The sequence below is a fragment of the Cryobacterium sp. Hb1 genome, assembly GCF_004403585.1.
GTDB classification, from domain to species: Bacteria; Actinomycetota; Actinomycetes; order Actinomycetales; family Microbacteriaceae; genus Cryobacterium; species Cryobacterium lyxosi.
This window is the reverse complement of the sequence record NZ_SOHI01000008.1, coordinates 401,374-459,044: the sequence shown is the minus strand read 5'-3', so window position 1 is coordinate 459,044 and position 57,671 is coordinate 401,374. Positions and strand designations below refer to the sequence as shown.

The following is a 57,671-nucleotide window of genomic DNA, read 5'->3' as shown; positions in this document are numbered from 1 at the left end:
AGGAAGCCGGCGACCTGCTGCTCATCGAAATTCAGAACTACGTCGTCAGTGATGAGCCGGTTGAAATAACCGTTTAGTCGGATTGACCGAACACCCTCGTTCGCCTTGCGAGCGAGGGTGTTCGTGTGTGGTCGGGAGACAGCGTTCCGGGCCCGGGTCTGGAACGGACGAAACGACGCGGAGGAGGGGCTGGGCGTCCCGGAAACCGTCACGGACGCGGGCCGGCGTTGGCTTTGCGGATGCGACGGCCGTCAGCGACGGTCTGCATCTCCTTGAGAGCGGCTTTCTGGCTCTTCCTGGTGCCGCGTGGGGGCAGCTGAATGTTCTGCTCGGCGGCGATGCCCGCCTGCAGTTGGCGGCCACGCTCGAGTTCGGCGTCGAACTCCGCACCAAATAACAAGGCGAGGTTGGTCAGCCACAGCCAGAGCAGAAAGATGACGATTCCAGCGAGTGAACCGTAGGTCTCGGCATAGTTCGAGAACGTCGCAACGTAGAATCCGAATCCCAGGGACGCGACGACGATCGCAACGAGGGCGACCAGTGCTCCGAGGCTCAGCCAGCGAAACTTCGGCTGGCGCACGTTCGGGGTGAAGTAGTACAGCACCGCGATCAGCAACACGACGGTGGCCGCAAGCACCGGCCACTTGGCAATGGACCAGACCAGCTGCACTGTCTGGCCGAGGCCGAGGGCTGCGCCGACGGCATCCGTGATGGGACCGGAAATGGCCACAATCAACACGGCTACGAGCAGCAGGGCGATGCTGATGACGGTGACGAGCAACTGCGTGGGCTTGAGCGTGAGAAATGACCGGCCCTCATCGATCGCGTAGATGCGGTTCATGGCGCGGCTGAAGGCTCCGACATAACCGGATGCCGACCAGAGCGCGACCGCGACCCCCGCCACCAGTGCAAACCCGGCGGATGGTGCGGTGCTGAACTGTTCGATCGGCCCCGAAATGACGTCGAGGGCGTCGCGGGGAACGACCGAGGCGAGAATCGTCAGCAGGGTGTCGGCGGACTGCCGCCCCTGCCCGAACACGCCGAGCAGCGAAACCAGGGCGATGAGCATGGGAAACAGCGACAGCACGGCGTAGTAGGTGAGCGACGCCGCAATGTCGGTGCACTGGTCGGTGCTGAATTCGCTGAGCGTGCGTTTGAAGACGTATTTCCAGGAGGACTTCGTGACCTTGGCCGGCGTATCCGGCTTGCGGTCGTCATCGGGGGCAGGAGCGCCGGTGAGTTTTTGGCTTCGGCCCGTGTCTGCCATGAAAGTCTCCTGCTCGGTTCGAGTGAAGCCGGGGTCGCGGTCGGTCGGGCGATCGCGACCCCGGACAGAAAAATCTACTGCGTGCTGACTAAATCTCAGCGTAGGTCGCGTGCTGGGTTTCAGCAGATCTCGAACTATTTTTTGAAGACGTCCTTGATGTCTTCACCGACCTTCTTGGCGCTCGCCGCGGTCTGGTCGGCGCGTCCTTCGGCGACCTTGGAGTCGTCGTTGGTGGCCTTGCCCACGGCCTCAGTGGCCTTGCCCTTGAGGTCCTGCGCGGCGTTTTTGATCTTGTCGGCTGCACTCATGGTGTTCTCTCTTTCGTGAGGTGTTTCTGGGGGAGTGTTCGGCGCGGAAGCGCTGAACGTGAGTAGGGGGGGTGGATCTCGGTGAGTGGCATCCTCAAAGATTTAGGGCACGCGCGTGGTGTGACCGGTACGCACCCGAAAGCCTCCGCTGATCTGCAACAGGGCGGGGATGCGCAGGCCGAGGAGTTCATCGAGGGCAAGCAGGGCCTGTTCGACGACGTGCACGACATCGGCCGGGGAAGTACCTCGTCGACAGGTCACCGAGACCTTGAGTACGGCGTCGCGGGACACCCGATAGGTCGAGACGCGGGTCGACAAGAATTCCGGGTGCTCGCCGAGCGCGTGTTGCAGCGCTTGCTCGGCAACCGTCGAATCAACCTGTGTGGTGCCCCAGTCCGAGGTCTGTTCACTGATGAGGTGGCCGGAATGGCCGCGGCCCTGCCGCAGAATGAAGCTGAGCAATAGGCCAACGACGCCCAGCAACAGGGTGAGGACGATGATCCAAATCCAGCTATTTCGCGTGTTGGCGAGCGGCGTAGATTGGAGCCAGTCGGCGACCGTGCCGCCAACCCGGTCAGCAACCGAGGCCCACGCATCCCGCAGTGTGGCTTGCGTTGCGAGCAGGCCGAGCAGAGTGGCCACGGCCAGCAGCGCCAGCCCGGTCACCAGGATAACGCTGCGGTTGAGCGCGCGGTTGGTGTTGTTCACGTTCCGACCTTTCCGCCAACGGCCACGACGACCCGGGTCTGCAGTGTCGGCCGCAGGTGCAGGCCATCGAGCTGGTCGCGTACGGCCTGCTGCACCGAGTCACGCTGCACCGGTTGCCCCGATGTCGGCACGAGGTGCACCGTGGCAAGGCGACGAGAAATACTGACCCGGGTGTTGTCGGGGTTGATGCCGCCCACGCGCGCGGCGCGCCCGGCCAAAGCGGATGCGATTACCTCGTCATCGACGACGGTCACCGTTCGCTCCGAATCGATCAGATGCCGCGCCCTTCGGCCGGGCGTGACCGCGACGATCAACAGGACGATGGCGATGAGGGCGCAGGCGAGCGCGATAGTGGTGAGCAGTGAAGCCGGCACAGTCGAAACGGATGCGACGCCGGTTGCCAGTTCGGTCGGGGTCGCGAGCAGGGCCGGTTGGCCGATCATGAGCAGCACAATTTCGGTGCCGAGCCAAGCGCAGATCAGAATTGCGACAACGGCCACGATAATGGCGACCGTTGAACGCGGCGAATGCAATTCACGCCGGCTGATGCGCCCGTAAATTGGTGTCATCGGCGCTGAAGACCGATCGGCCGGTGCCGAGTTCATTGAACCCTGCGTTCCTGTTGCACGTCAATGCCGGTCAGCCGCACGGTGACCCGGCCGACATCGGTGCCGGTGAGTTCTCCGACGCGACGAAGAATTTCGACTTGCGATTGGGCCGACCGGGCCAGAATCGTGCCGCCAGTGCGCGCGATGACGGCGGGGTCGCGGGTGATGCGGGAGAGGGCAACGACGCGGATGGTGGTGCTGATCGTGAGCGCGAGCCGGCCGTGGTCATCGCCGAGTTCCACGCGGACTTGTCCGGAGGGAACGCCGAGCGATTCCGCAGTGACCATCGAGACGACTTGGCGTAGCGCCCGGGGCACGATGCGGGTGCGGCCGCGGGGCGGGGGAGACGTCACGGTCGTGGACCGAGTACCGTCGTCCGATGCGTCGTGTACCGCTCCGCCGAGAAACCACTCGTTTGCGGTATCGGTCGCCACGCTCACGATGATGAACGCTTTCCCTGAAACGCTCCGATCAGAGAGCCGAGGTCGAGGCGGCCATCAACCACGCGGCCGATCAGGGCACCGACCAGCATGGACAGGGCAACAAACAGAAACGCCCAAAAACCCAGAATCACCCAGGTCAGGGCGAGAATCGCACCGACCAGCATTCCAGTTCGGGTTGCGTTAGTCACCGCAGTGCGGCTTTACTCGGCTCAGCATCGGCATCGTCGCTGGGCAGGTGAATATCGATGATCGTCACGTTGACCTCGGTGACTTCGAGACCGACGAGGTCTTCAATGGCGCGAATAACGCTCGAGCGGATATCGTCGGCCACCTGCTGCAGCTGTACCGGGTACTCGGCGACGATTGTCACGTCAACGGCAACCTGCGTTTCTCCCACTTCGACCGAGATGCCCTGGCTCACGTCGGTACTGTTCATTGCGTCACGAATGGCGCCGAGAGCGCGGGCGGCGCCGCCGCCGAGCGCGTGCACACCGGAGACTTCTCGGGCGGCGATGCCGGCCACCTTGGCCACGACGCCGTCGTTGATGACGGTCTTGCCGGTTCCAGTGGCCGACTCACCGGCCGGCGGTGGGCTGATCGGGACGCGGCTGCGCGGAGACTTGCTCGACGATACGGGGCCGTTGCTGTCGATGAGGTCCATGGAAAAAGCTCCTTCATAGAGGGCCGTCTGGTCTAGCCAGAACGGATTGTTACCAGTAAGACGAAACGTGTGGCATATTCGTCACGCGGAGATGAGAAATATTCTGGAACCGTTTGCCCAAGGAGGGGATGTGTCCGGCAAAGTGCGTGAGCAGGTTGCGTCGCCGCTCGATGCGGCCGCCGACCAAATGCTCGCCGACCGCGCTGCCGATGGCGACCTGCGTGCCTTCGAGGTTCTCGTTCGCCGGTACGGCCCACTTATGCGGGTTTACGCGACCCGGGTTCTCGGCTCAAATGACGAAACCGACGACGTGGTGCAGGAATCATTCATCACGGCCTGGCAGCAACTCGGCAGTCTCGAAGACGGCAGCGCTGTCAAGAGTTGGTTGATGCGCATCGTTGGCCGTAAGAGTATCGATCGGCTCCGCGCTCGACGCCCGCACGTCAATATCGATGACACGGATGCCTCGGCGCCCGAGTGTCGCGCCCCGCACGTCCTCGCAGAGGTGGAGTCCGAGACCGAAGCACTCGCGCGGGTACTCGCGGCTCTTCCCGTTGATCAACGGCGCTGTTGGACCCTGCGCGAACTCGCCGAGTACAGCTACGGTGACATTGCCGCCGAGCTGAACCTTTCGCTCTCCACCGTGCGCGGACTGCTGGCCCGCGCTCGCAAGACCTTACTTCGACAGATGGAGGACTGGCGATGACCGAACGGACACCGGCGAACCGACGTTTTTTCGCATTCGACGTCGACAGCACCGAGCAGGAACAAGCTGGCCTGAACGGTCATACCATCGAGCAACTCAGCGACTACCTTGATCGCGAACGGATGCCCGCCGACCCGGGCATCGACGACTCGCCCGATTGTGAAATCGCCCTGCGCGGTCTCGAACGACTGCGTCGGGCGCAGCGGTCATTGCTGGAGCGAGACCTCGAACGCGAATCCCGGCGCGACGACAGCTGGGTGTCGCCCATTCTCAACAATATTTCGTTGGAGGCCCATGCCGGCCGGGAGATTCCGCTGACCCACCCGTCGCCGATCGCGCGCCTCGTCGTGACGGAAGGCGCCGTGCGTGGCATGCTGCGGGAAACCGGCGATCGTATGCAGAACGTGTTCGTCGGCCGATGTGTGCTGGTCGGCGACGTCAGCGTGCCCGGCGCGCCGATCTCCATTCGGGTCGATGTGACTGTATTCCCGGGTGAGAATATACCGCGGCTGGCCGATCAGCTGCGAGACGCGATGTATGCCACTTTGAGTAAATATACGGAGCTGGTCGTGGTGGCCATCGATATCACTGTGAGTGACCTGCATTCGCTGCCCGATGCATCCGCTCACGAACAGGAAAAATGATGACCACGGACGCTTCTTCTTTCGACCAGCTTGACGTATTGGTGCGCCGGGTGTCCGGTGTTGCCATGCTGTATCCGGCCGGGTCAGTGATAGCCACCGTACTCAGCGCCACCCTCGATGCGGTGGCCCATCGAGTGCCCGCAGCGCCCCTCGTGCACATCGAACAGCGAGCTGACGGCGTTCGGGTCACGGCCAGGATCGGCATCGGTGCGGCGGAGTCCTCGAGTGACGTGAGCGGTCGGGTGCACGACGCGATCGCCGCGCACCTCGAGGGCGGTAACCCGCCGGTCGTGCAGATCGTCGTGATCGTGGCCAGCGTGTGGCTGAACGGCTAGCCGATCACGGATAGTCGTGCTGGTCGTGCACGTGAGCTCCGACGAGTACTGGCTCGCCGAGGCGCTGCTGCTTGGCAAGGCTGGGTACCGGCGCGAGTAGCACCGCTAAACGCCGACCGCCATTCGCACGCCGAGGGCGATCATGACCACGGCGATGAAACCGTCGAGCACTCGCCAGGAGCTGCGCTTTGCGAATAAGGGCCGGAGCATCCGTGCACCGAAACCGAGCGCGAAGAACCAGACGAAGCTCGCCGTGATTGCCCCTGCGCCCCACCACCAGCGCTCATTCGTCCCCTGCTGGTTCGCCACGGATCCGAGAAAAATCAGGGTGTCGAGATAGACGTGCGGGTTGAGCCAGGTGAGCGCGATGGTCGTCGCGACGGCGGCCTTGGTGCGCACCGATGTAGTCGCGGCCGCTACAAGCACGCCGGGGCGGAAGGCGCGCACTGCGGCGAACGCACCGTAGGTGAGCAGAAAGCCGGCGCCGAGCACCCGCGCGACGACCAGAACGACCGGGGCGGCTCGAATAAGAGCGCCGATTCCCACGATGCCGGCCAGAATGAGCACGGCGTCGGAGACCGAACAGATCAGCACAGCGGCGAGCACGGTGCGGTTCCGCCCCGCAATACCGAGCCGCAGGATAAACGCGTTCTGGGCACCGATCGCGATGATGAGCGCGAGTCCGGTGCCAAAACCGAACATGGTGGGCAGAATCGTGTCGGCGAAGTTCATTTCGTGGAAAATTTAGGGGCGCTCTATTCGGGGGCGACGCCGTTGTAGAAATGCTCGAACACCATGCTCGTACGGGTTGACGCGACCGCGGGATTGGCTGAAAGGTTGTCCAGCACGAAATCGCGCACATCGTCGGTGTCCCGGGCCGACAGGTGAATGATGAAGTCCTCGGACCCACCGAGAAAATATAGCTGCACAACGCGCGGCATCACCCGGATCGAATCGCGAAAGGCCGGGATGTGCGTGCGGGCGCCTGCGCGAATGCTCACGCTGATCAGCGCCTGTAGGCCGAGTCCTATCGCTTTCGGGTCGACCATGGCCGTGAAGCGCGTGATGATTCCGCGGCTGACCAGCGAGCGCACCCGGGAGACGCACGTGGACTCGGCGATACCAGCCGCGCTGGCGAGCCGGCTGTTGGTCGTGCGGGAGTCCGCCTGCAGCGCCGCGACCAGGATGCGATCGACGTCGTCGAGGGTTTCGACCACCCGAATCCTCTTCGTTTCCGTCATCTCACATCTCCTGACAACCGCATATTTAGTGGAATATTCTTGAAGTCTGGCAGATTCTACGTATTTTACCTAGCTGAAACGAATCAATAGCAGTCTTGCCCTATCACAGCCGATACGTTCGGCGCTGGCAACCCGAAACGGAGCAGACATGTTGGTCGGCATTCCCACCGAGATCAAGAATAATGAGAACCGCGTGGCGATCACTCCTGCCGGTGTTCACGAACTCACTCGGCGCGGCCACGAGGTCGTCATCGAGAAGGGTGCCGGGCTGGGCTCCAGCATCACCGACGATGCTTTTCGGCTTGCCGGGGCGTTCATTGCTGACACCGCCGCCGAAGTCTGGGCCGGGGCCGACCTGCTCCTGAAGGTCAAGGAGCCCATTGCCAGCGAATACCCGTTGATGCGCCCGGGGCAGGTGCTGTTCACCTATCTGCACCTCGCGGCATCCGCTGAATGCACTGAGGCTCTGATCAAGTCTGGCACGACCGCGATTGCCTATGAGACCGTGCAGCTTGCCGACCGCAGCCTGCCGCTGCTCTCGCCGATGAGCGAGGTCGCTGGCCGCCTCTCGGTGCAGGTCGGTGCCTACCACCTGATGAGTGCCAACGGCGGTAGCGGAATTCTGCTCGGCGGTGTTCCCGGAACCCCCAAGGCCAAGGTCGTCGTGATCGGCGGCGGCGTGGCCGGCGAGCACGCCGCGGCTAACGCGCTTGGCATGGGCGCCGACGTGACCATCATCGACCTGTCGCTGGCTCGCCTGCGCCAACTCGAGGCCCGTTTCAACGGCGAGATCCAGACGCGCGCGTCGACCCAGTACGAGATTGCCGAGCAGGTGCGGGACGCTGACCTTGTTATCGGCTCTGTGCTCATTCCAGGTGCGCAGGCTCCCAAACTCGTCACCGACGCCATGGTTGCCTCGATGAAGCCCGGCTCCGTACTCGTGGACATCGCGATCGACCAAGGCGGATGCTTCGAGGGATCGCACGCCACCACGCACGACAATCCCACCTTCTTGGTGCATGACAGCGTCTATTACTGCGTTGCCAACATGCCCGGCGCAGTGCCGGCCACGGCGACGCGGGCACTGACCAACGCCACCCTGCCCTACGTCGTCGCGCTGGCCCAGAAGGGGTGGAAGCAGGCCATCGCCGAAGACTCCGCTCTCGCCCAGGGGCTCAACGTGCACAACGGCCGCATCACCAACGCGCACGTTGCGTCTGCCTTCCACGCCGCCCTGTTGACGGTATCCGACGCGATCGCCTGAGCCGGTCCTCAAGCGGTATCTTTCCAGTCGGCGCCGGCGGGTCAGGACGTCGCGACGATAACCCGGTGCAGTGCATCGTGCAGGCGAAGCAGGTCGTCCATCGGCAGGTTGAGCGCTTCGACGACCCGCGGTGGGATAGTTTCGGCCACCGCCCGCAGGTTCTGTCCGCGGTCGGTCAGCGTGATATCGAGCGTTCGTTCGTCGGCCTCCCGGCGCTGCCGCCGCACGTAGCCGGTGGCTTCGAGCCTCTTGAGCAGGGGGGAGAGAGTCGCTGGCTCGAGGCGGAGGGTCTGGCCGAGGCCCTTGAGTGTGCGCGGGCTCTCGTTCCACAGGGCGAGCATGACCAGATACTGCGGATGAGTAAGCCCGAGTGGCTCCAGAATGGGCCGATACAGGGCTATGACGTTGCGTGAGGCGATGGCCAGGGCGAAGCAAACCTGGTTGTCGAGGGCAAGGGGGTTGTCAAGCGTTGACGATGTCATGGGTGTCCTGTTCCGACCCGTTGTTCTTTATGCTTTTAGTTAGTACACTAACAGTCATGATGCACGGCAAGATACCCTTTTCATTCGGCACAGGACCGGGCGGCTTCACTGCCTGGCTGAACGGTCGACTGTTTCCCATTCTCGGACCGCCGCCGGTTGGTTTGAGCGGGTCCGATCTGCTCCGCGCACAGCCCGCGCCCGTGCGTGTCTGTCCGGTCTGCTCCCAGCCGATGGACCAGCACGACATCGACCGCAGTGGCGAACGTACCCAGCTCCACTGTCCGGTAGACCTGCCCTAGCCAGCCGCTTCGGGCGGCTGCCGGGCACAGACGTCCGCACAGGCACCAGTTATCTGCCCCGGGCTGGTCTGGGCGCCAATCACGGGAGATCAATGTCCACGACGGCAGACCGCGCTGACGAAAACACGTCACAGCTCGACCTCGCGATCGCCGAGTTGGCTGCAGGAAGCGTGCGGTGGAGGGTGACCCCGCTCGCGGCGCGCGGCGCTTTGCTGGCGCGCACCGCGACATCCGTTTCTGATGAAGCCGAGCGCTGGGTGGCTGCTGTGGCTCATGCCAAAGGTTTAGACCCCTCGTCTCCGCTGATCGGCGAAGAATGGCTGACCGGACCATATGCGGTGCTCACCTCGGTGTATGCACTCGGCCGCACTCTGCGGGGGCTCGCTTCCGGGCGCAGCCCGCTCGCCGGCCAGAGATTGGGGCGCGCGCCCGGAGGTCGCGTCACTGTTTCCGTATTGCCCCATAACGCGTGGGATGGGCTGCTGCTCCACGGATTCAGCGCCCGAACCTGGCTGCGGCCGGGCGTCACTGTGCAGCGGGCGCGTGTATCGGCCGGCTTGGGCCAGCTCAGTCCGACAGTGACCGGCGGGGTCGGCCTCGTGCTCGGTGCCGGCAACATCAGCTCGATCGCCCCGCTCGATGTGCTGTACGAGCTCCTGGCGCACAATCGGGTCTCAATACTCAAGCTCAACCCCACCTTCGACGGACTACTGCCGATCTATCGGGCGGCTCTCGCCCCGCTCATCGCGCAGGGCCTGCTGCGCATCGTCATCGGCGGCGCCGACGTGGGCGACTACCTAGCCCACCACGTGGGCATCAGCCACGTGCACATCACCGGCAGCGCGGCCACCCACGACGCCATCGTGTTCGGTGGGTCCAAGACTCCCCGCCTCGGTAAACCGATCAGCAGCGAACTCGGCGGAGTATCCCCGATCATCGTGCTGCCCGGCCGGTGGAGCCCCAAGGACCTGCGCTACCAGGCCGAACACGTGGCCACCATGCGGCTGCATAACGGCGGCTACAACTGCATCGCCGGGCAGGTGCTCGTGCTGAGCGCCGCCTGGCCGCAGAAGCACGCATTTCTCGCCGCGGTCGCCGCGGCCCTCGCTGCCGCGCCGACACGACCGGCCTGGTACCCCGGCAGCGACGAGCGGATGCGGGCGGCCTGCGCTGCCTACCCGGCCGCGCAGCCGATTCCCGGCGGGCGCCTGCTCATAGCCGTGCCGAATTCCACAGCATCCCCTTTCACAGCATCCCCTTCCACAGAAAATATGCTGACAACGGAATACTTTGCACCCGTGCTCGGCGTCCTCGAATTGCCGGGGGATGACCAGGCCTATCTTGACGCCGCCGTTCGGACCGTTAATCGTGATTTCCACGGCACTCTCGGTGTGAATATTATCGGGTTGCCGGGTACTATTCGGCGGCTTGGCCCGGGGTTTGAACGGGCCGTTACGCGCCTGCAGTACGGAACCATCGCGATCAACGCCTGGACCGGCGTCGGCTTTCTCTCGGCGGCGGCACCGTGGGGTGCATTCCCGGGGCACACCCTCGATAACGTGCAGAGCGGTATCGGAGTGGTCCACAACGCGCTCCTTCTTGATGAGGTGGAGCGCACCGTGGTGCGCGGTCCGTTCCGCCCGTTTCCGCGCTCGGTCGCCCACGCCGAGTGGGCGCTGCTACCCAAACCGCCGTGGTTCGTGTCGGCTAGAAGCGGCGCGCGCACCGCCCGCCTGCTGACCGAATTCGCCGCCCATCCCTCCGCGCGCAGACTGCCTCGCATTCTCGTCGCCGCATTTCACGCCTGATCGCATGTAATAGATTGGCTGCACACCCTACGATGCGAGGTTCACGATGACTGGCTGGCGACTGCGCGACTTTCACTCCGACGATCTGGACGGCATTTTGCGTCTGTGGGAAGAGATCAAGGCCTCAGACACAGAACCGGTCTACGGTCTTTCCGAGGTGCTCGCCTCCTGCCAGAAGGATCACGCCGTTGTAGCGGTGCACGGCGAGGAGGTCGTCGGCGCAGCCGTCGGCCGCGCTGCTCACGCGCAAGGCTGGATCGTCTTTTTGGCGACCGCCGAAAGCTGGCAGAGCCAGGGCATCGGCACGGCTATGCTCGCTGCCCTCGAGAGCCGAATGGCCCCGCACGGCATGACCAAACTGTCAGCGCTCATGCCCGAATCAGAGACGAACGTCGATCCCTTTCTCAACCGCGGGTTCGAAGTGAAGAAGAACCTGCGCTACTTCGAGCGGCACATTCCCGTGCAGAGGGAGGAGCTCAAACTGCTCGGTGAGCTAGGCGGACGCGTACTGCCGCGCGACCTGTGGCAGAAGGTCGGCGGTATGGAACGTGAGAAGGAATTGCTCGAGCGCCGCCTGGTCATGCCCCTGGCTGAACCCGAACTCGCTGAGCAGTACGGTGTCTCGCCGCCCAAAGCCGTCGTACTGTTCGGCCCTCCGGGGACCGGAAAGACCACCTTCGCCAAGGCGATCGCCTCCCGCCTGGAGTGGTCGTTCGTCGAGGTCTTCCCTTCCCGCCTCGCCACCGACCCGCAGGGCCTCGCCGGCGCGCTGCGGGACACCTTTTTGAAGATCGCCGAGCTCGAACATGCGGTCGTGTTCATTGACGAGGTCGAGGAGATCGCCGCCCAGCGTTCCGGCGAACCGCCCTCGGCTATGCAGGGTGTGACAAATGAACTGCTCAAGATCATCCCGGCTTTTCGCGAACAACCTGGTCGCCTGCTGGTCTGCGCGACGAACTTCATTCGCGCACTCGACTCCGCCTTTCTTCGCCACGGACGCTTCGACTATGTTGTGCCGATCGGGCTGCCGGATGTCGCCGCCCGCCAAGCTATCTGGGAACGTTACATTCCCGACGCCGTATCGGGGGAGGTCGACCTGGCGATCCTGGTCGAGCAGAGCGACGGGTTCTCCCCGGCCGACGTCGAATACGCCGCCCATCGGGCATCCCAGCACGCGCTTGAGAAAGCTCTCTACAAAGCCGGTGCTGGGCCTGCTATCAACGGCCCCAGCACCGAAGACTATGAGGTTGCAATCTCCGAAACCCGCCGAACCGTGTCCGACGAGGTCGCAGCCGAGTTCCTCGAAGACATCGAGCGCCTCGCCCGGCTGTAGGAGCGACTCTGCTTGAGCGAGAGTTTCGGCCAATCGACGGTCGTCTCAGTTGTAGAGCTAGCGCCGACTGCGGTGTAGTGCGACGGCGACGAGTGCTTGCCAGATGACGAAGCCCTCGACGGCGAGTGAGAGCAGACCGAGCGGTTCTAGCCAGTTTCCGATGTCACCAGTGGCCATCGGCATACCAACGGTGCGATTGACGATGAAGCCGATGATGACGGCTGCCGACAGCGTGGCGGCGGCGAGAAAGTCAATTCTCGACCCGACAACCAGTACCCGCTCAACGAGGACGGCCGCGACGAGGATGATCCCGATATAGGCGACCGCCAGATACGGAGTTTCGTCGAATTTACCGGGCAGATCAAGGATGTGGATCGCCCCCACGACAGCGAGCGAAAGTCCGACAGTGATGCGGCGCACAAGCAGGCTCTGGTTGATCATGCGCTCGCCCGTGTTCTCCCGGTGCAGCGCGAGGGACTGCACGTGTTTTTCAGTTGATTGCGTGGTGGTCGTGGACATGAATTCCTCTCCATGGGGTGTTTCCCTGACCAAATAGTGACAGGTGTTCAGCTTCCCGATCCGATTCATTGGCAGTGCATAGCGTCCTCCGTGGTTGCTGCCAGAAACAGACCATGTTTCTGAGATTCTCACAGGGAGCGCCAATTGGGTCACCCCGGGCTGACGTTGGCGGGGTAGCGCCGGGCCCTCGTGCGAGACATCGGTTGTCAAAGGAATCCGGCCCGGTTAACATCGCAGGGTAAGACGATTCGACATCTGCGCAATTTCTCGATCTTCAGGCAAGGAACCGATTTCGTGATTATTGAGGCACAAGGCCTGACCAAGACCTACCAGTCCAAGAGCGGGCCGGTGCACGCGCTCGCCGGGCTCGACCTACAGGTTCCCCGTGGCACGGTCAAAGCCCTGCTCGGACCGAACGGTGCCGGAAAGACAACCGTTGTGAAGATGCTCACGACCTTGATCAGACCGGATACCGGCACGGCCGTCATCGATGGAATCGACATCATCCGCCACCCGAAATCGGTGCGACGCATTATCGGGGTCTCCGGCCAGTACGCAGCGGTCGACGAGAACCTGACCGGATTCGAGAACCTGGAGATGGTCGGCCGCCTCTACCACCTCGGTGGCACGGCCGCCCGCAAACGGGCTCAGGAACTCATCGACCTGTTCGAGCTGACCGCCGCTGGCAACCGGCCCGTCAAGGGGTTCTCCGGCGGTATGCGGCGGCGCATCGACCTCGCCGGCGCCTTGGTCATCAATCCCAAGATACTCTTTCTCGACGAACCGACGACCGGACTCGACCCGCGCAGCCGCATCGCTCTGTGGGATGTCATCAAGCGTCTCGTCGCCGACGGCACGACCGTGCTACTGACGACGCAATACCTCGAAGAAGCCGACCAGCTCGCCGATGACATCGTCGTGATCGACGACGGCCGAGTCATTGCCGAGGGCACCTCAGATCAGCTCAAAGCCCAGATCGGCGGGCACCGCGTGGTGGTGGCCTTGGTCGATGCCACCGACGTCGGGACTGCCCGCGAGATCCTGGCCCGCCACGGCTCGGGCGAGCCCTCGGTGTCGACCGACGGCCGCGGAGTCGAGGTTGCCGTCACGGACGGCCCGACTGCGCTGCAGAACATGCTCTCCGACCTCCGTGCGGCGCAGGTCAACCTGCACGATGCCGGCATGCGCCGCCCCACCCTCGATGACGTATTCCTCAGGCTGACCGGGCACAAAGCCGATCTCACCGTTACCGACAACGACACGGATGCCAGCGGCCCCAAGCTGTCGAAACGAGCGCAGGCCAAGCGCGTGCAGAAACGCGCGGCGGATGCCGACGCCACCGATTTGGAGAAGGTGACATGAGCCCCCGCCACTCCGTCGTGAGGCCCGAGCTCGTCACCCCTGATCCCGTCAGGCCCGAGCCAGTCACACCCGATCCGGCCCGCGAGCGAAATGAATCTCGAGTGGGCACACTGCCTCCGCTGCCCGCCTGGAATCCGCTTTCTCTCTGGTACTCCGACGGCTGGACGGTCACTAAGCGCAACCTCATCAAGATCAAGCGTTCGCCCGACATGCTCGTCTTCGCAGTGATCCAGCCGATCATGTTCGTGCTGTTGTTCAGCCAGGTGTACGGCGGAGCGATCGCGGTCCAGGGCAGCGACTACACGCAGTTTCTCATGGCGGGCATTTTCGCGCAGACAGTCGTGTTCGGAGCGACGTTCTCCGGCGCGGCCATGGCACTCGATCTCAAGGAAGGCATCATCGACCGCTTTCGGAGCTTGCCGATGAACGCATCCGCTGTGCTCATCGGTCGAACGAATGGCGACCTCGCGCTGAACACCATCTCTATGATCATCATGATGGCAACCGGCCTCGCGGTTGGTTGGCGGGTCAACACCTCGCCGCCTGAATTCCTGGCGGGAGTCGGCTTGTTGTTGCTGTTCGGTTACGCCTTTAGCTGGGTGATGGCGCTGCTCGGTATGAGCGTGAAAAGCCCGGAGGTCATCAACAATGCGTCGTTCCTCATCCTCTTCCCGCTCACCTTCGTGTCGAACGCGTTCGTACCGAGCGAGACCCTGCCGACGCCGCTGCGTGTCTTTGCCGAGTGGAACCCGGTGTCGTCGCTCGTGCAGGCCGTGCGGCAGTTGTTCGGCAACCTGGGTACCGCGCCGGTGCCTGATATCTGGACCATGCAAAACCCTGTCCTGACCGTACTCATCGGCATCACCGTGATGTTGCTGGTATTCGTGCCGCTGTGTATTCGCAAGTTCGCCTCGATCAGCTCCCGCTGATCGATTGATGTTCCGACTGAAGGAGTCACTCATGCCCCAGACCGAGCACAACGTCGGAATCGTTGCCGGCTTCAGCGGATTCGCGGTTTCCGACCTCGATGCTGCGCGCACCTTCTACGCCGAAACCCTCGGCCTTGAGGTCACGGTCGAGGAGATGGGCATGCTGAACATCGCCCTTCCCGGCGGCGCACCGGTCATCGCCTACCCGAAACCGGATTTCGTGCCGGCCACGTATACGATTCTCAATTTCGCGGTCGTCAACCTCAATGCGACCGTCGACGAACTCACCGAGCGCGGTGTGGAGTTTTTGCGCTACGACGGTTTCGAGCAGAATGACAAAGGCATCGCGGCCGGCGCCGGGGCAGGCCCCGATATTGCTTGGTTCACCGACCCCGCCGGCAATATTTTGTCGGTGCTCCAGAACCCGTAGGTTCTTAGTGCCCGCGGCCTTTGCCCTTGTTGGGGTTCTTGGTCGGCCGGGTGCGGCCGGGGGCGCTCTCGGTTCTCTTGCGCACAGCAGGTTTCGCTTTTGCGGCGGCAACTCGAATGGCCTTCGCAGCGGCCTTGGCTTTGTCGGTCTTCTTCGGTTTGCGCGGTGGCTTTTGCGGGCGGCCATCGCTTGAAACTTCGGGCTGTTCTCCATCTGCGGTCGCGGCGTCGGCCGCAGCGGGCGGGCCGGCATCCGTTCGCGAACTCGCCTTGGAGCGCCCGCGCACGATGCCGATGAACTCTTCGATGTCGTCGGTGGTCTCCCGGGTGATCCAGGCGAGGGCGATCTGGGTGTCAGCCACGTCGGTGACCGGGCGGGAGATGACGTCTTTGCGGCCGTACAGCCGGGCGATCGAGTGCGGCACGATGATGATGCCGACGCCGGCGGCGACCTGCTCCATGGTCTCGTCGAGGTCGCGCATCAACGGCAGGAGCCGACGGCTGCCGTCGCGCACCTCTGCGGCAATGTCGCGCCACTCGGGCACGTCATCGGGGTTCTGCAGCAGGTGTTCGTCGGCCAGATCGGCCAGCAGTACGGTCTCGGCCTGCTCGATGACGTGATCCTTCGACGCGACCACGACGGGAATCTCTTTATACAGGTTGATGACGCTCAGATTGGTGTCATCGATCGGGAGTCGCACGAGGCTGACTTCGGCCCGACCGTCGTGCAGCACTGAAACCTGCTCAGCGGCCTCGGTGCGAAATACGGTGAGCGGCACGTCAGGGCGGCGGTCGCCCCAGATACGGGTCCATTTGGTGGGGGTGACACCGGCGACGAAGGCGATGGAAAAGCTCACCGGCATCCTTTCTCAAAACTTGCGGCCGCGCATTTACCAGCAGCGTGCGATTTGCCCAAACGAGCGCCCTCTCAGGCTATACGCTTGAACAATGAGTTCCGAAAAGAAGCCCCAGACCATGAAGCCCGCCACGGCGGCCCAGAAACTCGGGATTCTGCTCGACGCGGCACCGGCTGGGTTCCAGACCGATTTTGTCAGCCGCACCGAGTTGGCCGAGCTCATGGTGAACCCGCCCGAATGGTTGGTCGAGTTGCGCGCCAACGGTCCGCACCCGCGCCAGGTTGTCGCCGCCAAGCTTGGCGTCTCCATCTCCGGCCTGGCCCGCAGCGAGATCACCGACCCGCTGAGCACTGCCGAGATCGCCGCCCTGCTCCAGCAGCCGCCGGCCTGGCTCGTGCTGGAACGTTCTACCCAGGCCGGCGTGCGCGCCGACCAGATCGCAGTGAAAGACCGCGACGCCCAGCGCGTGGCCAAGAAGGCGCACGTTGAGCGCCAGGCCGCCCAGGAGCAGGCCAAGCGCGACCGCTAGTAATATCGTCCCGTGGTTCGATCGCGCTGACCCGAACCGTGTCCTGAGCGCTCCTAGGCCATCGGTTCAGTCGCACTTTGACCGTACTGGGCGCGCAGAAAGTTGACTACGTCGTCGAGTTCGGCCTGAGAGATCGAGTGGGGAAGTCCCTCATAGATGCGCTCGGTGAGCGTGCTGTGCCCGGGCAACCAGGCCTGGGTGCGCTCTACCGCGCTGGCCGGAATGACACCGTCGGCGGTTCCGCGCCCCCAGAACACCGGAACCGGCTGATCCGCCAGTACGGTGTCACCGGGTTGCGAGGCGGTCGCGACGAAGCCGGAGAGATTCACCGCGAAGCTGAACCGATTCGGCGAGGCGCGCAGCAGCTCGAGAGCCATGGCGCCGCCCTGCGAGAATCCGAGCAGACCGATAGACGGATGCTGCTGCGGCAAGGCATCGAGCCAGTCGAGCACCGCGGCGACGGCCGCGTCCACCGTCGCGGTGTCGGGATTGCCCGGGTCAGTGATGGGAAACCACGCCCATCCCGCGCCGACCGGCAGGGGCGCGCGCAGCGCCGCGATCACCGGTTCGAGCGGCAAATGTGGAGCGAGCGAGAACAGGTCGCCCTCGTTCGAACCGTAGCCGTGCATGATGATCAGCAACGGTCGATCGGTCTGATCGGCGCCGTTCGTCGACCAGAGTACGGCAGCAGTGTCGATAGGGGTGTTAGTGGTCATGGGGTCCTCCCCGGTACGCGCAACGCGTGGGCGCCGCGCACCCCATACTTTCATTGCCTGGCGCGCTTCTCGCACCGAGCAGCGCCGCGCGTGCGCGCACGGCGGCCACGTAAGACAGAATGGCACTATGAGCGTGCGAACCCCTGACCCAGACCCGGACTGGACGCAAAAGCCCCCCGCGGGAGCCCCGAACACGAATCCGGGCTGGCTGAAAGACGTCGAGCTCGCCGAGATTCGCCGGCGGCTGCCGATTCTCTACATCGAGGCCGTGCCCGTTCGGGTAGATGGCCTCGGCCAGGTCGTAGAGGTCGGCGTGCTACTGCGCGCCCGACCGACCGGCGAAATGACCCGGACCCTGGTCTCCGGCCGCGTGCTGTACGGCGAAACCCTCAGGGACGCACTGTTTCGTCACCTCGAAAAAGACCTCGGTCCAATGGCTTTTCCGCAGCTGCCGACCAGCCCCGTGCCGTTCACCGTCGCCGAATACTTTCCCATGCCCGGCATCACCGCCTACACGGATGACCGCCAGCACGCCGTCTCGCTGGCCTATGTCGTTCCCGTCAGCGGTACCTGCGATCCCCGGCAGGACGCGCTGGAGATCACGTGGATGACGCCGGCCGAGGCCGCATCCCCGGGCGTATCAGCCGAAATGGAAGGTGGCCGCGGCACCCTGCTGCGCGCAGCCCTCGCCTCGGTCGGCCAGCTGTACTGACGCGCTCAGCGTGTCACGACCCGGCCGCTACCTGGACAGCGGCAGCGCCGAACCGAGGCCGAGCGTGTCGAGGAACAGCTGTACGTAGCGGTCGACGTCGACGTCGAGAGCAACTTCAGCGGCTTCCCATTCGCCGACCAGGCCGTGCACGATGTCCTCGCCCGGATGCGTGCGCTTGTCGACGATCGTCTGGCCGCGGCCGTAACCGGACAGCTGCACCCGGAGGGGCAGCATCGCCGTCTCCAACGCGCCCGGGTCGACCAGGGCGCAGAGGGCGCCGGCATCGCCGATCAGGCCGGAATAGTCGGCGTTGCGGCCCGAACCGAGCGCGATCCGGTTGCCGAGGAGCTGACCGACAACGTGGGCGAGGTCGGAGTCGCTGTGCATGAGTGCAGTGGTGACGTGCTCCGGAATCGCAACCTGGTTGAACACGTCGAGTCCGTACATAAAGATGGGCACGCCGGAATCAAGCACGATGGCCGCGGCTTCCGGGTCGTGCCAGACGTTGAATTCAGCGACGGCGGTGGCGTTGCCGACCGTGGTAGATCCGCCCATGAAGACGATGCGCTCGATGTTGCTGACCACATCGGGGTACTGGCGCAGCAACAGCGCCAGGTTGGTTTGCGGGGCCAGTCCAACCAGGGTGACCGGGTGCGGGCTGGCCACAATCAGTTTGCGCATGAGTTCGACCGAACTGATCGGCTCTGCGCGTCGGTCGGTCGGCGGAAGCTGCAGGGTACCGAGGCCACCTTCGCCGTGCACGTGCGCGGCCGATCGGGCTGGCTCGAGCAGAGGACGCCGAGCGCCGGCAGCGACAGGAATATACGGGGCATCTGCGACATCGAGAATACGCAGGGTATTCTCGACCACGCGCTCGAGCGAGGCATTGCCGGCCACGCAACTAATGCCCAGCACGTTGATGCCCGGGTGAGCGAGCGCGAACAGAATGGCCAGGGCGTCGTCGACCCCGGTGTCGACGTCGAGGATGACGGGGATCGCCCTGGGGGCCGCGGAATTAGTCATCCGCTCACCCTATTACTTTGAATATGCCCCCAAATCACATCAGGGGTTTTTGGGCCGCAATCGAGCGCTGGCGGACGAAGTTCGCACGGGTGCGCGGGCCGCTATCGAACCAGGCGCACCTCGTGCAGTCTTTCACCAAGCACCTCTTCGTTGCGCTCGAGACCATCCGCGAGGTAGCCATTTCGGGCGTAGAAAGCGTGGGCCCGGGGGTTGTCGGCGGCTACCCACAACGACGACGGACCCGGGTCGACGACGGAATCGAAGAGCTGCTGGCCAACGCCTAAACCGTGATTGGCCTCGAGCAAATACATGAAGAACAACTCGTTCGGGGTGGGATGGTCACCGTCGCGCGTCGGTCCGCTGCCGGCGAAGCCCACAATCTCGCCATCGACGAGCACGACATGCTGGCGGTACTGCGCGCCCTGGGCCGTGAAGCGGCCCCAGAGGGCGGCCAGACGCTGCGGCCGCAGCTGCGACAGGGCGGCCTGGCTGAGCAGGTGATCGTAGGTTTCATGCCAGCAGGCGGCGTGAACGCGGCCCAGGCTTTCGGCATCTGTTTCACTGACGGGTCGAACGACAACTGTGGTGTTCATGGTTCGACACTAACCGTGTTTGGGAGTGTGTCGTGACGTTCGGATACCGCAAACGGGCCGATCTCGAAAAGAGACCGACCCGTTTTTACTGTTGTTTCAAGCGGATGCTGCGGGATGAGCCCGTGAAGACTAGCCCTGCGAGCGACGCGGAGCCGAACGACCGGCCCCACCCGAGCCAGGTCCGCGAACGAGTCCGCCGACCTGGAGGCTGCCGACGCGCGCTCCGCCGGAACGGCCAGCGGCCGAACCGGAACGAGGTGCGCTGGCGGCGCCAGCCGGACGGCCGGATCGCTCGCGACGAGCGCCGCCGGCCGAGGCCGCGTCGCCGGCACGGCCACGACCGCCGTCGGTACGCTCGGTGCGGGCACCGTCGCGATTTGCGCCGGAGCGGCTGGCACCGGCATCGCGGCCGCCACGGCTGGAATCACCGTCACGGCTGGGGCGAGCACTGCGCTCGCCCTGGGCACGGCCACCTTGCGAACGACCGCCCTGCGAGCGCCCACCCTGGGACTGACGCTGCTGCTGCGGCGCCTCGACGCGGGGAAGCGGCTTGACGTAGGCAGCGACGTCGCCGACGAGGGCGTCGACGGCGGGAGAGGAGGAGTCCACGCGCTGCGGGGTCACCTTGATGGCGGCCTTGCGCAGCAGGGCGTCGGTGTCGCGCTTCTGCTCGGGCAGCACGACGGTGACGACATCACCGGCGCTGCCGGCACGGGCGGTACGGCCCGAACGGTGCAGGTAGGCCTTGTGCTCGGCCGGCGGGTCAACGTGGATGACCAGCTCGATGTCGTCGACGTGCACGCCACGAGCGGCGACGTCCGTTGCGACGAGAACCTTGACCGTGCCGGTGCTGAACGCGGCGAGGTTGCGGTCACGGGCCACCTGCGAGAGGTTTCCGTGCAGGTCGACGGAGGGGATGCCCGCGTCGGTGAGGCTCTTGGCGAGCTTCTTGGCCTGGTGCTTGGTGCGCATGAAGAGGATGCGACGGCCGGAGCCGCTCGCCAGCTTCTGCACGAGGTCTTTCTTGGCGTCGACGCCGGAGACCTCGAACACGTGGTGGGTCATGGCCGAGACGTGGCTGTTGGCCTCGTCGACCGAGTGCATCACCGGGTCGTGCAGAAAGCGCTTGACGATCTTGTCAACGCCGTTGTCGAGCGTGGCGGAGAACAGCATGCGCTGGCCGGTGCCGGGCGTCTTGTCGAGGATGCGGGTGACGACGGGCAGGAAGCCCAGGTCGGCCATGTGGTCGGCCTCGTCGAGCACGGTGATCTCAATGGTGTCGAGGTTCACGAAGCCCTGCTTCATGAGGTCTTCGAGCCGGCCGGGGCAGGCCACGACGATGTCGACGCCGGCCTTGAGCGCGGCGACCTGGCGGCCCTGCGAGACACCGCCGAAGATGGTCGTGGTGTTGAGGCCGTAGGCCTCGGCGAGCGGGGTGATGGCATTGGTGATCTGCGTGGCCAGCTCGCGGGTCGGCGCGAGGATCAGGCCGAGCGGGCGGCCCGGGCGGCGCTTGCCGCCGGCGAGGTTGCCGCCGAGGCGGGACACCATCGGAATGGAGAAGGCCAGGGTCTTGCCCGAACCGGTCTTGCCGCGGCCGAGCACGTCGCGGCCGTTCAGTGTGTCAGGAAGAGTATCGACCTGAATCGGGAAGGCGGTGTCGATTCCCTGGGAAGAGAGAACCTTAACCAGGGGAGCAGGCACGCCGAGCGTGCCGAAGGTTGTAGACAAAATGGTGCCTTTCAGGGCATCAGTCTCCTCGCCCGTTCGCTTTACCGCGCAGCGATAAGCAAACCAGGAGGATTCACATGGCGAAGGTGCCGAGGGGCACATCCGTTCGCCGTAAGAATGTTTCATTCGAAAAATCAGGTCAGCCCTGGTGGGCCGCCGGATAGAGAAGAGGGCGTTCTACGACGCAGCAAGCGCAGCTACGCACTCGCAAGTACCCCTACTCTAGCGGATGCTGTCAAATCGGCGGCAGAGCCCTAGAAATGGTCGCCGTGGTAGAGCTCGCCGACCGGCACCTCGACGTCGATAATGTTGCCGCCCTGCGGCAGTGGGCAGGCCCATATCGGGTCGTACGCGCAGGAGGGGTTGTAAGCGAAGTTGAAGTCGAGGATGAGGCTGTCGTCCTCCGTACCCGGGCCGAGGTCGGCGCCCTTGATGGTGTCGAGAAGGTAGCGTCCACCGCCATAGGTCCCGTCGCTCTTGCCAGCGAGGGCGTCTTTGAGCGGCAGGAACAAGCCGCCGCCGTAACTCGCCAGTCGCCATACGTCGAGGGAACCGAGGTAGGGCAGTCGCACGGTGCCGACCAGGTCGAATGGCACAGTGCCGTCAGTTCCCGTTTCTACGTTCATGCGATGCGGCTGTTCGGCCCGGTGCACCTCTACCTCGAAGCGCCAGTCGGGGTCATAGGCGGCAATTGGCAGTCCGGTGAATGCCGCGCGGTCGTCGCGCAGCAACGGTGACGACGGATGCCCGGCGAACAGTTCGTCTCGCCCGGAACGCCACAGTTCGTGCCCGCTCGCCGGGCTGGTCGCGCTCAGCTGACGCACCCCCGCGTACAGTCCGGTCACAAGGCGACGCCAGTCGGCGATCTGTAAGGCAGCGAGGGAAGAGCTCATAGTGGCTACGCTACCGCCGAGGGAATGATTCACACGAAGCGATCTACTACGACTCGGTGTTCTCGCCCTTCTCGCCCTTCTCGCCTTTCTCGCCTTTCTCGCCCTTCTCGGCCTTCTCGGCCTTCTCGGTGTTCTCGGTGTTCTCGGTGGGGGTCACCCGTTGCGCCGAAGGCACGAAGTCCGGGTCGTCGATGCCGATGTCGTACTGCCAGTTAGGCGCGAGATGCTTCAGGCGCAGCATCCGCCACTGCCAGAACGCCCAGAAGGTCGGCCAGAGCGCGATCGTCGCCGGGCGTCCGCGAAAAATGAGCTGGTCGCGGTACAGCGTTTTGCCGGTTCCGGCCGGGTCAGGGGCGATCGCCATGCGGTGGTCCCAGAGCGTGACCGCACTCAGTGCGCCCGACACACCACGACCGGTATCGCGCAGAATTCGCACCCCATCGGCACGGTGCGTCGAATTGGCCAGCCGAATTACCTGGGTGCCCATCGGCACCAGACCGAGCATGGAGAATTCGGCGGGGTGTTCGCCCGGCTCCCAGCGGGTGGGAAAACCGTCGGCTTCGAGCGACTCCACCGCCATGAACGGGCTACTCACCTCACGGAAGACGGCCGGGCTGTGGATGGCGTGCCAGGCGGCATCCGGGGGGCAGTCGAGGATCTCTTTGAGCAGAACGCGCATTGACCCAGTTTGGTCTGAGCATGGCGTGCGGCACAACTAAATGCAGTACAAATGACAGGTGGCAATTCGGTTCTGGCTCGGCGTTGTACACCGCGAGCACGTGCTGCGCGGGGTCGATTTGGGCATCGCCCGCGCCAACCGCGGTGCCGGAGACCTCCTCAAGCAGATGGGGGAAGCCGATGGCATCGTCTACTACTCGCCGAAGACCGCGATCGAGGGCGATCCGCTCAAAGAGTTCACCGCGATCGGCCGCATAGCGGATGCCCACGCCTATCAGGTGGGCGACCCCGGTAACTCGTGGCGACCCTGGCGACGCCGGGCCGACTACGACCTGGATGCCTGGCCCGCGAGCATCCGCCCGCTGTTGTCGGTGCTGCAACTGACCCAGGGCAATCCCAACTGGGGGTTCCAACTGCGGCGCGGCGTGCTTGAAATCTCGCGGCACGACTTCGAGATGATCCGGCAGCAGATGCGGCGGCCCTCTGCCGACGACCGGTAGGGCGTTTGGTCAGTATTTTTTTATTAGACTCAAGCGCATGAATGGCGATCTCTGGTGGGTACCCTCGGTCATCGTTGTCGGCCTCGTGGTAGCCGGAGTCTGGGCGCTGGTGGCAGCCTCGCGCCGGCGCACGCGAACCAGACTCGGGCAGGTGAGCGCGGCCGCCACCGAGCTGGAGCGTAGCGCTTCGAGCAGCCTGGTACGCGCCGACGACCTCGTGCAGGACGCCAGTGACGAACTCAGTTTCGCCATCGCCCAGTTCGGTGAATCCGCGACGCAGGAGTTTGCGGCGGCGCTCACGACGTCCAAGCATCAGCTCAGCGACGCCTTCGCGCTGCAGCAGAAGCTCGATGACGCTGTGCCGGATACCGCTCTAGAACGCACCCGCTGGAACCAGCAGATTGTTCAATTCGCCGATGAGGCGACCGCCCGACTGAGTAACCAGGCCCGCAATTTCACCGCCAAACGCGGCGTTGAACGTAATGCCCCGCAGCAGATTGATGAACTGCGCCGACGCCTCGACCGAATGTCCGATCGGGTTGCCGGCGGCGCAAACACCCTGGCCCGGCTGGGCTTGAGCTATTCCGCGGCGGCGCTGGCACCGATCGGCGGCAACGTCGGTCGGGCCGGCACCGCCCTCGAAGGGGCGCGGGCGAGTGCCGATGCCGCGGTTACCCGCCTCGAAGCAGCGTCGTCTGAACCGGTGGGGGAGCAGTTGCAGGCTGCAGAGCACGCCCTATTTCAGGCAACACAACTGCTCGACGCGATCGAAACCGGCGAAGACCAGCTTCATCGCGGCTTCGCCAACCTGCAACAGGCACTGGATGCTGCCAGCTTGGAACTCGCCGAAGCCCGCGCACTGCGCGACAATCACGAGGAATCCGACACGAGCGCGTCACTCAATCACGTCATCACCGACGCCGCAGCGGTCCAGGCATCGCTCCGCGAGCCCGTTCGGCTAAGCGACCCGGCCGCAGATCTCTTGACCCTTGAGACGGCGATGAACGGGCTGGACAGCATCCGCTCGGAGGCGCGCAACCGCCAGCTGCGCCTCGACAACGCCCGAACGGCCCTGGCTGGCGCGCTGCTCACCGCGCGCAGCCAGATCACGCTCACTCGAGACTTCGTGGCTGCCAATCGGGGTCGGGTGCAAGCCGCCGCGCGCACCCGCCTCGCCGAAGCCGAGCGGCAGCTCGCGCTCGCCGTGGCCGAGAGCGACCCAGTGACGGCGCTCGATACCGCGCGTCGAGCGATGACGCACGCAACGGACGCCGACGCCCTGGCCCGCTACGACGTGCACTGACCCGAGGTCGCCGAACGTCGGTCAGCACGAACGTCGGCCAGCACGAACGTCGGTCAGCGCGGCGGCGGCAGCCGTGGCCCCGCGGAGGCCGCAGCCCGACGCCGGATGGCCGGCGTGATTTCGCGCCGCAGCCAGCTGATGGCGTGGGCCTGGTCGAAGCGGCGCGCGCACAGGCCACAAGCCAGGGGCCGGGTGGGCTGCCGATACCGAAAGTGAGTGTGTCCGGCCGGGCAGGTGCCCACCCAAGGAGCGAGCTCATTGGCGATCTCGCCGTCGTGGGTGCGCTTGCCGTCGTAGCCGAGGTCGAGTGCCATTTTCTTCCAGCGGGGTCCGTGCCCGGCGCGCGGCCCGGCCAGGGCATGCGCGAGCTCGTGCAACAGGATCTGGTGCACGTCATCGTCGGCATACCGGGAGGCGAGGTAGCGCGAGACAGTGATGTGCTTCGAACTGAAATTGCAGAGGCCTGCCCGCTTCTTGGCATTGTCGAAGCCAAAGGTCCAACCGGGGTCGAGGTGTGCCGCGATGAGCGCGTCGGCCCACCGGCGCACCTGCGAGAGATCGGCCATCAGGGCGCCTGCGTTCTCGCGCCGTAAGGAGGCGTCCGGGCGAGATGTGTCGTGTGGATCATCAGGGACCGACCACTACCTGAAAGAGCCGGTCGTCGCCGGCCGCCGGGGAGCCCCGGCCATCCGTGTTATTACTCACAAACCACAGTGTGCCAGCAGGGCCCGACACCACGTCGCGCAACCGGCCATAGTCGTGCACAAACCACTCGGTGGGTTCGGTTGTGGAGGACGGGCCGGTGATGGGGATACTCCATAGGCGTTGACCGCGCAGGCTCGCCATGAAGATGGTGTCGTTCACGATGGTGATACCGCTCGGGCTGGCCTGGTCGGTCGACCACTGCTGTTGAGGATCGATATACGCCGCGTCACCGGCTTGGCCTTCGACCAGCGGCCAGCCGTAGTTGCCGCCGGGAACGATGCGGTTGAGCTCGTCCCAGGTATTCTGGCCGAACTCGCTCGCCCAAAGCTGGCCGCGTGAGTCCCAGGCGAGCCCCTGCGGATTCCGGTGCCCGAACGAGTACACCACGGTGCTGAAGGGGTTGTCCTCCGGTACGCCGCCGGTCGGTGTCAGGCGCAGAATCTTGCCGCCGAGCGAATCCAAGTCCTGGGCGTTGGCCGTGTCTCCGGCGTCTCCGGCGGTCGCGTAGAGCAGGCCGTCCGGCCCGAACGCGATCCGACCACCATTGTGATTTCCCGCCCGCGGGATTGAATCGAGCACGAGGGTGGATGCCCCGAGGGTGTGGCTGCCGGGCGAGCCGGCTAGCGGCATCCGCTCGATGCGGTTGTCGGTTGCGGTCGAAAAATAGGCGTAGACCCAGCCGGCACCGCCGGGAGCCGCTTCGTCGGCCAGAAAAGCCAGGCCGAGCAGCCCGCCCTCACCATTGGGCTGTGCGGCTTCGATCGTGCCAGCTACGCGCAGGCTGCCGCCGGGAAGTAATTCGCGCACCCGGGTCGTGTCGCGTTCGCTGATGAGGGTGGCGCCGTCGGGCAGCCGCAGAATCGACCACGGAGCCTGAAGTCCCGAGGCGATCACGACCGGTTCTGCGACCGGATGCACCGGCGTCAGGTCCGCGGTCCCGGTCGCGCTGGACGAGGAGGGGGCTGGTGTCGACGTCTCCGGTGTGGCGCGCGGCGCCTCCGCGCTGCACGCGGCCAGTGCCAGAACCAGCAGGGCGGCCGACGCTGTGGCAGCCGCTCGCCGAAACGCATGAACAGTCACCGTTTACCTCGCCTTCGTGGTGAACACAGCATGCCGTAGAACGCGCCCGACGGCCAGTACCCCGCCACGACGCACCGTAACTCCTGCAATTTGCGGCGCCGCTCCCCGGGTGCCGCGAGATTGTGCGGGTGGTTGAGTTGCAGGCATCGAATTGCAGGAGTTATGCGGGAAGGGAATTGGACCCGCGGGCCGCGATGTGCGACTCCACGACTGCAACGGCGAGCAGTGAGCTATCGAGTTCGTCGGCGTCGGCGCCGTCTTTCTCGCGCAGAAAAACGGCCGCGGTGAAGTCCGCAAGCGCGCCGTCGAGGTTGCCCTGGTCGAAGTACACCTTGCCGCGGTGCTGCCGGGCGTAGGCGGCCAGCCGGGTCCACTCGTGCACCTCAGAGTCGAGGATGCAGTGGGTCAGTTCGCTCGCGGCCTCGTCGAGCTTGCCCTGAAACTGCAAAACCTGGGCGCGACGGATGCGACTGGCCACCGCCTGCTCCCGGTTGCCGGTGAAGCGGGACTGGCGCAGCGCCTCGTTCGCAATCTCCCAGGCTTCGTCGAGCCGACCGACCAGACGTAGCAGGGCGACCTTCTCGTTGAGGGCGGCCAGGCTCCGCAGGTTGCCGAGCTCGACGAGCCGCTCGCCGGCGGCCAGCAGGTCAACTTTTTCGCGCAGAGTGATGGGGTCGTAACCGATGATGAAACTCAGGGTGTATTCCTGTAATGACGAGGGCAGCCGGGGCCGCGCGGGATAAACGGGTGCCCCCAGAATACCGCCGCCGATGTGAATCCGGTCGCAGGTCAGTGCCCAATCTGAAACACCGTGCGGCCCGGCAACGGCGACTGCGTCGACGTCTCGTCGGTCGCCACGAGCGACCCGGCCATGAACTGCTTCAGCTCAGTGCCCTCGATCACCTTGGCCGGGTGCGGTCCGTTCGCAAGCAGCCGGGGAATCCAGTTGAGGTCGATCGGGGTGTGCGCGGCGATGAATACGATGTTGCCGAAGCGGCGGCCCTTGAGCACCTGCGTCTCGGCGAATCCGATCACGTGTGGAAAGACCGCCGAGAGGGTTGCGGCCTGCCCACGAGCGAACGCGAGGCCGGGGCCATCCGCTACGTTGACGGCGAGCACGCCGCGCGGCGACAGCAGTGGAGCGGCGAGAGCGAAGAATTCGCGGCTCGTGACGTGCTTCGGGGTGCGCGCGCCCGAGAAGATATCCACCACGACAAGGTCGACGGCTCCCTTGAGTCCGGCCGGCAGCTTGCCGAGCACCTCGCGGGCATCGCCGTGGCGCACGCGCAGCTGGGCGCGCTTGTCCCACGGCAAAACCTCCCGCACGAGGTCGATCAGGTCGCTCTCGATCTCGACGACCTGCTGGCGGGAGCCCGGCCGGGTCGCCTCCACATAGCGTGGCAGGGTCAGCGCGCCCGCTCCGAGGTGCACGGCGGTGATTGGCTCGTGTGGTTCCCCGAGCAGGTCGATGACGTGCCCGATGCGCTGGATGTACTCGAAGAACAGCTCATCAGGGTGGTCGATGTTCACGTGCGACTGCGGCGTGCCGTCGACTACGAGCTGAAAGCTGCCGGGGGTGAACCGGTCCGGTTCGATCACCGCTGTGTGCCCGCTCAACTTCAGGACGACAGCCGGATGCTCGTCGAATGCTTCACCCTTACGCCCAGTACTCATGGTTCCAGTCTGCGCCCTGGCTGCTCGTGATCTGCGCGCACCATCCGTTCCGGGAGCATAAGACGTGCCGTTTTGCGGTGGCCAAGAGGGCAGTTCGTGCGCTTCCGCGGTGGGTAGTGCGGCGGGTTATACCTGAGAATTTACACATATGCAAGATTCGGGTGGACATGCCGCTAATTGGGGCATATGCTTACTCCTTACGCTCCCAGAAAAACCTTGCCTTCATATTGCGGTCGGCTTTGCGTGTTCAAGCCACCTTGAGGCACATTTCCTACGAGATTCTTTCCTAGGGTCTGCGGAGTCATCACCAATAACAATAACTAGACCTGACGGGGTCCACGGAGGTTATTTCCTTGGCTGCTGCGCGCAACGCAACCACCAACTCACCCAAGAACGGCCGCTCAGCTGAGCGCCTGTCGTTCGCAAAGATCAGCGACCACTTGAACGTTCCGGATCTGCTCGCTTTGCAGACCGAGAGCTTCGACTGGCTTGTCGGCAACGACATCTGGAAGGCTCGCATCGCCGAGGCCCAGAAAGCCGGCCGCCAGGACCTGCCGAATCGCACCGGGCTCGATGAGATCTTCGAGGAGATCTCTCCCATCGAAGACCTCGGCGAAACGATGCAGCTGTCCTTCACCAACCCGGAGCTCGAACCGGAGAAGTACACCATTGATGAGTGCAAGGAAAAGGGTAAGACCTACTCCGCACCCCTCTACGTGAACGCTGAGTTCATGAACCACCTCACCGGTGAGATCAAGACCCAGACCGTGTTCATGGGTGACTTCCCGTTGATGACCCCCAAGGGCACCTTCGTGATCAATGGCACCGAGCGTGTCGTCGTGTCGCAGCTGGTGCGCTCCCCGGGCGTGTATTTCAACCGCGAGCAGGAGAAGACGTCTGACAAGGACATCTACTCAGCCCGTGTCATTCCGAGCCGTGGTGCCTGGCTCGAATTCGAGATCGACAAGCGCGACCAGGTCGGTGTGCGCATCGACCGCAAGCGCAAGCAGTCCGTCACCGTGTTCCTGAAGGCCCTCGGTCTCACCAGCGAGGAAATCCTCGAGGAGTTCAAGGGCTACGCGTCCATCGAGCTCACCCTCGAGAAGGACAACATCCTCACCAAGGAAGAAGCCCTCAAGGACATCTACCGCAAGCTCCGTCCCGGCGAGCAGGTTGCCGCCGAGGCTGCGCGTGCGCTCCTCGACAACTTCTTCTTCAACTCCAAGCGCTACGACCTGGCCAAGGTTGGTCGTTACAAGATCAACCGCAAGCTTGGCCTCGAAGCGCCGTTGAGTGACTCCGTACTGACGCTGGCGGACATCCTGGCCACCATCAAGTACCTGGTCGCCCTGCACGACAACCAGACCACCCTTCCGGGCCTGCGCGACGGCAAGATGACCGACATCAACATCGACATCGACGACATCGACCACTTCGGTAACCGTCGTATCCGTGCTGTTGGCGAGCTCATCCAGAACCAGGTGCGTACCGGCCTGTCCCGCATGGAACGCGTCGTTCGTGAGCGCATGACCACGCAGGATATCGAAGCGATCACCCCGCAGACCCTGATCAACGTGCGCCCCGTCGTGGCTGCGATCAAGGAGTTCTTCGGTACGTCCCAGCTCTCGCAGTTCATGGACCAGAACAACCCGCTCGCCGGATTGACGCACAAGCGTCGCCTCAGCGCGCTGGGCCCGGGTGGTCTGTCCCGTGACCGCGCCGGCGTTGAGGTGCGAGACGTTCACCCCTCGCACTACGGCCGCATGTGCCCCATTGAGACCCCGGAAGGCCCGAACATCGGCCTGATCGGTTCGCTCGCCTCGTTCGCGCAGATCAATGCGTTCGGTTTCATCGAGACGCCGTACCGTCGTGTGCTCAACAACAAGGTCACCGAGACGATCGATTACCTCACCGCGAGCGAAGAGGACGACTTCATCGTCGCCCAGGCCAACGCGCCGCTCACCAAGGACTCGCACTTTGCCGAGGCCCGCGTGCTCGCTCGTAAGAAGGGTGGCGAGGTCGACCTCGTTCCCGCTGAAGACATTGGCTACATGGATGTCTCGCCGCGTCAGATGGTGTCGGTCGCGACCAGCCTCATTCCGTTCCTCGAGCACGACGATGCAAACCGCGCACTCATGGGTGCCAACATGCAGCGTCAGGCGGTGCCGCTGCTGCTGTCCGACAGCCCGCTCGTCGGAACCGGCATGGAGGTCTACACGGCCATCGACGCCGGTGACGTGCTCACTGCCGCCAAGCCCGGTGTGGTCTCCGAGGTGTCGGCTGACGTCGTCACCATCCAGCTCGATGAGGGCGGCACGCAGGACTACTACCTGCGCAAGTTCTCGCGCTCCAACCAGGGCACGAGCTTCAACCACCGCGTGATCGTCAACGCCGGTGAGCGCATCGAAGCCGGCGAGGTTATCGCCGACGGACCCGCCACCGACCAGGGCGAGCTCGCCCTCGGAAAGAACCTGCTCGTGGCATTCATGCCGTGGGAAGGCTACAACTTCGAGGACGCGATCATCCTGAGCCAGAACCTGGTCAAGGACGACACCCTCTCCTCGATTCACATCGAAGAGTACGAAGTGGATGCCCGCGACACCAAGCTGGGTAAGGAAGAGATCACTCGCGACCTTCCCAACGTGTCCCCGGACTTCCTCGCTGACCTCGACGAGCGTGGCATCATCCGTATCGGAGCCGAGGTTCGCCCCGGCGACATCCTCGTGGGCAAGGTCACGCCGAAGGGCGAGACCGAGCTGTCCGCGGAGGAGCGCCTGCTGCGCGCCATCTTCAACGAGAAGAGCCGCGAAGTTCGCGACACGAGCTTGAAGGTTCCCCACGGTGAGCGCGGCACCATCATCGGTGTCAAGGTGTTCGACTCGCAGGACGGCGACGACGAGCTCGGCTCGGGCGTCAACCAGCGCGTGGTCGTGTTCATCGCCCAGAAGCGCAAGATCACCGAGGGTGACAAGCTCGCCGGCCGTCACGGCAACAAGGGTGTCATCTCCCGCATTCTGCCGATCGAGGACATGCCGTTCCTCGCCGACGGAACCCCGGTCGACATCATCCTCAACCCGCTCGGTATCCCCGGTCGCATGAACTTCGGCCAGGTGCTCGAAACGCACCTCGGCTGGATTGCGAAGCAGGGCTGGAACGTCGAGGGCAAGCCGAAATGGGCTGCTCGTCTTCCGGAGCACGCTTTCAGCGCCGCCCCCGGCACGAAGGTCGCCACCCCGGTATTCGACGGTGCGCTCGAGATCGAGATCGAGGGTCTCCTGGACTCCACGACCCTGACCCGCGACGGCGAACGCCTCATCGGTTCCACCGGAAAGACCCAGCTCTTCGACGGCCGCTCCGGCGAGCCGTTCCCGATGCCGGTGTCCGTTGGATACATGTACATCCTGAAGCTCCACCACCTGGTCGACGACAAGATTCACGCTCGTTCGACCGGTCCGTACTCCATGATCACGCAGCAGCCGCTGGGTGGTAAGGCGCAGTTCGGTGGACAGCGTTTCGGTGAGATGGAGGTGTGGGCGCTCGAAGCATACGGAGCCGCTTACGCCCTACAGGAACTCCTGACCATCAAATCTGACGATATCCTCGGCCGTGTCAAGGTGTACGAAGCGATCGTCAAGGGTGAGAACATCCAGGAACCCGGCATTCCCGAGAGCTTCAAGGTTCTGATCAAGGAAATGCAGTCGCTGTGCTTGAACGTTGAGGTGCTCTCGGCCGATGGCACCGCAGTCAGCCTGCGCGACACGGATGACGAGGTGTTCCGTGCTGCGGAAGAGCTCGGCATCAATATTTCCACCCGGTTTGAGTCGTCGTCCATCGACGACATCTAAGCCCGGCCCGAAGAAACTTCGAAAACTTTCCAAGGAGAGAAATTGCTCGACGTAACAACATTTGACGAGCTTCGTATTGGCCTGGCTACCGCTGACGACATCCGTCGTTGGTCGCACGGTGAGGTCAAGAAGCCCGAAACCATCAACTACCGCACGCTCAAGCCGGAAAAAGACGGCCTGTTCGGCGAGCAGATCTTCGGCCCCTCGCGGGACTGGGAATGCTCGTGCGGCAAGTACAAGCGTGTTCGCTTCAAAGGAATCGTCTGCGAGCGTTGCGGTGTAGAGGTCACGAAGTCGTCGGTGCGCCGTGAGCGCATGGGCCACATCGAACTCGCTGCCCCGGTCACGCACATCTGGTACTTCAAGGGTGTGCCCTCGCGTCTCGGCTACCTGTTGGACATGGCTCCGAAGGACCTCGAAAAGGTCATCTACTTCGCCGCATACATGGTCATCACGGTTGACGAAGACGGTCGCCACCAGGACATGCCCGGCCTCGAGAACGAGCTGCGTCTCGAACTCAAGACCATCGAGTCCAGCCGCGACTCGCGTATCGCCGATCGCCTGCAGCGCCTCGAAACCGACCTCGCAGCACTGGAGGCCGAAGGTGCCAAGAGCGACCAGAAGAAGCGCACGAAAGACGCCGCCGAGAAGGAAATGGGCCAGGTTCGTAAGTCCCTGGACGAGCAGATCGCGCACCTCGAGCGCGTGTGGGAAGACTTCCGCACCCTCAAGGTCGGCGACCTGAAGCCGGAAGATTCCGTTTTCCACGAGCTCCAGGACCGTTTCGGTATGTACTTCGAGGCCTTCATGGGTGCCGAAGCCATCAAGAAGCGTCTCGAGGCCTTCGACCTGGTCACCGAAAGCGAAAACCTGCACCTGCAGATCGCCGAGGGCAAGGGCCAGAAGAAGATTCGCGCCATCAAGCGCCTGCGCGTGGTGAACGCGTTCATCATGACCGGCAACTCGCCGGCCGGAATGGTGCTCGACGTCGTTCCCGTGCTCCCGCCGGAACTGCGCCCGATGGTTCAGCTCGACGGTGGACGTTTCGCCACGAGCGACCTGAACGACCTCTACCGTCGTGTGATCAACCGCAACAACCGCCTGCGTCGTCTGCTCGACCTCGGTGCTCCTGAGATCATCGTGAACAACGAAAAGCGCATGCTGCAGGAGGCCGTCGACGCACTGTTCGACAACGGTCGTCGTGGTCGCCCCGTTACCGGTACCGGTAACCGTGCCCTGAAGTCCCTGAGCGACATGCTCAAGGGAAAGCAGGGTCGGTTCCGTCAGAACCTGCTCGGCAAGCGCGTGGACTACTCGGGCCGTTCGGTCATCGTGGTCGGCCCGCAACTCAAGCTGCACCAGTGTGGTCTGCCCAAGCAGATGGCACTCGAGCTGTTCAAGCCGTTCGTGATCAAGCGCCTGATCGATTTGAGCCACGCTCAGAACATCAAGGCCGCCAAGCGCATGGTCGAGCGCTCACGTCCGCAGGTCTGGGACGTGCTCGAGGAGATTATCCGCGAGCGCCCCGTCATGCTCAACCGTGCACCCACCCTGCACCGCCTGGGCATCCAGGCCTTCGAGCCTCAGCTCGTTGAAGGTAAGGCAATCCAGCTGCACCCGCTCGTCTGCGCGGCGTTCAACGCCGACTTCGACGGTGACCAGATGGCTGTCCACCTTCCGCTTTCCGTTGAGGCCCAGGCCGAGGCACGCATCCTGATGCTCGCCTCGAACAACATCCTCAAGCCGTCTGACGGCCGCCCGGTCACCTTGCCCACCCAGGACATGATCATCGGTCTGCACCACCTCACCACGATGAAGGAAGGTGTGGTCGGAGAAGGCCGTGCTTTCTCCAGCGTGTCAGAGGCCATTCTCGCGTTCGACCAGAAGTCGCTCGACCTGAATGCCAAGGTGCGCATCCGCTTGACCGACAAGTACTTCACCGAGGGCACCCAGCCCGACGGTGTCGAGCTGGTCAACGGTCAGGCTGTCGGAACCGTTCTGGTCACCACGAGCCTCGGCCGCGCCATCTTCAACGAGGCGCTCCCGGCCGACTACCCGTACTTCGAAGACGTTGCCAACAAGGTCACCATGTCGACCATTGTCAACGACCTCGCGGAGCGGTACGTCAAGGTGGAGGTTGCTGCAACCCTCGACCGGATCAAGGATGCCGGTTTCTACTGGGCAACCCGTTCCGGTGTGACCGTCGCGCTCAGCGACATCCTGACGCCTCCGAACAAGAAGGAGATCGTCGCCGGCTACGAGAAGCAGGCTGCCAAGGTTCAGGCACAGTTCGAGAAGGGTCTCACGACCGACCTCGAGCGTCGCCAGGAGCTCATCCAGATCTGGACCCGAGCCACGGAAGACGTCGCCGCAGCGATGCAGGCGAACTTCCCGGCCGACAACACCATCAACCGCATGGTCACCTCTGGTGCTCGTGGTAACTGGCTGCAGGTGCGCAACATCGCCGGCATGCGAGGCCTCGTGAACAACCCGAAGGGTGAGATCATCCCTCGCCCGATCATCTCGAGCTACCGCGAAGGCCTGTCCGTCGCCGAGTACTTCATTGCTACTCACGGTGCTCGCAAGGGACTGGCCGACACGGCTCTGCGTACCGCTGACTCGGGTTACCTCACCCGTCGTCTCGTGGACGTCTCGCAGGATGTCATCATCCGTGAAGACGACTGCGGCACGCGGAAGGGTCTCGAACTGCCCATCGCCGGAACCGATGCCACGACCGGTGCGCTCCTGCGTGACGAAGAGGGTGGACTGCTGGTCGACTTCAACGTCGAGAACGCGGTCTACGCTCGCAGCCTGGCCGCAGCCGCGGTCAACGCTGCCGGTGAGGTCATCGCCGACGCCGGAGACGACGTCGGAGACGTGCTCATCGCCAAGCTCATCGCCGGTGGTGTCGAAACCATCAAGGTGCGCTCGGTACTCACCTGTGAGTCGGCTGTCGGTGTGTGTGCGGTCTGCTACGGCCGGTCGCTCGCAACGGGCCAGCTCGTCGATATCGGTGAGGCCGTCGGTATCATCGCCGCACAGTCCATCGGTGAGCCCGGCACCCAGCTGACCATGCGTACCTTCCACACGGGTGGGTCGGCATCCGCTGACGACATTACCCAGGGTCTGCCGCGTGTTCAGGAGCTGTTCGAGGCGCGCACCCCCAAGGGTGCGTCACCCATCGTCGACTCCGCCGGACGCATCACGATCGAGGACTCGGACAAGGGCCGCAAGGTCATCCTGACTCCCGACAATGGCGACGAAGCAATTGCCTACCCGGTGTTGAAGCGTTCAACCCTTCTCGTCGAGGATGGTCAGCACGTCGATCTCGGGCAGCAGATCATCATCGGCGCCGTCGACCCGAAGGAAGTTCTTCGCGTCAAGGGTGTTCGCGCGGTGCAGAAGCACCTCGTCTCCGGTGTGCAGGAGGTCTACCGTTCGCAGGGTGTACCGATTCACGACAAGCACATCGAGGTCATCGTTCGTCAGATGCTTCGTAAGGTGACCGTCGTCGAACACGGTGACACCGGACTGCTCCCGGGCGAGCTCGTTGACCGGTTGAAGTACAACGACCTCAACCGCACCGCGCTCACCGAGGGCAAGAAGACGGCATCCGCTCGCCAGGAAGTCATGGGTATCACCAAGGCTTCCCTCGCGACCGAGTCCTGGCTGTCGGCCGCTTCCTTCCAGGAGACCACCCGGGTTCTGACCCAGGCGGCTATGGAAGGCAAGAGCGACCCGCTGATGGGCCTCAAGGAGAACGTCATCATCGGTAAGTTGATCCCGGCCGGCACCGGTCTTCCCCGCTACCGCGACGTTAACGTCGAGGCGACGGAAGAGGCCAAGGCTGAGCGTTACCCGAACCGCATCTTCACCGAAGATGCCACGTTCGCCGAGGGTGACTTGAGCTTCGTCGATTTCGACAGTTTCTCGTCGGACGACCTGACTCCGGGAACGTACAACTAGTCCCCGACAGCTCTAAACGATGGCCCCTGCTTCGGCAGGGGCCATTCGTCGTTTAAATAGACCTTCGACGGGCCGGCGAGCGGATGACGTGGGGCGGTTTCGCGCACTGCCCCCGTCGCCGGGCCCACCTTGTGAACGCGGGCCCAGTTTATAGACTGGGCCCGCGGACGGGGCCCGGGCCCCGTGCGCACAGGGGTCGGTCGGGGAAAGGGAGTGGGGAGACTTATACTCTAGAAGTAGAGTACCTGTGACCAGTTCGGGGGAGGACCGCGTGGCAACCCTGACCGAGATTCTTATTCTGCACGGTCTGCTTCCGATCGAAGCTCTCGACACCCTGTTAGCGGGAGATCCTGCCGACGAGGGCGCCGTTCGGGGGCTTGTTGACAGTGGAGTGATCACCGAGTTGCAGTTCGCGAAGGCGCGAGCAGCCCAGGCCAACCTGCCCTTCGTCGAACTGCTCGAGTATGCGGTCGAGGCGAGTGCCCTCGCCCTCGTGTCGGCGCTGCTCTGTCGACGACACGAAGTGCTGCCAATCGGAATTGAAGGCGGGCGGCTCGTGCTCGCTATGGTCGACCCCGGCAATGTGTTCGCGCTCGACGATGTCGGTGAAGCCTCTCGACTGCGAGTGTCCCCGGTGGTGGCCGAACGCAGCGACCTGATCGCTGCGATCGCGCGCTTCCATCGCGCCGATGACGAACTCAGCAACCTCACCACCGCACTCGAGGAGGAGAACGATTCGAGTCTGTCGGCGCCTGAGGCGTCCGATGAGGCGAGCGACGATGCCGCACCCATTGTGCGCTTCGTCAATTTGCTGGTGAGCCAGGCCATTCAGGACAAGGCCAGCGATATACACATCGAACCGGGTGAGGTCAGCCTGCGAGTGCGCTACCGCATCGACGGTGTTCTGCACGAGATGCCGAGCGCACCGAAGAGCATTCAAAACGGTGTCATCAGCCGCCTGAAAATCATGGCCGACATCGACATCGCCGAGCGCCGCAAACCGCAGGACGGCCGTATGTCGGTCAGCCACGGTGGCCGCAAGATCGACCTGCGCGTGGCCACCCTGCCAACGGTCTGGGGTGAAAAGGTCGTCATGCGTATCCTCGACAACTCGACCACGAGCATGGACTTGCGCGATCTGTCCCTGCTCGACCATAACTATGACGCCTTCAAAACGGCCTACTCGAAGCCGTACGGAATGATCCTGGTGACCGGGCCCACCGGTTCGGGCAAGTCGACGACCCTCTACACGACCCTGTATTCGGTGGCTCGCCCGGAGATCAATGTGATTACCGTCGAAGATCCGGTGGAGTATCGCATGGTCGGTATCAACCAGGTGCAGGTGAATCCAAAGGCGGGACTCACCTTCGCGAGTGCCCTGCGCAGCATTCTGCGGTGCGATCCTGATGTGGTTCTGCTCGGCGAGATTCGCGACCACGAGACCGCCCAGATCGCTATCGAGGCAGCGCTTACCGGGCACCTCGTGCTCTCCACCCTGCACACCAATAATGCACCGAGCGCGATCACGCGCCTCACCGAAATGGGCATCGAACCCTTTCTCGTGGGCAGCGCACTCGACTGCGTCGTTGCCCAGCGCCTGGCCCGCCGCTTGTGCGAACGCTGCAAAATTCCTGACCTTCGGAGCCGGGAGCAGCTCGCACACCTACGATTTCCGCTCGAGCCGGAGCTGGCACTGCCCGTCATCTACCAAGCGAACGGATGCGCCAGCTGCTCCAATACCGGCTACCGTGGGCGGCTTGCCGTGCACGAGGTGATGACGGTGACCGAGGATATCGAACGGCTGTGCGTGGCGCGTGCGTCGAGCGCGGAGATCGCGCACACCGCCCAGGAGCAGGGAATGGTCAGCCTCCGGGACGATGGCTGGGCCAAGGTCGGGCTCGGGTTCACCTCGGTGGACGAAATTCTGCGAGTGGTCGCTTAGGTCGAAAGGACAGTCACGATGAGTCAGGAAATTTACGAGATTCCGGTCACGCCGCCGGGCGTCGCTGCGGAAAGTTGGCGGCTCGACGACCCCGATCTTGACGTCGGGCCGGACCCCGCGCTGGTCGCGGCGCTGCGCGAGGTTGTTGTCCAGAGCGCCTCCGACCTGCACGTGACGGTGGGGGCGCCGCCGTGCATCCGCCTCGACGGCGGGCTGCGGCCGATTGCCGGGGCCGCGGTGTGGAAGCGCGACAAGGTCGCAACGGCGTTGTTCAGCCTGCTGACCCGCGAGCAGCGGCGCCAGTTCGAAGAGGAACTCGAGCTCGACTTCGCCTACACGACCTCGGGAGCCCGGTTCCGGGTGAATTACTTTCAGCAGCGTGGAAGCGTAGGTGGTGCTTTTCGCCTGATTCCCGGGGAGATCAAGCAGCTCGGCGAGCTCGGTGTGCCCGATGCGGTGGCCCAGTTCGCCCAGCTGCCCCGAGGCTTGGTGCTCGTGACCGGTCCCACCGGATCAGGTAAGTCGACGACCCTGGCCGCGCTCATCGACCTGGTCAACCGCACCCGGGCCGACCATATCGTCACCGTGGAAGACCCGATCGAGTTTCTGCACCAGCACCAGAAATCCCTGATCAACCAGCGTGAGGTCGGCCACGACACCCATAGTTTCGCATCCGCTCTCAAGCACGTGCTGCGGCAGGACCCCGATGTGATTCTTATCGGCGAATTGCGCGACCTCGAGACGGTCTCGGTGGCCCTGACCGCGGCCGAGACAGGCCACCTCGTGTTCGCGACCCTGCACACCCAGGACGCCGCTCAGACCATCGACCGGGTCATCGACGTGTTCCCGCCGTACCAGCAGGGGCAGGTACGGGCCCAGCTCGCAGCGACCCTGCAAGGCGTCGTCTGCCAGGCATTGGTGAAGAAGGTCGGCGGCGGCCGGGTCGTCGCGACCGAAATTCTCATCGTCACGCCAGCCGTCGCCAACCTCATTCGCGAGGGCAAGACCTACCAGATCGCCTCCGCCATGCAGGCCGGACGAGCCCTGGGTATGCACACTATGGACCAGCACCTCGCCGAACTCGTCAACGCCGGGTCGATCACCCGCAAGGCCGCCGAAGACAAGGCGCAGGACCAGGAAAGCCTCGCCCAACTGATTCGCAAATCGGACAGCAGTGACCTCGCCGCCGGGCCGTCGGGGTTTGACGGCATCGACTTCGGCGACTCGTACTCCAACCGGGAACAGCGATGACCGCTAGTGGTGTTTTCGCGTACAAGGGCCGCACCGCGGTCGGCAAAATCGTCACCGGTCGACTAGATGCCGCCTCCGAGAACGCCGCAATGCAGCGCCTGCGCGGCATGGGGCTCGCGCCGATCTCGGTGGCCGAGGTCAATGTGGGTACCGGGCTGAAACGAGAAGTGCGCATACCCGGTTTCAGCAAGGGCATCGGGCTGAAGGACCTCGCCGTCATGAGTCGACAGATGGCGACCATGACGAGTGCCGGGCTGTCCCTGCTGCGTACCCTGAACATCCTTTCGGAGCAGACCGAGAACCCTCAACTTGCCCGCATTCTGGCGACCATTCGCACCGAGGTAGAGACCGGGTCGTCGCTCTCCGAGGCGATGATGAAACACGCCGCAGTGTTCCCCCCGATCATGATCAACCTCGTTCGGGCCGGGGAGACCGGCGGTTTTCTTGAAAGCTCACTCACCTCGGTGGCCGCCAACTTCGAGTCGGAGGTGAAGCTGCGCGACACGATCAAGTCCGCGCTCGCTTATCCGGTCGTAGTGCTCATCATGGCCGTGCTCGCCGTAATCGGCATGCTGATCTTCATCGTGCCGGTGTTCGAGAAGATGTTCGCGGGCCTCGGTGGGGAGTTGCCGCTGCCGACCCAGTTCCTGGTGGTGCTGTCGAAAATGATGGTCTGGCTCGGGCCGCTGCTGCTCGTGCTCGGCGCCGCCTTCGCCGTCTGGTGGCGCACCAACAAGAACACCGAAGCGGTTCGTCGCCGGGTCGACCCGTTCAAGCTCAAGTTGCCGGTGTTCGGGCCCTTGCTCATGAAGCTCGCCATTGCGCGGTTCAGCCGAAACTTCTCGACCATGATCGCCGCCGGCGTACCCATCTTGCAGTCGCTGGCCATTGTCGGCGAGACGAGCGGAAACTGGGTGATTGAATCCGCGCTGCGCAAGGTGGCCGAGTCGGTGCGCCAAGGCGGGTCGATCGCCGGACCGCTGGCGCAGGCGCCGATCTTCCCCCCTATGGTCGTGCAGATGATCGCCGTCGGCGAAGACGCCGGCGCCCTCGAGCAGATGCTCGCCAAGGTTGCTGACTTCTACGACCAGGAGGTGCAGGCCACTACGGAACAACTCACGGCACTCATCGAGCCGCTCATGATCGCGTTCATCGGAGTGGTGATCGGCGGCATGATCGTCGCCCTTTATCTGCCCATGTTCAGCATCTTTGAATACGTGAAATAGCCGGTCTGAAATTGCTGGCATAAGTTTTCGTGATACCCCCCAATTAAGGGTAGAAAACCGTAAGATCAGAACAAGTGAGAATGTCACATTTCCCATATTCCCACTTTTCCCAGCCCGCAGCAGTTCCACAGCATAAGGAAACCACGCTCATGATCCGATCCACGATCCACCGCACCCTGCACGCACTCTCCCGCACCCGCACGGCGATTCGAGAACGGCAACAGGGCTTCACCCTGATCGAGCTGCTCGTGGTCGTGCTCATCATCGGCGTGCTCGCCGCCGTGGCGATTCCGATCTTTCTCAACCAGCAGGAGGGTGCCAAGGACAGCGCCGTCAAAGCCCAGATCACCCAGGCGAAGACCGCCGTTGTCGCCGAGATCGTCACAAAGGGTTTCCCCGCAAGTCTCGCTGCTGCGAGCGCGTACACCCCGAGTGATGAGGTCACCGTCTTGCTGACCGGCTCAGCGACAGCGTTCTGCATCTCGGGCCAGTTCGACGGCTCTGCCCGTATCTTCGCGATCGATGACAACGGTGCTGCCCTGCAAGGGACCTGCGTCTCAGGCGCCGCGACCCCGTAGTCGGTGCCGGGTGGGGTGTCAGAAGTGGCTCCCCACCTGCATTCGTCTTGTGAGCCCGCCGAATCCATCCATTCTCAGTGCAACGCTACGATCCGCCGAAGGGGGCGAGCATGCCCGATTCGCCGCGTCGCTCGAGTTCGTGCAACGAAAGCGGATTCGGAGTGGTCGAAATTGTCGTGGCCATGTTCCTCATCGGGCTCTTAGCCGTTGCCTTTCTGCCGATTCTCGTGCAGAGTGTGCGCGTCTCCGACACGAACGTGACCATCGCCGAGGCTACTCAGGTCGTGGCCCAGCAACTGGAGCGGGTCGGGGCTGCCGGGTCGAGTTGCTCGGCGGTCAAGGCCGTCACCGCGAGTGTCCCGGCAGCCGTGGAAACGAAACGTGGTTTCCTGCAACCGCACTTGAGGCTCAACCTGCCGTCTACCGACGTCTGCGCCGAGCCGTACCTACGCGTCGTGCAGATGAGGGTGTGGGCATCGGCAGTCGGGTCGAACGACGAGCTGGCCGCCGCGGAAACCCTCATTCTGTTGGATGCGCCATGACTTGCCGCGCGACGTCAGTTTCGCGCCCTCTGGACTCGGGATACACCTTGATCGAACTTCTTGTCTACATGAGTTTTGCCGTGCTGGTACTCACGATCATCGGCGGCATGCTGATCAGTTCGGTGGGAACAGAGCGGGACGTGCGCAGCACGACCGAGGCGACCAACCTCGGACAGCTGATCAGTCGGTCAGTGCAATCAGGGGTGCGAAACGCCTCGCAGGTCTCGCTGCAGAGCATCGACGACACCCAGTTTCTTGTGGCGCGAACCGCGGGCAGCGCCGCCTCCGTGGTCTGGTCGTGCCAGGCCTGGTTCTACGCTCCGGCTAACGGCGGCTCGCTGTACACGAAGCGCACTTCACCGGCGAGTCTCATCACCGCACCCGTCTCTGGCGATCTGGGTAGCTGGATCAAGTTGGGCGACGGCGTCAGCACGACCGGTGCGGCGGTCTTCGGCGGGGTTAACGACCGCATCACGGTAGCCCTCACCCTCGATGCCGGCGCGCAAAAACCCGTGGTCGTCAACACGACGGTGACGCCGCGCACACTCGCAACGATTGGTGAACCATGCTTGTGAAACGCGACGGTGCACGCGCTGAGGACGGCAGCGCACTCATGGCGGTGATCGGTGTCATGGGCGTGATGATCGTGATCACCCTCACTCTGACCGCGGCCACCCTAAACGCGCTTGATTTCACGGAAAGCACCCGCGCCTCGGTGCAATCGGTGGCGGCCGCCGAAAGCGGAGTTAGCGCCGCCCAGCTCAGTCTGACCCAGGGCATCTGCCGGGCCAGCTACTCACGATCCTCACCGCAATTCACAGCCGAGGTGGCATATTCCCTGAGCTCGACCGACAACGCATGGGTGGCGGGCTGCCCGGCCGCCGGCGTCGCGGCTGTGCGCTTGCGCGTTAAGTCAACCGGAAGCTCGCTGACCGGGTCGGCGCCGGACAGGACTCGAGTCGAGGCGATCTTCGAGTACGAGTCAGCCGTCCCCCCGGGCGTGCAGCCGAGCGGCGCGGCTATGTACCTCTATGGCGGTGTCGTGTTCATGAACAATGCCGACCTGCTCGTGGCCGAGTCGGGTCGGGCGGCCATCCAGGTAAAGAACGGAAACGTATCGTGCTCCAACAACACGGTGATCGAGGGGGATGTAGTCGTTTCGGCCGGCAGCCTCAATATCGGCGGATGCTCCATCGAGGGTAACGCGTGGGCCACCGGTGCCGCGACGCTCGGTGCCGTAACGGGCAACCTCACCGCGGCGAGCGTGAACCTGACCGCGGCCCAACGGGCCAGCAGGATCGGCGGCGTCTACACGCGCTATACCGTCGGAACATCGATTCCCACGGTGCCGCCCTGGGTCGATCTCAACTACACACCGAGCGACTGGATCGACGCAAGCGGAGTGCCTTACAAGGTCGCGTCAATCGGGGCTGGCTGCACCATCGACGCGACGACCCTCTCTGCGGCCGCGAACGGTGGCAGACCCGTCATCATCAACGCCCTGGCTGCGTGCCCTTCTGGTGTCACCGCCGCCGGTACGGTAAAGCTCAGCTCCGATGTCGTGATTTTTGCCGACAAATTCACCTTCGTCAACAACGTGCATTTTCAGTCTTCGTCGACATCTCGACACAAAGTCTGGTTCATCACGCCCGACCGAGTGGCCGACCACCTGCCCACCTGTGGCGCGTCGCAAGGCGACTTTTTGATGAAGAACAGTTTCACGGTAGCGCCCACACTCGACGCCATGACCTACACACCCTGCCGGTTCAACGCCATGAATAATTTCGAGTGGCGCGGCCAGCTCTATGCGAACGGGGCCAACGACTTCAAGAACAACACCCGGTTCGAATCGGCGCCGCTCGGCCTGCCGGGAATCGACCTCGACACGGGCACGGTGACCGGAGGCGGCTCGGCTGGCGCTGTTTCCCGGCTGGGAAACATGACGTCAATGAGGGACCTGAGTGATGGATAGAACACCATGACGCGCCACGTCGTCGGCATCGACATTGGCCGGGCTTCGCTGCGTGCGGTCGAACTGGCCGATGCTGACCGGGAGGAGCCGACCATTGTGCGATTCCATGAGGAGGCGTTGCCCGACGGCGCCGTGGGACGCGGCGAGGTGCTAGAACCCAACACGGTCGCCTCGCAGCTGAAACGGTTGTGGGCGGGCGGCAAATTCACCAGCAGGAATGTCGTCATCGGCATGGGGAACCATCGGGTGGTTGCTCGAGACCTGACCGTTCCGGCGCAGTCGATTCGGAGCATCCGTGAGGCGTTACCGTTTCAAGTGCAGGATCTGCTTTCCGTTCCGGTGTCTGAGGCACTGCTTGACTTCTACCCGATCAAGGCCGTTCCCGGCGATGGCCAGTCGGGGCCGCAGCTCAACGGACTGCTGATCGCCGCGGTCAAGGAAGTGGTTTTGCGAAACGTTCGGGCGGTGCAGTTGGCCGGGCTCAACCCGGTCGCGGTCGATTTGATTCCGTTCGCCCTCAGCCGTGCCATTCGTCGTGGCCGCCCCACCGACGATGTGGTTGCGCAGATCGACGTCGGAGCCGGGACAACGAGCATCGTGATCACCGCGTGCGGAGTGCCCCAGTTCGTGCGGCTCATTCCGGCCGGTGGTGACGACCTCACCCAGGCGCTCACGGCGCGGCTCGACCTGCCCGTCGATCAAGCCGAGGCCCTTAAACGCGCCTCCAGCATCGGCTCAAGTGGGCCGCTCCCGGGCAGGTCAGCGGATGCCGCTGAGCCGGCCGATATCGCGGCGACCACCGCGCTCGTCATTCACGAGGGCGTGAGTGAACTGCTCGCCAGCCTGCGTAACACCGTGAACTACTTCATCCACACCCGGAGTGACCTGCCCGTGACCCGTATCGTCCTCACCGGGGGTGGAGCACGGCTGGGCGGGTTCGCCGCGCAACTCGCCGAACTCACCCGACTGCCGGTCGCACCGCCGAACCCGACCGGCGGCCTCGCCGTTGGTCGGGGAGTCGACGCCGAGCGGCTAATGAATTCGGGCGGCGACTATCTCGTCGCCCTCGGCCTCGCACTGGGACGCACACCATGAGTGCGCCGAAGACAGTTCACGACCCGGTCATCGGCGGTGACCCCCGGGTCGACCTGCTGCCGCCCGAAATCACGGCGGAACAAAAGGGGCGCAAGCTGCGGCGCGGCCTCGCCGTCGCGGTCGTCGCGGTCGTGCTCGTCACAGGCTCCGGCATCGCGGCCGCCACCTGGGAAGCCGAGCGCAGCCAGGCCAACCTCGCCGTCGTGCAGGCGCGCACGACCGAACTTCTGGCGGCGCAGGGCGAATACATCGAGGTGCGCCGGGCGCAGGAGGAGGTCGACGCGACCGTCGCGGCCCGCCGGCTGGCGACATCCGTTGATATCGACTGGACCGATTATCTGCAGCAGATTCGCGCTCGGCTGCCCGGCGACGTCGTGATCGGCGCCGTGGTACTGGACGCGGGTTCGCCGTGGGTGCCGTACGTGCAGGCGACTGCGCCCTTGCAGCCGAGTCGCGTGGCGACCATCAGCCTCACTCTGACCAGCCCGACCCTGCCGAGTGTTCCCGACTGGCTCGACGCGATGGCGACCCTGCCCGGGTACGCCGACAGCGCACCGACCCGGGTGGCGTTGCTCGACTCCGGTGCGTACGAGGTGAGTCTCACGCTGCACGTCAACGCCGAGGCGTTCTCCAACCGATTTGCAGAAGTCGAGGTGAGCCAGTGACGACGACGAAGTGGTGGCTGGTGGGGGCGATGCTCGTCATCGCGCTTGTCGTGCTGGCCGGGTTCACCCTGGGGATCTCGCCCAAGCTGGAGGAGGTGGGCGTGACCCGTGCGACTCGAACCGCAGCCCTCGCCCAGAACGAGGTCTACGAGCTGCAGCTCGCGGCCCTGCAGCGTGAATTCGACGGCCTTGAAACGGTGCAGGACGAACTTGCGGTGTTGCGGGCGGCGATCCCGGAGGGTGCGGGTCTGCCCGCCCTTATCGGCCAGCTCGATGCCATTGCCAGTCGAACGTCGGTCACTGTGACTGAGTTCACGTCGGCCGACGCGATGCCCTATGTGCCGGTCGTGCCCGTGCCCGACGCGACGGCGCCCGCCACCGACGACGCTGCCCCGATCGCGCCTGCGACCGACAGTGACGGGGCGGGGACAGCGGATGCTGCAGCGGTGAGCCCGCTGGTGACCGCGGAGAATTTTGTTGCCGTGCCGGTCACGATCTCGGTCACTGGAAGTTTCGATGCCGTGCTGGAATTTCTTGAGGGCCTGCAGAACGGCCAGCGTCTGCTGACGGTGACCTCGTTCAGTTCCGGCACGCCCAGTGCCGACGTTCCCGACCGGGTGACGGGCCAGATCGCGGGGATTGTCTATGTGCTGCTCGACGCCAGCTGAGGTCTGCGCTGAATGAGGTGCGTGCGTGCGTGCGAGCGACCGGACGGACGAACGGTTTCGTATTGGTCGGTCGGATAGTCGGCTGGAACGTACGCCCACATGCGAGGGTTGGCCTGCAGGATGATTCTCCGGCCGGCAACCAAGAGGAGGTGCTGACGATGGCGTCAGCCAATGCACTCTTTTCCCCAGACAAGCGGACACGACCGGAGCCCACTACCCCCATTGTGGGGGTGTGCCATTTCCCCGAGTGGGTGACAGGGCCGAGTGTCGTGGTTAGGCTTAAACGTGATACCGGCTGAGTCTTTGCGAGCCAACACAAAGACGCACCATAGAAACAAAGCAGGTCGGGGGAGCGATGGGTAGGCGGCTTCCTTCTGCTCCGCCCGTTTTGTCGGGCTACACCTACGTGCGCCCCCTCGGCACCGGCGGATTTGCCGACGTTTTTCTCTTCGAACAGAACATGCCTCGCCGTTCCGTTGCGGTCAAAGTGCTGCTGCAGGACATCGTCGACGGCGACGTGCTGCGCTCGTTCAACGCCGAAGCGGACGTCATGGCGCGGCTCAGCTCGCATCCGTCTATTCTCACCGTATACAACGCCAGCATCTCTGCCGATGGCCGCCCGTACCTGGTCATGGAATTCTGCCCCGGCTCCTATTCGTCGCGAGAACGCGCAGAAGCGCTGCCGGTAGCGACCGTGCTGAGCGTTGCCGTGCGCATCGCCTGCGCCCTCGAGACGGCGCATCGTTCCAAGATGCTGCACCGCGACATCAAGCCATCCAACATTCTCACGACCACATTCGGCGGCCCGGTGCTCGGTGACTTCGGAATCGCCGCCTCCCTGGCCGGCGGCGCTCGCGACGAGCTGTTCGCTATGTCGCTGCCCTGGAGCGCACCGGAGGTCGTCGACGAACGCACCAGCGGCACGGTAGCAACCGAGGTCTGGTCATTCGGCGCCACCATCTACTCGCTGTTGGCCGACAGGGCGCCGTTCGAACTGCCCGCGGGCTCAGGCGGGTCGCGCGCGCAGCTGAAACAGCGCATTGGCCGAGCGAAATTCACCAGCATCGGGCGAGCGGATGTTCCCGCCTCCCTCGAGAGCGTCCTCGCCCGCATGATGAGTCGCGACCCCGCAGCGCGCCAAGCGAGCATGCTCGAATGTGCCTACGATCTGCAGCGCGTGGAGCGGGACCTCGGACTGCCCCTCACCGCGCTGGAGGTAGCCGACGAAGCCTGGGCATCCGCTGGTGCACCGGTGGACTTTGACAACCACGAATCGCGCGGCGCTGTCATCTCCGATGTCATTATTCCCACCCTGCGCCCTGGCCCCCGGCGCAGCACGCGCCTTCCGGCGTCTCAGACCCGCGAGGGCACCCTGCTCGGCGATCACGACACCGGACGCACGCGGTTTACGCCGCTCACGCTGAGTCTGCTCCTGACTGGCGCTGTCGTCGTCGGCATCGGCGGCACCATCGGTGCCCTCGTGATCGCCGGCGTGATCTGATGGCCGGGGTGTTCTGATGGCCGGGGTGTTCTGATGGCCGGCAAACGGGCCCGTCGTCGCCTGCCCGGGTTCAGGAAGGCTCGCCTCGGTGTGATTCGCATTGCCGCGGTCGCCGCGATCGGTGCGTTGCTGGCCACGGTGGCGATCGTCGCTGATGGTTTCGATGTGAAGCAGACGCCGGTGAATGCGAGTTCGATCTGGGCATTGCAAAGCGGCGACGGCAACCGGTACGCCCGCGTCAACACCGACCTGGGCGAACTGGACACCGTGAAAACAGTGCCAGCACCCAGCGAACTGGTGCAAACCGATTCCACCGTGCTGCTCTTCGCCCAGAACAACGAAAAAGTGGTCGACGTGAGCCTCGCGGCACCGATCAACCTCGGCGACGACGCGGGCGATTACGACAACACGCCGGCCGGAACCCGCACCATCGCATCGTCGAGTTCCTGGGTCGGCTACCTCACGACCGCGGGAGCGGTCTTGGCCGGGGCAGTCGGCGCTGGGGAAGAGCCCCGCGCAGTGAACCCCTACGCCGACGACGAGGTCACCCCGGGCGAGCTGCCACGCGCTTACCGATCCGATGCCATCGCGATCACGCCTGACGGGGTGCTCTACAGCTACTCCAGCGAGGCTGAAAGCATGCTGCGCTATTCCATCGTCGACGACAAAATTCTCGGCGAGGACGCTGTCACCGACGGTCCGGCCGAACCCGGAAGTCAGCTGAGCGTCGTCGGTGATAGCTGGGCGTTGCTCAGCGTGGCCGGTGACGAACTGTGGCTGGCCGGCCAGAACGCACCGGTCGCGACTGACCTGAGCGAACTGGCCGTGCTGCAACGCCCCAGCACCGCCGCCGACGACGTGCTTATCGCTGACCAGACCGGCCTGGTCGCCTTTGCTCTGATCGACGGTACCCGTACCGAACTGGTCGGCGATTCCGAGGCGGTACTCGGGGCTCCCGCCGCGCCGACCCCTTTTAAAGGAGAGCGCTACGCCGCCTGGCTGCCCGCTTCCGGTGCCGGCGGCACCCTGTTTCGCGAGAACGGCGGCGAATCCGTTCTCAGCTACGGCGCGGTCACTCCGAACGGCGACGCCGCGCCCGCGTTTCGCGCCAACGAATCACTCCTGATTCTCAACGACACCCAGAGCGGATGGGTATGGACCGTTCCTGACGGCGCATTGGTCGCGAGCTCCCAGGACTGGACCCTGGCCGCCGCCGAAGAGCCCCAGCGCCAGGACAACGTGGAAGAAGCCTCCGAAGTCGTTGAACCGAAAGCCCCCGTGGCCGTGCCGGATTCTTTCGGCGTGCGCGTCGACCAGCTCGTTCCGCTGCCGGCGTTGCTCAACGACCATGACGCCAACGACGACGTGCTCAGCGTCGTGCCGGCCTCGGTCACCGGCCTCGATCCCGATTTCGGTACCGTCACCGTCACGGATCAGAACCAGGCACTCGCCGTGCAGGTAGCCCCCGGCGCCAGGGGCTCGGCAACTTTCAACTACGCCATCACCGACGGCTCGCGTACCGGTGGCCTCGATTCGCCGTCGACCACGGTCACGCTCACCGTGCACGGCGACGACGTGAACATGGCGCCGGTCTGGTGCGGTACCGACGGTTGCCTGCAGGACTGGCCGAGCCCGGAGGTGCAACCGGGCGGAACAGTGACCGTGCCGGTGCTGCCCGGCTGGGTCGATCCCGACGGTGATCCCATCTTCGTCGCATCCGCTGTCAACACCACGGACATCGGCTCGGTCAGTGTGACGCCGGCCGGCGTGCTCGTCTACAAGCACCCGAATGCGGCCGAACAGTCCGCGCAGTCGGCCACGATTCTGGTGCGCGTCTCCGACATTCACGGCGCTTCGACCGAGAAGGTACTCACCATCGCGGTCACACCCACGCCGCGACTCATGGTCGAACCCTTCGCGCTGCTCGCGTCGGTGAATGAGCGGCTCACGGTGAACCCGGCCGAGCACATTTCGGGAGCCGCCGGCCTGTACCGCATCACGTCGGCGACGACCCCGTCGAGCGCCGAGGGGTCGACCGTGAGCATTACCGCGAACGGCACCGCCATCGACTTCGTTGCGACCGCGATCGGCAACTACACGGTCAGCCTCACTGTCGCTGACGACGTAGGCGAGGTCGTATCGCTCGTGCGCATTTCGGTGGTGTCAGCGGATGCTCAGGCCCTCACCACGTCACCGGTGACGGTTTTCGTGCGGCCCAAGGCCGACACCAGCGTCGACGTCTTCACCGCCGTCTCCAACCCGGCCGGACGAGTGCTGTTGCTCGGCGAAGCCATTCCCGAGACCGCACTCGGTGCCTCGCTCAGCGTCGACGTCGTCGGGCAGAACATTTTGCGGGTGCGCGGTTCCACTGCCGACGAACGGCCGGGCAAGCTCGGAACCGTGCGCTACACGGTGTCGGACGGCACCAAAAATCCGCTCTATACCGTGCGCGGCGAGGCCACCGTCTACCTGCTCGCGGCATCCGTTCCGCAGGCTCCGATCGCCAGAAACGACAGCGTCTCAGTGCGGGTCGGTGCCCAGATCGACATTCCGGTGATCAACAACGACGTGGCGCCCGATGGCAACATCGTGATGCTCAACGCCGAGTCCGTGCAGAACCGCAGCGACCAGGGCCTCGCCTTCGCAGCTGGCGCCGAACTGCGCTACCTCGCCCCCGACGAACCGGGCAGCTACGAGCTCGCTTACAGCGTCTACACCGCTGGCGCTCCCGAACTCATCGACTCGGCCGTAGTCTGGGTGGAGGTGCTCGCCAACGGAGAGAACACGGCGCCCCAGCCGCACACCCTCTACGGTCGGGTGTTGTCGGGCGAGACGATTGAGATTCCCTTCAACAGCTTCGGCACCGACCCCGACGGCGATACCGTCGTGCTCGATCGAGTGCTGACCCAGCCGGCGCGCGGCACGGCCTCGCTCAATGCCACCGGGGATGCCATCGTCTTCTCCAGCCCGCTCGACTATCACGGCGCCATCGAATTTCAGTATCGCGTGCGCGACACCGCCGGGTCCGCCGGCGTCGCTCTCGTGCGCATCGGCGTGCTCGACCAGCGTTCCAATCCAAGCCCGATCACCTTCAGCGACTACGTCGAGGTGCAGGCAGGGCCGGGCAACCAGGTCGTCGTTTTTCCCGCCGCCAACGACATCGAACCCGGCGGCGGCAGCCTGACCCTGAGTGCCGTCACCCCCGACGCTGCGGCCGGCACCGATGAGTATGACGCCCTGGCGCAGCGCATCGATTCCGTCACCGATGAGCGAGTGGTGTTCACGGCCGGCGACGAGCCTGGCCTGCTCACCTTCGTCTACTCGGTGACCAACGCCAACGATGATGTCGGCCAGGGACTCATCGTGGTCAAGGTTGTGCGCACCTCGGTGCCCGACCATCCGGTCGTGATCGATACGACCCTGACCCTTGACGAACGAGACGGGTTCCCGAAGGGCATCGACGTGGTCACCGACAAGGTGTCCTGGAACTCTGGAGATGTTTCCGACCTCACCCTGACCCTGTGGGGTGACCACCCGGGCCTCGACGTGTCCGGCTGGAAGATCAGCGGCGACGTTCCCGACGAGGGACTGCTCGCACCGTTCGCCGTGACCGGACCGAATTTTCAGGGTGTCGTAGTGACCACCTATGGGTTCCTGCGCATTCCGGCGAAGGATGCGATCATCATCGCGCTCAAAAAAGGAAGCGTCGACCAAAACGTGCGGGAAGACGCATCCGTCAGCTTTGATCTAGAGAGCCTCGTATCGATTCCCGCTGATTCCACGCTGGAACTGCAGCGCACCGGTATCCGTTCGTCGGGGGAGCGGGGCAACGCGACGTGTACGTTCGACTCCGGCACGACGGTCACCTACACGGCTGGTTCCGACGCACCGTGGACCGACTCCTGCACGGTGCCAGCACGCATCGACGGGCAGGAGGACTACACGCAGCTGGTTGTGCCGATCGTGGTCGAACCGCTCGATCCCCAACCGGAACTGCGGCCGGCGGCGCTCACTGCAAGCCCCGGCTCGGAAGCCATTCGTTACGACCTCAGCCACATGGTCGAGTGGCAGGGCAAGGGTGACGTGCCAGCACTGACCTTTACGATCGGCTACTCGTCTGACCAGTTCACCGTGACGCAGGACGGCTCCATTCTCACGATCGGTGTTGCTGACAACGCCGTAGCCGGCCGCGAGGCAGCGGTCACGGTGAGCCTGTCGAGCCACCGCGAGGCGATTGCGGCGGCGCTCGTACTCAAGGTGGGCCCGGCGCCGAGCGAACTGCCCAAGGGCGGCACCGTGGCGACGACCTGCACCCAATCGTCGGGATCGAGCTGCTCGATCGCTGTCGTCGGCACCGCCGGCGAGGTCAACCTCTACCGCGGCACCCCACTTGAACTGGTCTCCGTCACCGCCCCGAGTACCTGCGTGGGAGTGTCGTTCGCGGCCGAGAATTCGCGAAACGTACGGGCCACCTGGTCTGGTGACACCGCCGGCGGGGTCTGCGAGGCGAGCTTTGTGGTGCGCGACGCCCAGGGCAAGCTCAGCGCCGGAAGCCGCAACGGGGTGGTAACGGTTGACCTGCGGGGATACCCGAAGGCGCCGAACGCGGTGGCGCAGATCGCCTACGACGACCGAACAATCACCCTCTCGATCAGTCCCGGCGCTGCCAACGTCGCCTACCCGGCCTTGGCGGGTTTCAACCTGTACCGCAACGGTGCGTCGGTCGGCCGCTGCGACACGTCGGGAGACTGCGGGCTGATTCGAACGACCGCGAATGGCCAGAAAGACCGCTACGAGGCGAAAGCCGTGAACGCCGTCGGTGAATCGCGCAGCGCCGTCAGCGTGACGGCCTGGTCGTATGACACGCCCGGCATGGGCGAACTCACGGCCGAACCGGTCTTCCAGCAAGGCACCACGAGCGCGTCGACCGGTGCCGTCTCCGTGACGATCGAGAACAACGACCCATCAACCAACCGTTACAGCGTCAACGGCAGGGAACAACGGGTACAGACGCCAGGTACGGGAACGACCGAACTCACCCTCGCGCTTGGTGTCGGCAACCAGACCGTGACCGTGACCCCCCTCAGCCGGGATGACCAGCCCGCTGGCAGCGGCCCGACCGAGGAGACGACGTCTCAGGCCGTGCGCGTTGCTGGATCGCCCGCGATTACCAGTGCCGGTTCGCTGAGCTCGCAAAACCGGTCGATCAGCGTTCGAGACGCCCGGTTTGACGCGAATTCCAGCGCACTGCCAGCAGACGTGCTGTACGTGGCCTCACTCACCGAGGGCGCAAGCTGCAGACTCACTCCGGCCGGCTTCACCTCGGCTGGAGCGACCACCTCGGACGATCCCACAATCGGTAATCTCGCCCAGCACAAGAAATACTTCGTGACGCTCTGCTATTCCAACGGCTACGGAGTCACGACGGCCAACGCCGGTTCAATCACCACGTGGCAGGCCCCGGCAGCCCCGGGCGACGGCGAGTACACCTACCGGGTGGCGCCGCCGGCCAATGGCCAGTACCTGATCGAGGCTCCTACGGCGACGGCGCCGGTACCGACCGGCTTCGAGACCGACTTCGAGCGCTTCGACGAGACCACCGGCTCGACCGTTTTCGGCGCCGACCCTGGTATCCGCGTGCGGTACTGCCTGAGCGCCGATTCAACCCTGTGCAGCGAGTGGTCAACGGTCACGGCAGTCGACCCCAACCGCGCCTGGCAAGTGGAGTACGCGGTGCCGAGCCTGAATAGCAACGGATGCGCCGCCGGCGGCACCCTTAAAGTTGCCATGGACGCGACCTCCGCCGGGCTGGCCGAGGCCCGGGTCACCTCCGCCTTCTATAACGTGCCGGATGAAAATGGGCCGCGGTGGAGCGAGTACCCGGGCGATGTGGTTCCCGTCGATGCCACGCAGGTCAAGGACGTGGCCTGGACCATCACCTGGCAGGCGCCCGAAACCTCCGGCCTAAACGAGGTAGCCGGTACGACCACACCTACCCCCGTCGACTGTACGTCCAGCCTGCCGACACCGTCTCCGAGAGCGACACCGTCTTCGTCTTCGACACCGACACCGACACCGACACCGTCTCCGTCTCTGACACCGTCTTCGACACCGTTTCCGTGACAATGAAAGAGCTCCACACATGACAATCACCCCGGAACAGGCAGACTGGTTCACCGCGACCTTCACGATGATGGTCGACAACGTTGAGCAGGTCGTGCTCGGCAAGCGCCACGTGATCGAACTCGCCTTCACCGCGATGGTCAGCGAGGGGCACCTGCTGCTCGAGGACTACCCGGGCACCGGCAAAACCTCGCTCGCCCGAGCCATGTCGCAGACCGTGCAGGGTGTCTCGACCCGTATTCAGTTCACCCCCGACCTGTTGCCCGGTGACGTGACGGGCATCACCGTCTACGACCAGAAGACCGGCGAGTTCGAGTTTCACAGCGGACCGATCTTCGCCAACGTCGTGCTCGCCGACGAGATCAACCGGGCCAGCCCCAAGACCCAGTCGGCGCTGCTCGAAGCGATGGAAGAGGGCAACGTCACCATCGACGGCGTCACCCGCTCCACCGGGGTGCCATTTCTCGTCATCGCCACCCAGAACCCGATCGAGCAGGCCGGTACCTACCGGCTGCCAGAAGCCCAGCTCGACCGGTTCATGATGAAGGCCTCGCTCGGCTATCCCGACCTGGCCTCGACCATTCGCATTCTCGAGGGCACCGCTGACATGCGCCACGAACTTGCCCCCGTCATCACCCCGCAGGCGCTCGTGAGCATGAGCGACATTGCGCGCTCAGTGTTCGTGAACCCGCTCGTCTATGACTACATCGGCCGCCTGGTTGAGGCCACCCGCGACGCCCGCCAGGTGCGCATGGGCGTCAGCGTGCGTGGCGCGCGCGCCCTCACCAAGGCCGCCAAAACCTGGGCGGTCGCCCACGGGCGCACCTTTGTCACCCCCGACGATGTCAAGGCCCTCGCCGACCAGGTGTTGGCGCACCGCTGCGTGCTCGACCCCGAGGCCGAGTTCGACGGTGTCACCGCGAACGCCGTCATCGGTCAGATTCTGCTCGACGTCGTTCCGCCCAGTCGGAGCGACCTGGCGTGAGCTTTCACACCGAATCGCGTCGCGCACGTACATCGACGCTGACGCGCACTTCCACCCAGAGCAGGTATGCCACGCATACCCGGTATAGCACCACGCGCACGAACAAGTCGACGACGTTGACCCTCGTGGACGCTGTCGTGTTCTGGATGCGCGTGTCGCGAACGGTGCGAAACGGTGTGAAGGCATCCGTCGAATGGGTCGGTGAAACGGTTACAGCGGCCGGCTGGGTGGTGGTCGCCACCGCCATCGTGCTGTTGCCGCTCGGCCTGATCTTCGGCTGGACCGAGCTGATCGTCACGGGCTGTGTGGCGGTGGCCCTCATTCTCATCTCGCTGCCTTTTCTGGCCGGCGGCCGCGCCTACAGCGTGGATTTCGTCCTGCCGGTCGATCGGGTCGTGGCCGGTTCCGAGGTACTCGGCACCCTCACCGTCACCAACGTCTCCAAACGGCTCGAGCTGCCGGGGCGCGTCGACGTTCCCATCGGCAAGGGGCTGGCGGATGTCTACGTGCCGCTGCTGCGCGCCGGCCAGGTTCACGAAGAGTATGTTCGCGTGCCGGCCTATCGCCGCGGGGTCATCGACGTGGGCCCGGTCACGACCGTGCGCAGTGACCCGCTCGGTGTGCTCGGCCGCTCACGGCCCTGGGCCGACGTCAACCGATTGTTCGTGCACCCGGTGACCGTGTCGATTCCGAGTACGAGCGCCGGTTTCGTGCGCGACCTCGAGGGCAACCCCACGAGCGATATCGTCGACTCCGATATCTCTTTTCACGCCGTTCGAGAGTATGCGCCTGGTGACGGGCAGCGGCACATCCATTGGAAGTCCACCGCGAAGACCGGCAAACTCATGGTTCGACAGTTCGAAGAGAGCCGACGCTCACGTCTGGCCATCGTGCTGAGCCTCAACGCCGCCGAATACGCCTCCGAGGATGAGTTCGAGATGGCGGTCAGTGCCGCTGGCTCGCTCGGCGTGCGTGCGATTCGCGATGGACGGGACCTGGCCGTCGTGGCGAGCGAGGAGATCCCCGATATCGTGCGCAGCAGCATCCGTTCTGTGCGCAGCCTGAGCGTCGTATCGACGCGCACCCTGCTCGATGACCTCACCGCGATCGAAACCAGTCCACACGCGATGCACGTCGAAGACGTCTGTGTGCTCGCCGCGCAGGTGGTGCCCGATATTTCCATCGCGTTCGTGGTCTGCGGTTCCGCCATGACCGCGCGGCGATTACAGGCCCTCACCCTCAAATTCGCCGGCCACGTGCAGGTCGTTGCTGTGCTGTGCAACCCCAACGAACAGCCGAGTTTTCGTGACCTGACCGGCACGAGCGTGCTGACCATCGGCGTGCTCGACGACTTTCGCGCCCTGCTGAGCCGAAGAGCGGCATGAGTATGCCCGTACGACACCGTGCCCACGTGATCAACGGCGTGTTCATCGTGGCGATGATGCTCGTTGCCGTCTGGGCGGCCTGGCCGATCTACCAGGCCACCAGCTACCTGATCATGGCGGCCGGAGCGGTTCTGACCGGGGTGGCCCTCGCCTGGCTCGGGGAGCGCCGTGGCTGGTCGTGGTTCACCGTGCTGCTCACCGTGCTCGGCGCCTACCTCGTTCTCGGAGTCCCGCTCGCGGTGCCGACCGCCCTCACGGGTATTGACGGCGTGCTCGGTGGGCTGCTCGACCTGGTGACTGCCACGGTGTTCAGCTGGAAAGAGCTCGTCACCATTCAACTGCCGGTCGGCTCGTATCAATCATTGCTCGCCCCGGCCTTTCTCCTGTTTCTCGGCGGCACGACGGCCGCGCTCTCTCTGGCCTGGCGCGGCGGCCGGCTCGTGGCCCTCGCCGTGCTGCTGATCTTTGGTGTGCAACTATTCGGCCTGGTCTTCGGCTCGAGCGCCGTGAGCGTTCCGCTGACCGTGGTCGGGGTGAGCGTGCCGGCTCCGCGCGAAAGCCTGATCGGCCTGGCCGCTCTGCTGCTCGCCTTCGGCTTTCTGGCCTGGCGCACCCATCTGTCCCGAAGCGCGGCGCTCGACCTCGCTGCCCGTACGACCGGGGTACGGCGCACTCCTGGCGCTCTCGGTGGTCGCATCCGGCGGGCCATTCTCGCCCTCGGGGTACTCGTGCTCGCCATCGGGATCACCCTCGGCGCACTCTCGGCGGTCGCGGCCGCGCCGACCCGCGAGGTGCTGCGCAGCAGCATCGACCCGGCCGTCGAACTGCGCGAGTATGTCAGCCCGCTCAGCCAATACCGCAGCTACTTCAGCGCCGAGCAGTACGACGCCGAGCTGTTCACGGTAACCGGCACCGCGGTCGACGATGGCACCGCCTCGCGCGTACGCCTGGCCGTGCTCAGCTATTACGACGGTGAAGTCTTTCGGGTCGTGAACCCGGCCGACGGCGAGGGCGACCAGGCCACCGCCTTTGCTCGGGTGCCGCACTTGCGCGGCGTAAGCGCCGACAGTGACACGACCCGCTTCGACATTGCCGGGTACTCCGGCGTCTGGATGCCGGGGGCCGGCGCGCTGTCAAGCATCCGCTTTGCCGGTGATCGCGCTGCTGACCTGAGCGACGGATTCTTCTACAACGCAAATACGGCATCCGGAATTCAACTCAAAGCCCTCAGCAACGGTGACCGCTACACGATCGTCTCCGAGCGGCAAGTGGATGCGACGGACCTGGGCGGTCTCGCCGGCACTGCCAGCAGTTCGATCGATGACACGCTGATTCCGCAGAGCCTGGTCGACTGGGTCGACGCCCAGGCAATCACGCGTGATGGCGCCGGTTTGGCCGAACTGGTCACCCGCCTGCGCGAGCGCGGTTACCTCAGCCACGCTCTGACCGTGCCTGCGGCGGCCTCCTGGACCGCCGACCTCGGCGACTACCAATTCTCGCCGAGCCTGTCGGGGCATTCGGTCGCCCGCATTGACGCGCTCTTCACCGCGCTGCTCGAAAAGCAGAACAGCACGACCGCCACCGAGA

At 64.5% G+C, this 57,671-nt stretch carries 54 protein-coding genes (2 of these 54 only partly in view); 32 read left to right on the top strand and 22 right to left on the bottom strand.

The features are described 5' to 3' along the window. On the top strand, window positions 1-77 hold the 3' portion of the coding sequence (locus E3T38_RS04070) for a CarD family transcriptional regulator (RefSeq protein WP_104126853.1). 442 nt of this gene lie to the left of the window's left edge; the window shows 77 of its 519 coding nt (coding positions 443-519); the start codon falls outside the window, past its left edge; the stop codon is at window positions 75-77. Window positions 78-208: 131 nt separating this feature from the next. Here E3T38_RS04070 and E3T38_RS04065 read toward each other — a convergent pair whose 3' ends face one another. The 7 genes from E3T38_RS04065 to E3T38_RS04035 form a co-directional block, all read right to left on the bottom strand. Further along, window positions 209-1,267 (bottom strand): YihY/virulence factor BrkB family protein, encoded by a 1,059-nt coding sequence (locus E3T38_RS04065; RefSeq protein WP_134546358.1) that lies wholly within the window; start codon window positions 1,265-1,267, stop codon window positions 209-211. 134 nt (window positions 1,268-1,401) lie between these two features. Then, window positions 1,402-1,575: a CsbD family protein gene (locus E3T38_RS04060; protein WP_134546356.1), complete on the bottom strand. Its 174-nt coding sequence runs from the start codon at window positions 1,573-1,575 to the stop codon at window positions 1,402-1,404. A 102-nt stretch (window positions 1,576-1,677) separates the two neighbouring features. After that, complete coding sequence (locus E3T38_RS04055) at window positions 1,678-2,283, bottom strand: hypothetical protein (protein WP_134546354.1); 606 nt, start codon at window positions 2,281-2,283, stop codon at window positions 1,678-1,680. After that, the gene (locus E3T38_RS04050; protein WP_166805406.1) at window positions 2,280-2,852 is read right to left on the bottom strand and encodes a DUF6286 domain-containing protein; all 573 of its coding nucleotides are present in this window, start codon (window positions 2,850-2,852) and stop codon (window positions 2,280-2,282) included. Before E3T38_RS04050 ends, E3T38_RS04055 begins: the two co-directional genes overlap by 4 nt. A 32-nt stretch (window positions 2,853-2,884) precedes the next feature. Beyond that, on the bottom strand, window positions 2,885-3,325 hold the full coding sequence (locus E3T38_RS04045; protein ID WP_241984274.1) for a hypothetical protein: 441 nt from the start codon (window positions 3,323-3,325) through the stop codon (window positions 2,885-2,887). 2 nt (window positions 3,326-3,327) lie between these two features. Then, the gene (locus E3T38_RS04040) at window positions 3,328-3,522 is read right to left on the bottom strand and encodes a DUF2273 domain-containing protein (protein ID WP_233197681.1); all 195 of its coding nucleotides are present in this window, start codon (window positions 3,520-3,522) and stop codon (window positions 3,328-3,330) included. Continuing rightward, window positions 3,519-3,995 (bottom strand): Asp23/Gls24 family envelope stress response protein, encoded by a 477-nt coding sequence (locus E3T38_RS04035; protein WP_134546350.1) that lies wholly within the window; start codon window positions 3,993-3,995, stop codon window positions 3,519-3,521. Before E3T38_RS04035 ends, E3T38_RS04040 begins: the two co-directional genes overlap by 4 nt. A 187-nt stretch (window positions 3,996-4,182) precedes the next feature. Here E3T38_RS04035 and E3T38_RS04030 point away from each other — a divergent pair, with 187 nt between their 5' ends. Genes E3T38_RS04030 through E3T38_RS04020 form a run of 3 tightly spaced genes read left to right on the top strand, consistent with a single transcriptional unit; the run spans window position 4,183 to window position 5,680 of the window. After that, window positions 4,183-4,701, top strand: a complete 519-nt coding sequence (locus E3T38_RS04030; RefSeq protein WP_241984286.1) for an RNA polymerase sigma factor — start codon at window positions 4,183-4,185, stop codon at window positions 4,699-4,701. Further along, the gene (locus E3T38_RS04025) at window positions 4,698-5,345 is read left to right on the top strand and encodes an Asp23/Gls24 family envelope stress response protein (protein ID WP_134546346.1); all 648 of its coding nucleotides are present in this window, start codon (window positions 4,698-4,700) and stop codon (window positions 5,343-5,345) included. Before E3T38_RS04030 ends, E3T38_RS04025 begins: the two co-directional genes overlap by 4 nt. Continuing rightward, a complete protein-coding gene (locus tag E3T38_RS04020) occupies window positions 5,342-5,680 on the top strand; it encodes a hypothetical protein (RefSeq protein ID WP_134546344.1) in 339 nt (112 codons plus the stop codon). The genes E3T38_RS04025 and E3T38_RS04020 overlap by 4 nt, the downstream gene beginning before the upstream one ends. A 105-nt stretch (window positions 5,681-5,785) precedes the next feature. Here E3T38_RS04020 and E3T38_RS04015 read toward each other — a convergent pair whose 3' ends face one another. After that, the gene (locus E3T38_RS04015; RefSeq protein ID WP_134546342.1) at window positions 5,786-6,412 is read right to left on the bottom strand and encodes a LysE/ArgO family amino acid transporter; all 627 of its coding nucleotides are present in this window, start codon (window positions 6,410-6,412) and stop codon (window positions 5,786-5,788) included. Between the two features lie 23 nt (window positions 6,413-6,435). Continuing rightward, window positions 6,436-6,921: an Lrp/AsnC family transcriptional regulator gene (locus E3T38_RS04010; protein ID WP_134546340.1), complete on the bottom strand. Its 486-nt coding sequence runs from the start codon at window positions 6,919-6,921 to the stop codon at window positions 6,436-6,438. 148 nt (window positions 6,922-7,069) lie between these two features. On the opposite strand from E3T38_RS04010, the gene ald reads away from it, so the two are divergent. Beyond that, on the top strand, window positions 7,070-8,185 hold the full coding sequence (ald, locus tag E3T38_RS04005) for an alanine dehydrogenase (RefSeq protein ID WP_134546338.1): 1,116 nt from the start codon (window positions 7,070-7,072) through the stop codon (window positions 8,183-8,185). Between the two features lie 41 nt (window positions 8,186-8,226). Here ald and E3T38_RS04000 read toward each other — a convergent pair whose 3' ends face one another. Next, window positions 8,227-8,667 carry a MarR family winged helix-turn-helix transcriptional regulator gene (locus E3T38_RS04000; RefSeq protein ID WP_134546336.1) on the bottom strand — a complete coding sequence of 147 codons (441 nt, stop codon included), beginning with the start codon at window positions 8,665-8,667 and terminating at the stop codon, window positions 8,227-8,229. A 56-nt stretch (window positions 8,668-8,723) separates the two neighbouring features. Between E3T38_RS04000 and E3T38_RS03995 the strand changes: the two genes are divergently transcribed. The 3 genes from E3T38_RS03995 to E3T38_RS03985 all read left to right on the top strand — a co-directional run bounded on the left by E3T38_RS03995 (window position 8,724) and on the right by E3T38_RS03985 (window position 12,107). Next, window positions 8,724-8,966 (top strand): hypothetical protein, encoded by a 243-nt coding sequence (locus E3T38_RS03995; protein WP_134546334.1) that lies wholly within the window; start codon window positions 8,724-8,726, stop codon window positions 8,964-8,966. Window positions 8,967-9,058: 92 nt separating this feature from the next. Further along, window positions 9,059-10,774: an aldehyde dehydrogenase family protein gene (locus tag E3T38_RS03990; protein WP_134546332.1), complete on the top strand. Its 1,716-nt coding sequence runs from the start codon at window positions 9,059-9,061 to the stop codon at window positions 10,772-10,774. Window positions 10,775-10,820: 46 nt separating this feature from the next. Then, window positions 10,821-12,107, top strand: coding sequence for an ATP-binding protein (locus E3T38_RS03985; RefSeq protein ID WP_134546330.1), 1,287 nt, complete (start codon window positions 10,821-10,823; stop codon window positions 12,105-12,107). A 57-nt stretch (window positions 12,108-12,164) separates the two neighbouring features. On the opposite strand, the gene E3T38_RS03980 is transcribed toward E3T38_RS03985, so the two are convergent. Next, on the bottom strand, window positions 12,165-12,626 hold the full coding sequence (locus E3T38_RS03980; RefSeq protein ID WP_134546328.1) for a hypothetical protein: 462 nt from the start codon (window positions 12,624-12,626) through the stop codon (window positions 12,165-12,167). A gap of 294 nt (window positions 12,627-12,920) precedes the next feature. Here E3T38_RS03980 and E3T38_RS03975 point away from each other — a divergent pair, with 294 nt between their 5' ends. The 3 genes from E3T38_RS03975 to E3T38_RS03965 all read left to right on the top strand — a co-directional run bounded on the left by E3T38_RS03975 (window position 12,921) and on the right by E3T38_RS03965 (window position 15,347). Further along, a complete protein-coding gene (locus tag E3T38_RS03975) occupies window positions 12,921-13,988 on the top strand; it encodes an ATP-binding cassette domain-containing protein (RefSeq protein ID WP_198417290.1) in 1,068 nt (355 codons plus the stop codon). A 101-nt stretch (window positions 13,989-14,089) separates the two neighbouring features. Next, complete coding sequence (locus E3T38_RS03970; RefSeq protein ID WP_370448982.1) at window positions 14,090-14,917, top strand: ABC transporter permease; 828 nt, start codon at window positions 14,090-14,092, stop codon at window positions 14,915-14,917. 31 nt (window positions 14,918-14,948) lie between these two features. Continuing rightward, on the top strand, window positions 14,949-15,347 hold the full coding sequence (locus E3T38_RS03965) for a VOC family protein (RefSeq protein WP_134546325.1): 399 nt from the start codon (window positions 14,949-14,951) through the stop codon (window positions 15,345-15,347). Window positions 15,348-15,351: 4 nt separating this feature from the next. On the opposite strand, the gene E3T38_RS03960 is transcribed toward E3T38_RS03965, so the two are convergent. Continuing rightward, on the bottom strand, window positions 15,352-16,209 hold the full coding sequence (locus E3T38_RS03960) for a LysR substrate-binding domain-containing protein (protein WP_134546323.1): 858 nt from the start codon (window positions 16,207-16,209) through the stop codon (window positions 15,352-15,354). Between the two features lie 85 nt (window positions 16,210-16,294). On the opposite strand from E3T38_RS03960, the gene E3T38_RS03955 reads away from it, so the two are divergent. Further along, complete coding sequence (locus E3T38_RS03955; protein WP_134546321.1) at window positions 16,295-16,732, top strand: DUF5997 family protein; 438 nt, start codon at window positions 16,295-16,297, stop codon at window positions 16,730-16,732. A gap of 53 nt (window positions 16,733-16,785) precedes the next feature. Here E3T38_RS03955 and E3T38_RS03950 read toward each other — a convergent pair whose 3' ends face one another. After that, entirely contained in the window at window positions 16,786-17,448 is a 663-nt protein-coding gene (locus E3T38_RS03950) for an alpha/beta hydrolase (protein WP_134546319.1), read from the bottom strand. A gap of 127 nt (window positions 17,449-17,575) precedes the next feature. Here E3T38_RS03950 and E3T38_RS03945 point away from each other — a divergent pair, with 127 nt between their 5' ends. Beyond that, the gene (locus E3T38_RS03945; protein WP_104126831.1) at window positions 17,576-18,160 is read left to right on the top strand and encodes an NUDIX hydrolase family protein; all 585 of its coding nucleotides are present in this window, start codon (window positions 17,576-17,578) and stop codon (window positions 18,158-18,160) included. 27 nt (window positions 18,161-18,187) lie between these two features. On the opposite strand, the gene E3T38_RS03940 is transcribed toward E3T38_RS03945, so the two are convergent. From E3T38_RS03940 to E3T38_RS03915, 5 genes are all read right to left on the bottom strand, one after another. Continuing rightward, window positions 18,188-19,183, bottom strand: coding sequence for a nucleoside hydrolase (locus E3T38_RS03940; RefSeq protein ID WP_134546317.1), 996 nt, complete (start codon window positions 19,181-19,183; stop codon window positions 18,188-18,190). Between the two features lie 101 nt (window positions 19,184-19,284). Further along, window positions 19,285-19,776, bottom strand: a complete 492-nt coding sequence (locus E3T38_RS03935) for a GNAT family N-acetyltransferase (RefSeq protein ID WP_104195859.1) — start codon at window positions 19,774-19,776, stop codon at window positions 19,285-19,287. A 129-nt stretch (window positions 19,777-19,905) separates the two neighbouring features. Beyond that, window positions 19,906-21,510 (bottom strand): DEAD/DEAH box helicase, encoded by a 1,605-nt coding sequence (locus tag E3T38_RS03930; protein ID WP_134546459.1) that lies wholly within the window; start codon window positions 21,508-21,510, stop codon window positions 19,906-19,908. A gap of 251 nt (window positions 21,511-21,761) precedes the next feature. Beyond that, a complete protein-coding gene (locus E3T38_RS03925; protein ID WP_134546315.1) occupies window positions 21,762-22,400 on the bottom strand; it encodes a DUF1684 domain-containing protein in 639 nt (212 codons plus the stop codon). Window positions 22,401-22,446: 46 nt separating this feature from the next. Next, window positions 22,447-23,079, bottom strand: coding sequence for a hypothetical protein (locus tag E3T38_RS03915; protein WP_174775207.1), 633 nt, complete (start codon window positions 23,077-23,079; stop codon window positions 22,447-22,449). Window positions 23,080-23,137: 58 nt separating this feature from the next. On the opposite strand from E3T38_RS03915, the gene E3T38_RS03910 reads away from it, so the two are divergent. Together E3T38_RS03910 and E3T38_RS03905 are read left to right on the top strand one after the other, a co-directional pair. Next, window positions 23,138-23,578, top strand: a complete 441-nt coding sequence (locus E3T38_RS03910; protein WP_241984273.1) for an EVE domain-containing protein — start codon at window positions 23,138-23,140, stop codon at window positions 23,576-23,578. Window positions 23,579-23,615: 37 nt separating this feature from the next. Continuing rightward, window positions 23,616-24,881, top strand: a complete 1,266-nt coding sequence (locus tag E3T38_RS03905; RefSeq protein ID WP_134546313.1) for a hypothetical protein — start codon at window positions 23,616-23,618, stop codon at window positions 24,879-24,881. Window positions 24,882-24,934: 53 nt separating this feature from the next. Here the strand turns inward: E3T38_RS03905 and E3T38_RS03900 are convergent, their stop codons facing one another. From E3T38_RS03900 to E3T38_RS03885, 4 genes are all read right to left on the bottom strand, one after another. Further along, window positions 24,935-25,447 carry a SprT-like domain-containing protein gene (locus E3T38_RS03900; protein WP_134546311.1) on the bottom strand — a complete coding sequence of 171 codons (513 nt, stop codon included), beginning with the start codon at window positions 25,445-25,447 and terminating at the stop codon, window positions 24,935-24,937. 61 nt (window positions 25,448-25,508) lie between these two features. Beyond that, window positions 25,509-26,666 carry a sorbosone dehydrogenase family protein gene (locus E3T38_RS03895; RefSeq protein WP_134546309.1) on the bottom strand — a complete coding sequence of 386 codons (1,158 nt, stop codon included), beginning with the start codon at window positions 26,664-26,666 and terminating at the stop codon, window positions 25,509-25,511. A gap of 160 nt (window positions 26,667-26,826) precedes the next feature. Continuing rightward, window positions 26,827-27,144, bottom strand: coding sequence for a hypothetical protein (locus E3T38_RS03890; protein ID WP_241984272.1), 318 nt, complete (start codon window positions 27,142-27,144; stop codon window positions 26,827-26,829). 311 nt (window positions 27,145-27,455) lie between these two features. After that, entirely contained in the window at window positions 27,456-28,340 is an 885-nt protein-coding gene (locus tag E3T38_RS03885) for a spermidine synthase (protein ID WP_134546307.1), read from the bottom strand. Window positions 28,341-28,693: 353 nt separating this feature from the next. Between E3T38_RS03885 and rpoB the strand changes: the two genes are divergently transcribed. The 17 genes from rpoB to E3T38_RS03800 all read left to right on the top strand — a co-directional run. Then, window positions 28,694-32,185 (top strand): DNA-directed RNA polymerase subunit beta, encoded by a 3,492-nt coding sequence (gene rpoB, locus E3T38_RS03880; protein ID WP_134546305.1) that lies wholly within the window; start codon window positions 28,694-28,696, stop codon window positions 32,183-32,185. 42 nt (window positions 32,186-32,227) lie between these two features. Continuing rightward, window positions 32,228-36,151 carry a DNA-directed RNA polymerase subunit beta' gene (locus E3T38_RS03875; RefSeq protein WP_134546304.1) on the top strand — a complete coding sequence of 1,308 codons (3,924 nt, stop codon included), beginning with the start codon at window positions 32,228-32,230 and terminating at the stop codon, window positions 36,149-36,151. A gap of 271 nt (window positions 36,152-36,422) precedes the next feature. After that, complete coding sequence (locus E3T38_RS03870) at window positions 36,423-38,093, top strand: GspE/PulE family protein (protein ID WP_134546302.1); 1,671 nt, start codon at window positions 36,423-36,425, stop codon at window positions 38,091-38,093. An 18-nt stretch (window positions 38,094-38,111) separates the two neighbouring features. Next, window positions 38,112-39,344, top strand: coding sequence for a type IV pilus twitching motility protein PilT (locus tag E3T38_RS03865; protein ID WP_134546300.1), 1,233 nt, complete (start codon window positions 38,112-38,114; stop codon window positions 39,342-39,344). After that, on the top strand, window positions 39,341-40,570 hold the full coding sequence (locus tag E3T38_RS03860; protein ID WP_134546298.1) for a type II secretion system F family protein: 1,230 nt from the start codon (window positions 39,341-39,343) through the stop codon (window positions 40,568-40,570). The genes E3T38_RS03865 and E3T38_RS03860 overlap by 4 nt, the downstream gene beginning before the upstream one ends. 149 nt (window positions 40,571-40,719) lie before the next feature. Next, window positions 40,720-41,148, top strand: coding sequence for a type IV pilin protein (locus E3T38_RS17340; protein ID WP_134546296.1), 429 nt, complete (start codon window positions 40,720-40,722; stop codon window positions 41,146-41,148). 110 nt (window positions 41,149-41,258) lie between these two features. Further along, window positions 41,259-41,690, top strand: a complete 432-nt coding sequence (locus tag E3T38_RS03850) for a type II secretion system protein (RefSeq protein WP_134546294.1) — start codon at window positions 41,259-41,261, stop codon at window positions 41,688-41,690. A gap of 47 nt (window positions 41,691-41,737) precedes the next feature. Continuing rightward, window positions 41,738-42,265 (top strand): hypothetical protein, encoded by a 528-nt coding sequence (locus E3T38_RS03845; protein ID WP_134546292.1) that lies wholly within the window; start codon window positions 41,738-41,740, stop codon window positions 42,263-42,265. Continuing rightward, entirely contained in the window at window positions 42,256-43,662 is a 1,407-nt protein-coding gene (locus E3T38_RS03840; protein ID WP_134546290.1) for a polymer-forming cytoskeletal protein, read from the top strand. The genes E3T38_RS03845 and E3T38_RS03840 overlap by 10 nt, the downstream gene beginning before the upstream one ends. Before the next feature lie 6 nt (window positions 43,663-43,668). Continuing rightward, window positions 43,669-44,757, top strand: a complete 1,089-nt coding sequence (gene pilM, locus E3T38_RS03835; protein WP_134546288.1) for a type IV pilus assembly protein PilM — start codon at window positions 43,669-43,671, stop codon at window positions 44,755-44,757. Continuing rightward, window positions 44,754-45,422: a hypothetical protein gene (locus E3T38_RS03830; RefSeq protein WP_134546286.1), complete on the top strand. Its 669-nt coding sequence runs from the start codon at window positions 44,754-44,756 to the stop codon at window positions 45,420-45,422. The genes pilM and E3T38_RS03830 overlap by 4 nt, the downstream gene beginning before the upstream one ends. Further along, window positions 45,419-46,090, top strand: coding sequence for a GspMb/PilO family protein (locus E3T38_RS03825; protein WP_134546284.1), 672 nt, complete (start codon window positions 45,419-45,421; stop codon window positions 46,088-46,090). The genes E3T38_RS03830 and E3T38_RS03825 overlap by 4 nt, the downstream gene beginning before the upstream one ends. 388 nt (window positions 46,091-46,478) lie before the next feature. Further along, window positions 46,479-47,591, top strand: coding sequence for a serine/threonine-protein kinase (locus E3T38_RS03820; RefSeq protein ID WP_370448981.1), 1,113 nt, complete (start codon window positions 46,479-46,481; stop codon window positions 47,589-47,591). Between the two features lie 33 nt (window positions 47,592-47,624). Then, window positions 47,625-53,714 (top strand): Ig-like domain-containing protein, encoded by a 6,090-nt coding sequence (locus E3T38_RS03815; protein ID WP_134546280.1) that lies wholly within the window; start codon window positions 47,625-47,627, stop codon window positions 53,712-53,714. A 19-nt stretch (window positions 53,715-53,733) separates the two neighbouring features. Next, window positions 53,734-54,699, top strand: a complete 966-nt coding sequence (locus E3T38_RS03810) for a MoxR family ATPase (protein WP_134546278.1) — start codon at window positions 53,734-53,736, stop codon at window positions 54,697-54,699. Beyond that, window positions 54,696-56,084: a DUF58 domain-containing protein gene (locus E3T38_RS03805; RefSeq protein WP_134546276.1), complete on the top strand. Its 1,389-nt coding sequence runs from the start codon at window positions 54,696-54,698 to the stop codon at window positions 56,082-56,084. Before E3T38_RS03810 ends, E3T38_RS03805 begins: the two co-directional genes overlap by 4 nt. Further along, window positions 56,081-57,671 carry the 5' portion of a transglutaminase domain-containing protein gene (locus E3T38_RS03800; RefSeq protein ID WP_134546274.1) on the top strand. Its footprint extends 959 nt past the window's final position, so only the first 1,591 of its 2,550 coding nucleotides appear in the window; the start codon lies at window positions 56,081-56,083; its stop codon lies off the right edge, out of view. Before E3T38_RS03805 ends, E3T38_RS03800 begins: the two co-directional genes overlap by 4 nt.

Coding starts and splice junctions, on each gene's coding strand:
- E3T38_RS04050 (WP_166805406.1), bottom strand. CDS start 2,852: ATGACACCAATTTACGGGCGCATCAGCCGGCGTGAATTGCATTCGCCG.
- E3T38_RS04060 (WP_134546356.1), bottom strand. CDS start 1,575: ATGAGTGCAGCCGACAAGATCAAAAACGCCGCGCAGGACCTCAAGGGC.
- E3T38_RS03950 (WP_134546319.1), bottom strand. CDS start 17,448: ATGACCACTAACACCCCTATCGACACTGCTGCCGTACTCTGGTCGACG.
- E3T38_RS03860 (WP_134546298.1), top strand. CDS start 39,341: ATGACCGCTAGTGGTGTTTTCGCGTACAAGGGCCGCACCGCGGTCGGC.
- E3T38_RS03915 (WP_174775207.1), bottom strand. CDS start 23,079: ATGCGCGTTCTGCTCAAAGAGATCCTCGACTGCCCCCCGGATGCCGCC.
- E3T38_RS03840 (WP_134546290.1), top strand. CDS start 42,256: ATGCTTGTGAAACGCGACGGTGCACGCGCTGAGGACGGCAGCGCACTC.
- E3T38_RS03940 (WP_134546317.1), bottom strand. CDS start 19,183: ATGACTAATTCCGCGGCCCCCAGGGCGATCCCCGTCATCCTCGACGTC.
- E3T38_RS03935 (WP_104195859.1), bottom strand. CDS start 19,776: ATGAACACCACAGTTGTCGTTCGACCCGTCAGTGAAACAGATGCCGAA.
- E3T38_RS03830 (WP_134546286.1), top strand. CDS start 44,754: ATGAGTGCGCCGAAGACAGTTCACGACCCGGTCATCGGCGGTGACCCC.
- E3T38_RS04065 (WP_134546358.1), bottom strand. CDS start 1,267: ATGGCAGACACGGGCCGAAGCCAAAAACTCACCGGCGCTCCTGCCCCC.
- E3T38_RS03955 (WP_134546321.1), top strand. CDS start 16,295: ATGAGTTCCGAAAAGAAGCCCCAGACCATGAAGCCCGCCACGGCGGCC.
- E3T38_RS04025 (WP_134546346.1), top strand. CDS start 4,698: ATGACCGAACGGACACCGGCGAACCGACGTTTTTTCGCATTCGACGTC.
- E3T38_RS03960 (WP_134546323.1), bottom strand. CDS start 16,209: ATGCCGGTGAGCTTTTCCATCGCCTTCGTCGCCGGTGTCACCCCCACC.
- E3T38_RS03965 (WP_134546325.1), top strand. CDS start 14,949: ATGCCCCAGACCGAGCACAACGTCGGAATCGTTGCCGGCTTCAGCGGA.
- E3T38_RS03810 (WP_134546278.1), top strand. CDS start 53,734: ATGACAATCACCCCGGAACAGGCAGACTGGTTCACCGCGACCTTCACG.
- E3T38_RS04035 (WP_134546350.1), bottom strand. CDS start 3,995: ATGGACCTCATCGACAGCAACGGCCCCGTATCGTCGAGCAAGTCTCCG.
- pilM (WP_134546288.1), top strand. CDS start 43,669: ATGACGCGCCACGTCGTCGGCATCGACATTGGCCGGGCTTCGCTGCGT.
- E3T38_RS03900 (WP_134546311.1), bottom strand. CDS start 25,447: ATGGCCGATCTCTCGCAGGTGCGCCGGTGGGCCGACGCGCTCATCGCG.
- E3T38_RS03990 (WP_134546332.1), top strand. CDS start 9,059: ATGTCCACGACGGCAGACCGCGCTGACGAAAACACGTCACAGCTCGAC.
- E3T38_RS03945 (WP_104126831.1), top strand. CDS start 17,576: ATGAGCGTGCGAACCCCTGACCCAGACCCGGACTGGACGCAAAAGCCC.
- E3T38_RS03985 (WP_134546330.1), top strand. CDS start 10,821: ATGACTGGCTGGCGACTGCGCGACTTTCACTCCGACGATCTGGACGGC.
- E3T38_RS03925 (WP_134546315.1), bottom strand. CDS start 22,400: ATGAGCTCTTCCCTCGCTGCCTTACAGATCGCCGACTGGCGTCGCCTT.
- E3T38_RS03850 (WP_134546294.1), top strand. CDS start 41,259: ATGCCCGATTCGCCGCGTCGCTCGAGTTCGTGCAACGAAAGCGGATTC.
- E3T38_RS03980 (WP_134546328.1), bottom strand. CDS start 12,626: ATGTCCACGACCACCACGCAATCAACTGAAAAACACGTGCAGTCCCTC.
- E3T38_RS04030 (WP_241984286.1), top strand. CDS start 4,183: ATGCTCGCCGACCGCGCTGCCGATGGCGACCTGCGTGCCTTCGAGGTT.
- E3T38_RS03905 (WP_134546313.1), top strand. CDS start 23,616: ATGAATGGCGATCTCTGGTGGGTACCCTCGGTCATCGTTGTCGGCCTC.
- E3T38_RS03815 (WP_134546280.1), top strand. CDS start 47,625: ATGGCCGGCAAACGGGCCCGTCGTCGCCTGCCCGGGTTCAGGAAGGCT.
- E3T38_RS03865 (WP_134546300.1), top strand. CDS start 38,112: ATGAGTCAGGAAATTTACGAGATTCCGGTCACGCCGCCGGGCGTCGCT.
- E3T38_RS04020 (WP_134546344.1), top strand. CDS start 5,342: ATGATGACCACGGACGCTTCTTCTTTCGACCAGCTTGACGTATTGGTG.
- E3T38_RS04015 (WP_134546342.1), bottom strand. CDS start 6,412: ATGAACTTCGCCGACACGATTCTGCCCACCATGTTCGGTTTTGGCACC.
- ald (WP_134546338.1), top strand. CDS start 7,070: ATGTTGGTCGGCATTCCCACCGAGATCAAGAATAATGAGAACCGCGTG.
- E3T38_RS17340 (WP_134546296.1), top strand. CDS start 40,720: ATGATCCGATCCACGATCCACCGCACCCTGCACGCACTCTCCCGCACC.
- E3T38_RS03885 (WP_134546307.1), bottom strand. CDS start 28,340: ATGAGTACTGGGCGTAAGGGTGAAGCATTCGACGAGCATCCGGCTGTC.
- E3T38_RS04010 (WP_134546340.1), bottom strand. CDS start 6,921: ATGACGGAAACGAAGAGGATTCGGGTGGTCGAAACCCTCGACGACGTC.
- E3T38_RS03995 (WP_134546334.1), top strand. CDS start 8,724: ATGATGCACGGCAAGATACCCTTTTCATTCGGCACAGGACCGGGCGGC.
- E3T38_RS04000 (WP_134546336.1), bottom strand. CDS start 8,667: ATGACATCGTCAACGCTTGACAACCCCCTTGCCCTCGACAACCAGGTT.